The organism is Pseudonocardia sp. Ae150A_Ps1 (assembly GCF_001932315.1).
Taxonomy (GTDB): Bacteria; Actinomycetota; Actinomycetes; order Mycobacteriales; family Pseudonocardiaceae; genus Pseudonocardia.
This window is the reverse complement of the sequence record NZ_MCIJ01000001.1, coordinates 1,712,622-1,766,249: the sequence shown is the minus strand read 5'-3', so window position 1 is coordinate 1,766,249 and position 53,628 is coordinate 1,712,622. Positions and strand designations below refer to the sequence as shown.

The 53,628-nt window shown below is 72.1% G+C and carries 62 protein-coding genes (2 of these 62 running past the window's edge); 33 read left to right on the top strand and 29 right to left on the bottom strand.

The features are described 5' to 3' along the window. From Ae150APs1_RS07970 to Ae150APs1_RS07945, 6 genes are all read left to right on the top strand, one after another. Window positions 1-2,770, top strand: partial view of a translation initiation factor IF-2 N-terminal domain-containing protein gene (locus tag Ae150APs1_RS07970; RefSeq protein WP_075296719.1) — the 3' portion only. Its footprint begins 605 nt before the window's first position; only the last 2,770 of its 3,375 coding nucleotides appear in the window; its start codon lies off the left edge, out of view; it ends in the stop codon at window positions 2,768-2,770. 163 nt (window positions 2,771-2,933) lie between these two features. Beyond that, window positions 2,934-3,239 carry a 50S ribosomal protein L21 gene (rplU, locus tag Ae150APs1_RS07965; RefSeq protein WP_010235601.1) on the top strand — a complete coding sequence of 102 codons (306 nt, stop codon included), beginning with the start codon at window positions 2,934-2,936 and terminating at the stop codon, window positions 3,237-3,239. A 12-nt stretch (window positions 3,240-3,251) separates the two neighbouring features. Continuing rightward, window positions 3,252-3,509 (top strand): 50S ribosomal protein L27, encoded by a 258-nt coding sequence (gene rpmA / locus Ae150APs1_RS07960; protein ID WP_010235598.1) that lies wholly within the window; start codon window positions 3,252-3,254, stop codon window positions 3,507-3,509. 98 nt (window positions 3,510-3,607) lie between these two features. Next, on the top strand, window positions 3,608-5,107 hold the full coding sequence (gene obgE / locus Ae150APs1_RS07955) for a GTPase ObgE (RefSeq protein WP_060575234.1): 1,500 nt from the start codon (window positions 3,608-3,610) through the stop codon (window positions 5,105-5,107). After that, window positions 5,104-6,216 carry a glutamate 5-kinase gene (gene proB, locus Ae150APs1_RS07950; RefSeq protein ID WP_010240124.1) on the top strand — a complete coding sequence of 371 codons (1,113 nt, stop codon included), beginning with the start codon at window positions 5,104-5,106 and terminating at the stop codon, window positions 6,214-6,216. The genes obgE and proB overlap by 4 nt, the downstream gene beginning before the upstream one ends. Window positions 6,217-6,276: 60 nt before the next feature. Then, window positions 6,277-7,491, top strand: a complete 1,215-nt coding sequence (locus tag Ae150APs1_RS07945; RefSeq protein ID WP_249266263.1) for a methyltransferase domain-containing protein — start codon at window positions 6,277-6,279, stop codon at window positions 7,489-7,491. Between the two features lie 24 nt (window positions 7,492-7,515). Here Ae150APs1_RS07945 and Ae150APs1_RS07940 read toward each other — a convergent pair whose 3' ends face one another. From Ae150APs1_RS07940 to Ae150APs1_RS07925, 4 genes are all read right to left on the bottom strand, one after another. Next, window positions 7,516-7,917: a nitroreductase/quinone reductase family protein gene (locus tag Ae150APs1_RS07940; protein ID WP_033200394.1), complete on the bottom strand. Its 402-nt coding sequence runs from the start codon at window positions 7,915-7,917 to the stop codon at window positions 7,516-7,518. Between the two features lie 69 nt (window positions 7,918-7,986). Beyond that, window positions 7,987-9,000, bottom strand: a complete 1,014-nt coding sequence (locus tag Ae150APs1_RS07935) for an ABC transporter substrate-binding protein (protein WP_075296714.1) — start codon at window positions 8,998-9,000, stop codon at window positions 7,987-7,989. A 58-nt stretch (window positions 9,001-9,058) separates the two neighbouring features. Further along, window positions 9,059-11,188, bottom strand: coding sequence for a RecQ family ATP-dependent DNA helicase (locus Ae150APs1_RS07930; RefSeq protein ID WP_075296712.1), 2,130 nt, complete (start codon window positions 11,186-11,188; stop codon window positions 9,059-9,061). Continuing rightward, complete coding sequence (locus tag Ae150APs1_RS07925; RefSeq protein WP_075301821.1) at window positions 11,145-12,044, bottom strand: TetR/AcrR family transcriptional regulator; 900 nt, start codon at window positions 12,042-12,044, stop codon at window positions 11,145-11,147. Before Ae150APs1_RS07925 ends, Ae150APs1_RS07930 begins: the two co-directional genes overlap by 44 nt. A 97-nt stretch (window positions 12,045-12,141) precedes the next feature. Here Ae150APs1_RS07925 and Ae150APs1_RS07920 point away from each other — a divergent pair, with 97 nt between their 5' ends. The 8 genes from Ae150APs1_RS07920 (at window position 12,142) to Ae150APs1_RS07885 (ending at window position 19,456) form a co-directional block, all read left to right on the top strand. After that, entirely contained in the window at window positions 12,142-13,119 is a 978-nt protein-coding gene (locus Ae150APs1_RS07920; protein ID WP_083679989.1) for an ATP-binding cassette domain-containing protein, read from the top strand. Next, a complete protein-coding gene (locus Ae150APs1_RS07915; RefSeq protein WP_010240140.1) occupies window positions 13,116-13,922 on the top strand; it encodes an ABC transporter permease in 807 nt (268 codons plus the stop codon). Before Ae150APs1_RS07920 ends, Ae150APs1_RS07915 begins: the two co-directional genes overlap by 4 nt. An 88-nt stretch (window positions 13,923-14,010) precedes the next feature. After that, window positions 14,011-14,886 carry a MoxR family ATPase gene (locus Ae150APs1_RS07910; RefSeq protein WP_249266262.1) on the top strand — a complete coding sequence of 292 codons (876 nt, stop codon included), beginning with the start codon at window positions 14,011-14,013 and terminating at the stop codon, window positions 14,884-14,886. A 151-nt stretch (window positions 14,887-15,037) separates the two neighbouring features. Next, window positions 15,038-15,943 (top strand): serine protease, encoded by a 906-nt coding sequence (locus Ae150APs1_RS07905; protein ID WP_075296706.1) that lies wholly within the window; start codon window positions 15,038-15,040, stop codon window positions 15,941-15,943. A 107-nt stretch (window positions 15,944-16,050) separates the two neighbouring features. Next, window positions 16,051-17,493, top strand: coding sequence for a VWA domain-containing protein (locus tag Ae150APs1_RS07900; protein ID WP_075296704.1), 1,443 nt, complete (start codon window positions 16,051-16,053; stop codon window positions 17,491-17,493). A gap of 75 nt (window positions 17,494-17,568) precedes the next feature. Further along, entirely contained in the window at window positions 17,569-18,231 is a 663-nt protein-coding gene (locus tag Ae150APs1_RS07895) for a DUF4232 domain-containing protein (protein ID WP_249266261.1), read from the top strand. Window positions 18,232-18,440: 209 nt separating this feature from the next. Then, window positions 18,441-18,809, top strand: coding sequence for an SPW repeat protein (locus Ae150APs1_RS07890; protein ID WP_075296700.1), 369 nt, complete (start codon window positions 18,441-18,443; stop codon window positions 18,807-18,809). A gap of 89 nt (window positions 18,810-18,898) precedes the next feature. Beyond that, a complete protein-coding gene (locus tag Ae150APs1_RS07885; protein WP_075296698.1) occupies window positions 18,899-19,456 on the top strand; it encodes a TetR/AcrR family transcriptional regulator in 558 nt (185 codons plus the stop codon). Here Ae150APs1_RS07885 and Ae150APs1_RS07880 read toward each other — a convergent pair whose 3' ends face one another. Beyond that, window positions 19,457-20,263 carry a hypothetical protein gene (locus tag Ae150APs1_RS07880; protein ID WP_139316833.1) on the bottom strand — a complete coding sequence of 269 codons (807 nt, stop codon included), beginning with the start codon at window positions 20,261-20,263 and terminating at the stop codon, window positions 19,457-19,459. A 112-nt stretch (window positions 20,264-20,375) separates the two neighbouring features. Then, on the bottom strand, window positions 20,376-20,771 hold the full coding sequence (locus Ae150APs1_RS07875) for a hypothetical protein (protein WP_139316832.1): 396 nt from the start codon (window positions 20,769-20,771) through the stop codon (window positions 20,376-20,378). Window positions 20,772-21,047: 276 nt separating this feature from the next. Here Ae150APs1_RS07875 and Ae150APs1_RS07870 point away from each other — a divergent pair, with 276 nt between their 5' ends. Both Ae150APs1_RS07870 and Ae150APs1_RS07865 read left to right on the top strand, forming a co-directional pair. Further along, on the top strand, window positions 21,048-22,097 hold the full coding sequence (locus tag Ae150APs1_RS07870; protein ID WP_075296692.1) for an ABC transporter substrate-binding protein: 1,050 nt from the start codon (window positions 21,048-21,050) through the stop codon (window positions 22,095-22,097). A 171-nt stretch (window positions 22,098-22,268) separates the two neighbouring features. Continuing rightward, a complete protein-coding gene (locus tag Ae150APs1_RS07865; protein ID WP_075296690.1) occupies window positions 22,269-22,583 on the top strand; it encodes a hypothetical protein in 315 nt (104 codons plus the stop codon). A 74-nt stretch (window positions 22,584-22,657) separates the two neighbouring features. Here the strand turns inward: Ae150APs1_RS07865 and Ae150APs1_RS07860 are convergent, their stop codons facing one another. Beyond that, the gene (locus Ae150APs1_RS07860) at window positions 22,658-23,308 is read right to left on the bottom strand and encodes a hypothetical protein (protein ID WP_075296688.1); all 651 of its coding nucleotides are present in this window, start codon (window positions 23,306-23,308) and stop codon (window positions 22,658-22,660) included. Window positions 23,309-23,381: 73 nt separating this feature from the next. On the opposite strand from Ae150APs1_RS07860, the gene Ae150APs1_RS07855 reads away from it, so the two are divergent. Next, window positions 23,382-24,686 carry an alpha-amylase family glycosyl hydrolase gene (locus Ae150APs1_RS07855; protein WP_249266260.1) on the top strand — a complete coding sequence of 435 codons (1,305 nt, stop codon included), beginning with the start codon at window positions 23,382-23,384 and terminating at the stop codon, window positions 24,684-24,686. Window positions 24,687-24,694: 8 nt separating this feature from the next. On the opposite strand, the gene Ae150APs1_RS07850 is transcribed toward Ae150APs1_RS07855, so the two are convergent. Continuing rightward, complete coding sequence (locus tag Ae150APs1_RS07850; protein ID WP_075296686.1) at window positions 24,695-25,081, bottom strand: VOC family protein; 387 nt, start codon at window positions 25,079-25,081, stop codon at window positions 24,695-24,697. A gap of 110 nt (window positions 25,082-25,191) precedes the next feature. Between Ae150APs1_RS07850 and Ae150APs1_RS07845 the strand changes: the two genes are divergently transcribed. Next, on the top strand, window positions 25,192-25,686 hold the full coding sequence (locus Ae150APs1_RS07845; protein ID WP_170918058.1) for an alpha-ketoglutarate-dependent dioxygenase AlkB: 495 nt from the start codon (window positions 25,192-25,194) through the stop codon (window positions 25,684-25,686). Between the two features lie 143 nt (window positions 25,687-25,829). Further along, window positions 25,830-26,423, top strand: a complete 594-nt coding sequence (gene nadD, locus Ae150APs1_RS07840; RefSeq protein WP_075296684.1) for a nicotinate-nucleotide adenylyltransferase — start codon at window positions 25,830-25,832, stop codon at window positions 26,421-26,423. Window positions 26,424-26,772: 349 nt separating this feature from the next. Here the strand turns inward: nadD and Ae150APs1_RS07835 are convergent, their stop codons facing one another. The 11 genes from Ae150APs1_RS07835 to Ae150APs1_RS07785 all read right to left on the bottom strand — a co-directional run bounded on the left by Ae150APs1_RS07835 (window position 26,773) and on the right by Ae150APs1_RS07785 (window position 34,369). Beyond that, entirely contained in the window at window positions 26,773-27,981 is a 1,209-nt protein-coding gene (locus Ae150APs1_RS07835) for a site-specific integrase (protein WP_075296682.1), read from the bottom strand. Beyond that, a complete protein-coding gene (locus tag Ae150APs1_RS07830) occupies window positions 27,981-28,160 on the bottom strand; it encodes a helix-turn-helix domain-containing protein (RefSeq protein WP_075296680.1) in 180 nt (59 codons plus the stop codon). Before Ae150APs1_RS07830 ends, Ae150APs1_RS07835 begins: the two co-directional genes overlap by 1 nt. Beyond that, window positions 28,157-29,518: a replication initiator gene (locus tag Ae150APs1_RS07825; protein ID WP_075296678.1), complete on the bottom strand. Its 1,362-nt coding sequence runs from the start codon at window positions 29,516-29,518 to the stop codon at window positions 28,157-28,159. The genes Ae150APs1_RS07830 and Ae150APs1_RS07825 overlap by 4 nt, the downstream gene beginning before the upstream one ends. Before the next feature lie 103 nt (window positions 29,519-29,621). Further along, window positions 29,622-30,320, bottom strand: a complete 699-nt coding sequence (locus Ae150APs1_RS07820; protein ID WP_249266259.1) for a hypothetical protein — start codon at window positions 30,318-30,320, stop codon at window positions 29,622-29,624. Next, window positions 30,284-30,499, bottom strand: coding sequence for a hypothetical protein (locus tag Ae150APs1_RS07815; RefSeq protein ID WP_075296674.1), 216 nt, complete (start codon window positions 30,497-30,499; stop codon window positions 30,284-30,286). The genes Ae150APs1_RS07820 and Ae150APs1_RS07815 overlap by 37 nt, the downstream gene beginning before the upstream one ends. Next, window positions 30,499-31,899 carry an FtsK/SpoIIIE domain-containing protein gene (locus tag Ae150APs1_RS07810; RefSeq protein WP_249266258.1) on the bottom strand — a complete coding sequence of 467 codons (1,401 nt, stop codon included), beginning with the start codon at window positions 31,897-31,899 and terminating at the stop codon, window positions 30,499-30,501. Before Ae150APs1_RS07810 ends, Ae150APs1_RS07815 begins: the two co-directional genes overlap by 1 nt. Window positions 31,900-32,028: 129 nt before the next feature. Further along, a complete protein-coding gene (locus Ae150APs1_RS07805) occupies window positions 32,029-32,217 on the bottom strand; it encodes a hypothetical protein (RefSeq protein ID WP_020621973.1) in 189 nt (62 codons plus the stop codon). A 3-nt stretch (window positions 32,218-32,220) separates the two neighbouring features. Beyond that, on the bottom strand, window positions 32,221-32,559 hold the full coding sequence (locus Ae150APs1_RS07800) for a hypothetical protein (protein ID WP_075296672.1): 339 nt from the start codon (window positions 32,557-32,559) through the stop codon (window positions 32,221-32,223). 5 nt (window positions 32,560-32,564) lie between these two features. Continuing rightward, a complete protein-coding gene (locus Ae150APs1_RS07795; RefSeq protein WP_075296670.1) occupies window positions 32,565-32,753 on the bottom strand; it encodes a hypothetical protein in 189 nt (62 codons plus the stop codon). 323 nt (window positions 32,754-33,076) lie between these two features. Continuing rightward, window positions 33,077-33,478, bottom strand: coding sequence for a hypothetical protein (locus tag Ae150APs1_RS07790; RefSeq protein ID WP_075296668.1), 402 nt, complete (start codon window positions 33,476-33,478; stop codon window positions 33,077-33,079). 114 nt (window positions 33,479-33,592) lie between these two features. Continuing rightward, window positions 33,593-34,369: a GntR family transcriptional regulator gene (locus Ae150APs1_RS07785; RefSeq protein WP_212567174.1), complete on the bottom strand. Its 777-nt coding sequence runs from the start codon at window positions 34,367-34,369 to the stop codon at window positions 33,593-33,595. A gap of 67 nt (window positions 34,370-34,436) precedes the next feature. On the opposite strand from Ae150APs1_RS07785, the gene Ae150APs1_RS07780 reads away from it, so the two are divergent. The 3 genes from Ae150APs1_RS07780 (at window position 34,437) to Ae150APs1_RS07765 (ending at window position 38,269) form a co-directional block, all read left to right on the top strand. Further along, window positions 34,437-34,865, top strand: coding sequence for an NUDIX hydrolase (locus tag Ae150APs1_RS07780; RefSeq protein ID WP_075296664.1), 429 nt, complete (start codon window positions 34,437-34,439; stop codon window positions 34,863-34,865). Window positions 34,866-35,259: 394 nt separating this feature from the next. Further along, window positions 35,260-37,116: an N-6 DNA methylase gene (locus Ae150APs1_RS30350; protein ID WP_083679986.1), complete on the top strand. Its 1,857-nt coding sequence runs from the start codon at window positions 35,260-35,262 to the stop codon at window positions 37,114-37,116. Continuing rightward, window positions 37,109-38,269 carry a restriction endonuclease subunit S gene (locus Ae150APs1_RS07765; protein WP_075296662.1) on the top strand — a complete coding sequence of 387 codons (1,161 nt, stop codon included), beginning with the start codon at window positions 37,109-37,111 and terminating at the stop codon, window positions 38,267-38,269. The genes Ae150APs1_RS30350 and Ae150APs1_RS07765 overlap by 8 nt, the downstream gene beginning before the upstream one ends. A 557-nt stretch (window positions 38,270-38,826) precedes the next feature. Here the strand turns inward: Ae150APs1_RS07765 and Ae150APs1_RS07760 are convergent. Then, complete coding sequence (locus tag Ae150APs1_RS07760; RefSeq protein WP_075296660.1) at window positions 38,827-39,381, bottom strand: sugar O-acetyltransferase; 555 nt, start codon at window positions 39,379-39,381, stop codon at window positions 38,827-38,829. Window positions 39,382-39,620: 239 nt separating this feature from the next. Here Ae150APs1_RS07760 and Ae150APs1_RS07755 point away from each other — a divergent pair, with 239 nt between their 5' ends. Further along, entirely contained in the window at window positions 39,621-40,289 is a 669-nt protein-coding gene (locus tag Ae150APs1_RS07755; RefSeq protein WP_075296658.1) for a YdcF family protein, read from the top strand. Between the two features lie 97 nt (window positions 40,290-40,386). Here Ae150APs1_RS07755 and Ae150APs1_RS07750 read toward each other — a convergent pair whose 3' ends face one another. Continuing rightward, window positions 40,387-40,941, bottom strand: a complete 555-nt coding sequence (locus Ae150APs1_RS07750; protein ID WP_075296656.1) for a sugar O-acetyltransferase — start codon at window positions 40,939-40,941, stop codon at window positions 40,387-40,389. A gap of 229 nt (window positions 40,942-41,170) precedes the next feature. On the opposite strand from Ae150APs1_RS07750, the gene Ae150APs1_RS07745 reads away from it, so the two are divergent. After that, window positions 41,171-42,436, top strand: a complete 1,266-nt coding sequence (locus Ae150APs1_RS07745) for an HNH endonuclease signature motif containing protein (protein ID WP_075296654.1) — start codon at window positions 41,171-41,173, stop codon at window positions 42,434-42,436. 124 nt (window positions 42,437-42,560) lie between these two features. Here Ae150APs1_RS07745 and Ae150APs1_RS07740 read toward each other — a convergent pair whose 3' ends face one another. The 3 genes from Ae150APs1_RS07740 to Ae150APs1_RS34235 are packed head-to-tail and all read right to left on the bottom strand — an operon-like array spanning window position 42,561 to window position 45,108. Beyond that, window positions 42,561-43,496, bottom strand: coding sequence for a cyclase family protein (locus Ae150APs1_RS07740; protein WP_075296652.1), 936 nt, complete (start codon window positions 43,494-43,496; stop codon window positions 42,561-42,563). A gap of 22 nt (window positions 43,497-43,518) precedes the next feature. Next, window positions 43,519-44,865 carry a serine hydrolase gene (locus tag Ae150APs1_RS07735; RefSeq protein WP_075296650.1) on the bottom strand — a complete coding sequence of 449 codons (1,347 nt, stop codon included), beginning with the start codon at window positions 44,863-44,865 and terminating at the stop codon, window positions 43,519-43,521. Between the two features lie 60 nt (window positions 44,866-44,925). Further along, the gene (locus tag Ae150APs1_RS34235) at window positions 44,926-45,108 is read right to left on the bottom strand and encodes an aquaporin (protein WP_283160241.1); all 183 of its coding nucleotides are present in this window, start codon (window positions 45,106-45,108) and stop codon (window positions 44,926-44,928) included. A gap of 362 nt (window positions 45,109-45,470) precedes the next feature. On the opposite strand from Ae150APs1_RS34235, the gene Ae150APs1_RS34230 reads away from it, so the two are divergent. Next, complete coding sequence (locus Ae150APs1_RS34230) at window positions 45,471-45,635, top strand: hypothetical protein (RefSeq protein ID WP_283160240.1); 165 nt, start codon at window positions 45,471-45,473, stop codon at window positions 45,633-45,635. A gap of 172 nt (window positions 45,636-45,807) precedes the next feature. Here the strand turns inward: Ae150APs1_RS34230 and Ae150APs1_RS07725 are convergent, their stop codons facing one another. Beyond that, window positions 45,808-46,077: a helix-turn-helix transcriptional regulator gene (locus Ae150APs1_RS07725; RefSeq protein WP_010227928.1), complete on the bottom strand. Its 270-nt coding sequence runs from the start codon at window positions 46,075-46,077 to the stop codon at window positions 45,808-45,810. An 84-nt stretch (window positions 46,078-46,161) separates the two neighbouring features. On the opposite strand from Ae150APs1_RS07725, the gene map reads away from it, so the two are divergent. After that, entirely contained in the window at window positions 46,162-46,989 is an 828-nt protein-coding gene (gene map / locus Ae150APs1_RS07720) for a type I methionyl aminopeptidase (protein WP_010227926.1), read from the top strand. 33 nt (window positions 46,990-47,022) lie between these two features. Further along, entirely contained in the window at window positions 47,023-47,427 is a 405-nt protein-coding gene (locus tag Ae150APs1_RS07715) for a GtrA family protein (RefSeq protein ID WP_075301815.1), read from the top strand. Between the two features lie 6 nt (window positions 47,428-47,433). On the opposite strand, the gene Ae150APs1_RS07710 is transcribed toward Ae150APs1_RS07715, so the two are convergent. Continuing rightward, on the bottom strand, window positions 47,434-48,252 hold the full coding sequence (locus Ae150APs1_RS07710; protein ID WP_075296648.1) for a mycofactocin-coupled SDR family oxidoreductase: 819 nt from the start codon (window positions 48,250-48,252) through the stop codon (window positions 47,434-47,436). Between the two features lie 247 nt (window positions 48,253-48,499). Here Ae150APs1_RS07710 and Ae150APs1_RS07705 point away from each other — a divergent pair, with 247 nt between their 5' ends. After that, window positions 48,500-48,706 (top strand): hypothetical protein, encoded by a 207-nt coding sequence (locus Ae150APs1_RS07705; RefSeq protein WP_010227918.1) that lies wholly within the window; start codon window positions 48,500-48,502, stop codon window positions 48,704-48,706. A 3-nt stretch (window positions 48,707-48,709) separates the two neighbouring features. Here the strand turns inward: Ae150APs1_RS07705 and Ae150APs1_RS07700 are convergent, their stop codons facing one another. Continuing rightward, the gene (locus Ae150APs1_RS07700; protein ID WP_075296646.1) at window positions 48,710-49,309 is read right to left on the bottom strand and encodes an SRPBCC family protein; all 600 of its coding nucleotides are present in this window, start codon (window positions 49,307-49,309) and stop codon (window positions 48,710-48,712) included. Window positions 49,310-49,470: 161 nt separating this feature from the next. Here Ae150APs1_RS07700 and Ae150APs1_RS34225 point away from each other — a divergent pair, with 161 nt between their 5' ends. Both Ae150APs1_RS34225 and Ae150APs1_RS07695 read left to right on the top strand, forming a co-directional pair. After that, the gene (locus Ae150APs1_RS34225; RefSeq protein ID WP_283160239.1) at window positions 49,471-49,710 is read left to right on the top strand and encodes a hypothetical protein; all 240 of its coding nucleotides are present in this window, start codon (window positions 49,471-49,473) and stop codon (window positions 49,708-49,710) included. Window positions 49,711-49,719: 9 nt separating this feature from the next. Then, entirely contained in the window at window positions 49,720-50,535 is an 816-nt protein-coding gene (locus Ae150APs1_RS07695) for an alpha/beta fold hydrolase (RefSeq protein ID WP_283160266.1), read from the top strand. Here the strand turns inward: Ae150APs1_RS07695 and Ae150APs1_RS07690 are convergent. Then, window positions 50,502-51,170 carry a TetR/AcrR family transcriptional regulator gene (locus tag Ae150APs1_RS07690; protein ID WP_227012808.1) on the bottom strand — a complete coding sequence of 223 codons (669 nt, stop codon included), beginning with the start codon at window positions 51,168-51,170 and terminating at the stop codon, window positions 50,502-50,504. The two genes, Ae150APs1_RS07695 and Ae150APs1_RS07690, sit on opposite strands and share 34 nt — an antisense overlap. A 116-nt stretch (window positions 51,171-51,286) precedes the next feature. Between Ae150APs1_RS07690 and Ae150APs1_RS07685 the strand changes: the two genes are divergently transcribed. From Ae150APs1_RS07685 to Ae150APs1_RS07675, 3 genes are all read left to right on the top strand, one after another. Then, entirely contained in the window at window positions 51,287-52,498 is a 1,212-nt protein-coding gene (locus Ae150APs1_RS07685) for a cytochrome P450 (protein WP_010227912.1), read from the top strand. 14 nt (window positions 52,499-52,512) lie between these two features. Beyond that, entirely contained in the window at window positions 52,513-52,710 is a 198-nt protein-coding gene (locus Ae150APs1_RS07680) for a ferredoxin (RefSeq protein ID WP_010227910.1), read from the top strand. 94 nt (window positions 52,711-52,804) lie between these two features. Continuing rightward, window positions 52,805-53,353, top strand: a complete 549-nt coding sequence (locus Ae150APs1_RS07675) for a dihydrofolate reductase family protein (protein WP_075296644.1) — start codon at window positions 52,805-52,807, stop codon at window positions 53,351-53,353. Between the two features lie 12 nt (window positions 53,354-53,365). Here Ae150APs1_RS07675 and Ae150APs1_RS07670 read toward each other — a convergent pair whose 3' ends face one another. Continuing rightward, window positions 53,366-53,628 carry the end of a DedA family protein gene (locus Ae150APs1_RS07670; protein ID WP_010227905.1) on the bottom strand. 361 nt of this gene lie beyond the right edge of the window, so the window shows 263 of its 624 coding nt (coding positions 362-624); its start codon lies off the right edge, out of view — the gene reads right to left on this strand; it ends in the stop codon at window positions 53,366-53,368.

Sequence of the window (53,628 nt, the reverse complement as noted above, 5' to 3'; positions counted from 1 at the left end):
GAAGGGCCGCAAGGGCCGGAAGAAGCAGCGCGACGCCGAGGCCGTGGCCGAGGACGAGCAGACCACCACCCCGGCGGGCGACACCACCGCCGCCGACCCCGCCGACTCCGACGCCGACTCCGGTGGGACGGACTCCGCCGATGCCGACGCCGACCGGTCGGAGGACGACGCCGACGGCGACGCCCGCCGGCGCCGCCGTCGTGGCCGTCGTGGCCGTGGCCGGGGCAAGGGCGGCGACGAACAGGGCGAGAACGACCAGGACGCCGACGACTCCGACTCCGACTCCGACTCCGACTCTGACGCCGGGTCCGGTGAGGGCTCCGGTGAGGAGACCCCGGCCGGGTCGGGGGACTCCGGTGACGGCGACGGGGACGAGCAGTCGTCGGGCGGCTCCCGCCGCCGGCGCCGCCGCCGTCGCAAGGGCGGGTCCGACGTCGAGGACCGCTCCGAGGACGACCCGCCGAACACCGTCACCAAGGTCCGTGAGGCCCGCTCCGACTCCGGCTCGTCGTCCTCCGACGACCAGGTGCAGGGCGTGCGTGGCTCGACCCGGCTCGAGGCGAAGCGCCAGCGCCGCCGCGACGGCCGGGACGCTGGCCGTCGCCGCCCGCCGATCCTGTCCGAGTCCGAGTTCCTGGCCCGCCGGGAGTCCGTCGACCGGCAGATGGTGATCCGCCAGCTGGCCGACCGCACCGAGATCGGCGTGCTGGAGGACTCGGTCCTCGTCGAGCACTTCATCACCGGTGGCGGTTCCGGCTCCTCCATGGTGGGCAACATCTACCTCGGCCGGGTGCAGAACGTGCTGCCGTCGATGGAGGCGGCCTTCGTCGACATCGGGCGCGGCCGCAACGCCGTGCTCTATGCCGGTGAGGTCAACTGGGACGCCGCCGGTCTCAACGGCAAGGCCCGCAAGATCGAGCAGGCGCTGTCGTCCGGCGACCAGGTGCTGGTGCAGGTCACCAAGGACCCGGTCGGGCACAAGGGCGCCCGGCTGACCACGCAGATCTCGCTGGCCGGCCGGTTCCTGGTCTACGTGCCCTCCGGCGGTGCCGCGGGCATCTCCCGCAAGCTGCCCGACACCGAGCGCAAGCGGCTCAAGGAGATACTGAAGGAGATCGTCCCGTCCGAGGCCGGGGTGATCATCCGGACGGCGTCCGAGGGCGTCTCGCACGACGCCCTGGAGCGTGACGTCCGCCGGCTGCAGGCGCAGTGGGAGGTCGTCAAGGAGAAGTCCGAGAAGACCGGCCCCGGCGCACCGAAGGCCCCGACGCTCCTCTACGAGGAGCCGGACATGCTGGTCAAGGTCGTCCGGGACCAGTTCAACGAGGACTTCTCGAAGCTGATCGTGTCCGGGGCGGACGCCTGGGACACCGTCTCGGGCTACGTCGAGCACGTGGCCTCCGAGCTGACCGAGCGGATGCACCGGCACACCGGCCCGTCCGACGTCTTCACCGAGTACCGGATCGACGAGCAGCTGCTCAAGGCGCTGGACCGGAAGGTCTGGCTGCCGTCGGGCGGCACGCTGGTGATCGACCGGACCGAGGCGATGACCGTCGTCGACGTCAACACCGGCAAGTTCACCGGCTCCGGCGGCAACCTCGAGGAGACCGTCACCCGGAACAACCTGGAGGCGGCCGAGGAGGTCGTCCGCCAGCTCCGGCTCCGCGACATCGGCGGGATCATCGTCGTCGACTTCATCGACATGGTGCTGGAGGCGAACCGCGACCTCGTGCTGCGCCGCCTCACCGAGTGCCTGGCCCGCGACCGCACCCGGCACCAGGTGGCCGAGGTGACCTCGCTCGGCCTGGTGCAGATGACCCGCAAGCGGGTCGGCGGGGGGCTGCTGGAGCACTTCTCGACGCCGTGCGAGCACTGCCGTGGCCGTGGCGTGGTGATCTCCACCGATCCGGCGGAGCAGCACCAGCACCAGCACAACGGGAACGGCAACGGCAACGGCCGGGGCGGCAACAACAACGGCAACAACGGCGGCGGCAATGGTGACGGCGGTGGCCGTCGGCGGCGTCGTCGCGGTGGCGGGGACTCCGGCAACGGGGCCCCGTCCGGCCAGTCGAACGGCTCCGACCAGGGCTCGGACGGCAACGGCTCGGACCGCAACGGTTCCGACCGGAACGGCAACGGCTCGGCCGAGCGCTCCGTGGACACCACCACCGCCGTGGCCGGCGTGGCCGCGGTCGCCGCGGCCGCACAGGGCGGCGAGGGCACGTCGGCCGGCAGCACGGTCCCCGACACCCCGGAGTCCGGCACCGAGCCGGCACGGTCCACGCCGACCGGGTCCGCGCCTGCCGAGGACGCGCCGGCCGACGCCGGGCCCGCCCCGGCGGACACCACGGCCACCGACGCCGCGCCCGCCCCGCCCGTCGACCCGGACGCCGGTCCGGCCGTCGCCGAGCCGGTCGGCGAGCTGACCGGCTCCGCCGTCCCGTCCGCCGGCGCCGAGCCCGCCGGGCGGGCGCGCAAGACCGAGCCCGCCGAGCCCGTCGAGGAGGCGGTGCCGGAGGCACCCGCTCCGCGCCGTCGCAAGGTCAGCCGCTCGGCCGGGGCCCCGGTCGCGGCCGGTGAGCCGGTCGTCATCACCACCTCGTCCCCGTCCGGTGAGTCCGGCGCGGGGGAGACGGGGACGGGGGAGGCCGCCACCGGCGACGCCCCCGCCACCCCGGACCACCCGGAGGCGGCCGAGGCCGTCTCCCGGCCCCGCCGCCGTCGTCGTACGGCGTCCCGCCCCGCGGGCCCGCCCCAGGACGGGGGGTGAGTGCGACCCCGTCAGCGGGGTCGCGTACCCTTGACCGACAGAAGCCACGCCTCTGTGCTCAGCAAACGGGGGACGTGGCGTGCGCGCCGGGATCGGCGCGAGCTGTGAGAGACCCGTGCGCGCTCCAGTAGCGCCCCCGATTTTCAGGAGTCGTGCGTCAGCGATGTACGCGATCGTCAAGACCGGCGGCAAGCAGTACAAGGTGGCCGTCGACGACGTGGTCACCGTCGAGAAGATCGACGGTGAGCCCGGCGCCGAGATCAGCCTTCCCGCCGTGCTGCTCGTCGACGGCGACCAGGTGACCACCGATGCCAGCGGCCTCACCTCCGCGGTGTCCGCCACCGTCGTCGAGCACACGAAGGGTCCGAAGATCCGGATCCACAAGTTCAAGAACAAGACCGGATACCACAAGCGTCAGGGCCACCGCCAGCCCCTGACGAAGGTCCAGGTCACCGCGATCGGCAAGTAAGGAGCCTGCGTCATGGCACACAAGAAGGGTGCATCCAGCTCCCGCAACGGTCGCGACTCCAACGCCCAGTACCTGGGCGTGAAGCGGTTCGGCGGCCAGGTCGTCAAGGCCGGCGAGATCCTCATCCGTCAGCGCGGCACCGCCACCCACCCGGGTGTCAACGTCGGGCGCGGCAAGGACGACACGCTGTTCGCCCTCGCCGCCGGTACCGTCGAGTTCGGTTCCAAGCGCGGCCGCAAGACCGTCAACATCGTGCCGGCCGAGGTCTGAGCGACCCGCCAGCACAGCGACGCCGACGGCGGGTCACCCCGGTAGCGGGGGGCCCGCCGTTCGTCGTGTCACCACCGTCGTCACAGAGGAGCACCATCATGTCCCGGTTCGTGGACCGCGTCGTGCTGCACGCGACCGCGGGTGCCGGGGGCAACGGCTGCGCCTCGGTGCACCGCGAGAAGTTCAAACCGCTCGGCGGCCCCGACGGCGGCAACGGCGGCCGGGGCGGGTCGATCGTCCTGGTCGTCGACCCGGGCGTGCACACGCTGCTCGACTACCACCACCGCCCGCACGCCGCGGCGCGCAGCGGAACGCAGGGGCAGGGCGCGTTCAAGAACGGCGCCAACTCCCCGGACACCGAGCTGCGCGTCCCGGACGGCACCGTCGTGCTCGACGAGGACGGCGAGGTCGTGGCCGATCTCGTCGGCCCCGGCACCCGGTTCGTCGCCGCCCGTGGCGGCCGCGGCGGGCTCGGCAACGCGGCGCTCGCGAGCGCCGCACGCAAGGCGCCCGGCTTCGCGCTGCTCGGCGAGCCCGGCGACGACGTCCACTTCACCCTGGAGCTGCGCTCGCTGGCCGACGTCGGCCTGGTCGGCTTCCCCAGCGCGGGCAAGTCCTCGCTGGTCGCGTCGCTGTCCGCGGCCCGGCCGAAGATCGCCGACTATCCCTTCACCACGCTCGTCCCGCAGCTCGGTGTGGTCAGCGCCGGCGACGAGACCTTCACCGTCGCCGACGTCCCGGGGCTCATCCCGGGCGCCGCCGACGGCCGCGGGCTGGGCCTGGAGTTCCTGCGGCACGTCGAGCGCTGCTCGGTGCTGGTGCACGTCGTCGACTGCGCGACCTTCGAGACCGAGCGCGACCCGGTGTCCGACATCGAGGCCCTGGAGACCGAGCTGGCGCACTACGCCGACCAGCTGGGCACCAGCGCCCTCGGGGAGCGGATCGACGAGCGGCCGCGGCTGATCGCACTCAACAAGATCGACGTCCCGGACGCTGCGGATCTCGTCGACATGGTCCGCGAGGACCTGACCGAGCGGTTCGGCTGGCCGGTGTTCGCGATCTCCACCGCGTCCCGGGCCGGGCTGCGGGAGCTGACCTTCGCGATGGCCGAGCGGGTCGCGGCGGCCCGGGCCGCCCGTCCGGAGGTCGAGCCGACCCGGATCGTGCTCCGCCCGAAGGCGGTCGACGACTCCGGGTTCACCATCGAGCCGGACACCGAGATCGAGGGTGGGTTCGTCGTGCGCGGCGAGCGGCCCGAGCGCTGGATCCGGCAGACCAACTTCGACAACGACGAGGCCGTCGGCTACCTCGCGGACCGGCTCGCCCGGCTCGGCGTCGAGGAGGGGCTGGCCAAGGCCGGTGCCGTGCCCGGCTGCCCGGTCACCGTCGGCGACGTCACGTTCGACTGGGAGCCGTCCACCCCGGCCGGGGTGGCGGCGCTGCTCACCGGCCGCGGCACCGACATCCGGCTGGAGAGCCACGACCGGGTCGGCTCGGCCGAGCGCAAGCAGGCCCGGGCGGCGCGGCGGGCACACCTGTCCGACGCCGAGCTCGCGGCGGGGGCGCACTACGCCTCCGACCGCGAGATCGAGGAGTGACCACCCGCGCGGCGCTCGGGGCCGCCCGCCGGGTCGTCGTCAAGGTCGGGTCGTCGTCGCTGACCAGCCTCACCGGCGGTCTCGACCCGGCGCGGCTCGACGCGCTCGTCGACGCACTGATGGCCCGCCGCGACACCGGCAGCCAGGTGGTGCTCGTGTCGTCCGGTGCGATCGCCGCGGGGCTGGCGCCGCTGCAGCTGCGCAGGCGTCCGCGTGACCTCGCCACCCAGCAGGCCGCGGCGTCGGTCGGGCAGCTGCTGCTGGCGCACGCGTACTCGGCGTCGTTCGCCCGGTACGGGCAGGGCATCGGGCAGGTGCTGCTCACCGCCGACGACATGATCCGCCGCTCGAACTACCGCAACGCCCAGCGGACGCTGGAGCGGCTGCTGCAGCTCGGCTCGCTCCCGGTGGTCAACGAGAACGACACCGTCGCCACCGCCGAGATCCGGGTCGGCGACAACGACCGGCTCGCCGCGCTGGTGGCCCACATCGTCGGCGCGGACGCGCTCGTGCTGCTCTCCGACGTCGACGGCCTCTACGACGGGGATCCCCGCGACCCGGGTGCGGCGCTGGTCGGCGAGGTGGAGACCCCGTCCGAGCTCGCCGGGATCAGCGTCACCCGTCCCGGGTCCGGCCTGGGTACCGGCGGGATGGCGACGAAGGTGACGGCCGCGGCGATGGCGTCGGCGGCCGGGATCCCGGTGCTGCTGACCTCGGCCGACGAGGCGGCTCCCGCGCTCGCCGCCGGGCCGGACGGCCCCAAGGTCGGGACCGCCTTCCGGGCGGCGGGCACCCGGATGAGCGCCCGCCGGTTCTGGCTGCGGCACGCGGCCGACGTCCGCGGCGCGCTGGACCTCGACGACGGTGCCGTCGAGGCGGTCCGCGCCCGGCGCCGGTCGCTGCTCGCCGCCGGGGTGCACGGGGTCTCCGGGGACTTCGTGGCGGGCGACGTCGTCGAGCTGCTGGCCCCGCACGGCCGGGCGATCGCCCGCGGCGTCGTGTCCTACGACGCGACGGAGCTGCCCTCGATGATCGGGCGCCGCACCCGTGAGCTGCCCCCCGAGCAGCGCCGGGAGCTCGTGCACGCCGACGACCTGGTCACGATGTGACTCGTGAGTGGTTTTGTCGGTCCCGGCCGCGATAACCACTCACGAGGCAGAATGCCCCCCATGCCGACGCCGGAGGACGCCCGGGCCGGGCTGGTCGCCGACCTTGTCCGTGACGGCAGGCTGCGCAGCCCGCGGATCCGTGCGGCCATGGAGTCCGTCCCCCGGCACCTGTTCCTGCCCGGGCTCGCCCCGGACGCCGCGTACGCCGACGAGGCCGTGCCGATCAAGAGCGACGGCGGGGTCACGGTCAGCTCGGTCTCGCAGCCGTCCATGGTGGCGATCATGCTCGAGCAGCTCGACGTCGCCCCGGGGCACCGGGTGCTCGAGATCGGCGCCGGCGCGGGGTGGAACGCGGGCCTGCTCGCGCACGTCGTCGGTACCGCCGGTGCTGTCACCACGGTCGACATCGACGACGACCTCGTCGCAGGCACCCGCGCCCACCTCGCCGCGGCCGGGCTCGACCGGGTGGAGGCCGTCACCGCCGACGGGGCGGGCGGCTACCCGCCGTCGGCGCCCTACGACCGGATCGAGCTGACGGTCGGCTCCACCGGTGTCCGCCCGGAGTGGGTCGCGCAGCTGGCCCCGGAGGGCCGTCTGCTGCTCCCGCTGACGGTGCGCGGCAGCCAGCTGTCGGTCGCGTTCGCGCACACCGGGCCCGGCCGGCTGGTGTCCACCTCGGTGCGGAGCTGCGCGTTCGTGCGGCTGCGCGGTGCCGGCGCGGACCCGGGCGCCGACGCCGAGCTGTCCGGCGGCGGCTGGACGGTCCAGCCCTCCTGCCGCTCCGGCGACGGCGCCGCCGACCCGCGGGTGCTGGAACGGGTCCTGGACGAGCCGGGGAAGGACCGACCGGCTCCCGTCCGGTGCACGGTCTCGGACCTGTGGGACGGCCTCGGGCTGTGGTGCGCGCTCGCCGACACCGCGGTCGTCCGGCTGCTGGGCCCGCCCGGTGACGGGCTCGCGTCCGCACTGTTCGGTGTGGCGGGGGCCCGGGTGGCGCTCGGGCTCGCGAGTGCGGACGGGTGCGCCCTGCTGCTCGCCGATCCGCGGGCGACGGTCCGGTCGTTCGGCCCCGGCGGGGAGGCCGCCGCCGACCGGCTCGTCGCCCTCGCCGACGGCTGGCTCCGTGCGGGCCGGCCGCACGCGGCGGACCTGCGGATCGACGCCGTCGTCCCGGAGCTCGTGCCGGCCCCCGGCGCGGGCCCACCGGGAGACGCCGAGATCGTGGACGGTGCGGGGACCCGGCTGCGCGTCGCCTGGGGGATCGGCCCTGGCTGATCCCCCAGGCGCCGTCCGGGTCCGTCAGGCGGGTTCGAGGTGCACCAGCGGGATCTCCCGCTCGGTGCTGCGCTGGTAGCCGGCGTAGTTCCGGTACCGGTCGGCGATCCGCGGCCACAGCTCCGCCCGCTCCGCGGGCTCGGCGACCCGCGCCCGCATCGGGACCCTCGGGCCACCCTGGACGGCGACCTGCACCTGCGGGTCCGCACGCAGGTTGTGGAACCAGGCCGGGTGCCGGTCGTCGCCACCTCGGGAGGCGACGACGACGTAGCTCCCGTCGCCGTGCAGCGGGGCGGTCAGCAGCACCGTCCGCGGCTCGCCGGAGCGGCGCCCGGTCGTGGTCAGCTCGACGACGGGCATCCCCATCGCGGAGTGGCCGACCCGGCCACCGGACAGCCTGATCAGCAGCCGGTGGCCGGCGTTCATCGCCTTGAGCGCGAAGTCGGGTGGGTTCACGGGGCCGACCTTACCCGCGAGTAGGGTCATTGTCGCCGGTCAGCCGGTCGCCGCGACCTTCTCCAGGGCGGGGCGCAGCTGGTCGACCAGCCAGCCGGCAGAGACGACGTTCGGTGCCTGCAGCGCGACCGCCTGGTCCAGGGTCAGCGGCACGTAGGTGCCCTGCTGCACCGCCCGGACCCGCTGGACGAGCTCGTCCCCCTCGAACGTGGCGCGGTCACCCTCGCCCGCGAAGGTCATCAGCAGCAGGTCGGCCTCGGACAGCCGGCCCACCTCCTCGTAGGAGATGCCGACGGTGCCCGGTGCGAGGGCGTCCGAGGCGGGTGCGGACGCGAACGACTCCGGCACCGCCAGGCCGAGCGAGCGCATGAACGCGGTCGACTGGTTCTGCTCGCCGACGACCATCGGCAGGATCTCGCCGCGGGCCTGGCCGTAGAGGTACGTCCGCCCGGCGAGGCCGGGCAGCTCGTCGCCGACGGCGGCGATCCGGGCGTCCGCCGCCGCGATCAGCTCGTCGACCCTCTGCTCCTCGCCGAGCGCCCGGCCCACCTGGCGGGCGTCGTCCTGCATCGACGCCGAGTACAGCCCCTCGGCGGCGACGACGGTCGGCGCGATCGTGCTGATCCGGTCGTAGGTCGCGCGGTCGGTGACCTGGAACGCGGACACGGCCAGGATCAGGTCCGGGGCGAACGCCGCGATCTGCTCGGGGGACAGCGGCGCGTTCGGGTCGATCGCCAGCACCTCTGGCGGCAGCGGGTCGAGGTAGGGCAGCACCGGACCGGAGTCGGCGACGTTCCGCGTCGCGCCGACGACCGGAGCCCCGACGGTCTGCGCGACGGCGAGGTCGTTCAGCCCCAGCGCCACCACCCGCTGCGGCTTCGCCGGGACCGTCGTCCCGCCGAACGCGTGCGGGATCGTCACCGGGAAGGCGCCGCCGGCCTCCGCCGCGGGAGTCGGTTCCGGCGCTGCCGGTGCCCCGCCGCACCCGCTGAGCAGCGAGATCGCCGCGAGCACGGCGACGAGGGCGGGGAACCGGGGGACATGAGCACGCATGGACACTCCTCGGAGTCAGGTGAGGCAAACCTAACCGTCGAGGAGTGGGACGGGAAGATCAGCCCGCGACCGCCAGCGTGAGGGGCAGCACCTCCGGTGCCCCGGCCTGCCGCAGGGCGCGTGCGGCGACCGTCATCGTCCAGCCGGAGTCGACGAGGTCGTCGACGAGCAGCACCGGGCCCCCGGCGCCCGAGAGGTCCGGCAGCGCCGCCGCGTCCAGCCCCGCCCACACCGCGGCCAGCCGCTGGGCGGAGTTCTCCCGCGCCTCCGGGTGGTCGCCGGCCGGCGGCAGCGTGCCGAGCAGCGGCAGCCGCCCGATCTCGGCGATCCGGCGGGCGAGGTGATCGAGCTGGTGCGGTCGGGTGCGCGAGCCGATCCCGACCACACCGACGGGGCGCCGCTCCCAGCCCCACCCCGCGAGCACCCGGACGACGGCGTCGAGCACGTCCGACGGCACCGGGTCGTCGCCGCCGGAGAGCAGCTCGCGCAGCCGGGTGCCCCAGCCGATGTCGGAGAGCCGCCCGATCGCCCGGCCGGTCGCCGCCTGCTCCCCGGGAGGGATCCGCCCGGACAGCGGCACGTCCAGGTCCGCCATCCCGGACGGCCACATCTTCCGCGGCGCGAGCTCGATCCCGGGCCGGGACAGTCGCTCCTGCGCGGCCTGCTCGCCGTCGGCCGCGACGTCGTCGGACCAGACGGTGCCGGTGCAGGTGTCGCAGCGGCCGCACGGGGTCGGGTCCGGGTCGTCGAGCTGGCGACGCAGGAACACCAGCCGGCACTCGGTGGTGGCGATGTAGTCGAGCATCGCCTGCTGCTCGGCGCGCCGCGCCTCGTTCACCCGCGCGTGCCGCTCGGTGTCGTAGACCCATTCCTCCCCGGTGGCGGTCCAGCCGCCCTTGACGCGCTTCGCCGCGCCGTCGGCGTCGAGCACCTTGAGCAGCATCTCCAGCCGGGTGCGGGACAGGTCCACCTGGGTCTCGATCGACGCCGTCGACCGCGGGTGCTCCGACAGCACGCCGAGGGTCTGGCGGACCAGCGGCTCCGGCGGGAACGCGAGCGACGCGAAGTAGGCCCAGATGTCGCGGTCCTCGCGGCCGGGCAGCAGCACCACCTCGGCCCGCTCCAGCGCGCGCCCGGCACGGCCGATCTGCTGGTAGTAGGCCACCGGCGAGGCGGGGGCGCCGAGGTGCACGACGAAGCCCAGGTCGGGCTTGTCGAAGCCCATGCCCAGCGCCGACGTCGCCACCAGGGCCTTCACCCGGTTCTCCTGCAGGTCCGACTCGGCGGCGAGCCGCTGCTCCGGATCGGTCTTCCCGGAGTAGGAGCGCACCGCGAACCCGCGCTCGCGCAGGAACTCGGCCACCTCGTCGGCGGCCTGCACGGTGAGGGTGTAGACGATCCCGGCGCCGGGCAGCTCGTCGAGCTTCGAGGCCAGCCAGGCCAGCCGCCGGGCGGGGGTCGGCAGCTGCACCACGGCCAGCCGCAGCGACTCCCGGTCCAGCGAGCCGCGCAGCACCAGCGTGTCCTGCTGGTCCCGGCCCATGCCGAGCTGCTCCGAGACGTCGGTGACGACCCGGTCGTTCGCGGTCGCGGTCGTCGCCAGCACCGGGATGCCGGACGGCAGCTCGGCGATCAGCGTGCGCAGCCTGCGGTAGTCGGGCCGGAAGTCGTGCCCCCAGTCGGACACGCAGTGCGCCTCGTCGACCACGAGCATCCCGGCGCTCGCGGCGAGCTTCGGCAGCACCCGGTCCCGGAAGTCGGGGTTGTTGAGCCGCTCCGGCGACACGAGCAGCACGTCGACGTCGCCGTTCTCGATGTCGGCGTACACCGCGTCCCACTCGTCGGCGTTGGCCGAGTTGACCGTGACCGCCACGATCCCGGAGCGAATCGCCGCGTCGATCTGGTTGCGCATCAGCGCCAGCAGCGGGGAGACGATCACCGTGGGGCCGGCGCCCTGCTCGCGGAGCAGCGCCGTCGCCACGAAGTAGACCGCCGACTTTCCCCAGCCGGTGCGCTGCACGACGAGCGCGCGGCGGTGCTGCGCGACCAGGGCCTCGATCGCGGTCCACTGGTCCTCGCGCAGCCCGGCGCCGTCGCCGGCGAGCTGGGCGAGCACCGCCTCGGCGCGCTCGCGCAGGTCGGCACTACCCGGCAGGTCGGTCTCCGATGCGGTCGTCACGGGACCCATGGTGGCGCGGACCCCCGACAGTCCCGTCGCCGGGCGGCCGCGGGGGCGGTCCGGCGGAGCGGGCCCGCACGTACGCCTCGACGCCGTCGAGCACGAGCCCGAGCCCGAGGTCGATCTCCGCGTCCGGGTCGCGCGCACCGGTGAGGACGGGCGCCGGCATGTCGGCGAGGGCCGCCTTCAGGTGCGGGTAGTCGCCCGGGGCGGCGAGCTCGTGCAGGACGGTCTCGAAGTCGTGCATCGGGTTCGCCGCGGTCACCTCGGCCGGGTCGAGCTCGCTCAGCGGGGTGTCCGCGGGCAGGCCGCGGCGGCGTCGCACGTCGTCCGCCGCGGCGAGCGTCGTCTCCAGCTGCACCCGCGCCTCGGCGAGCACGTGCTGGGCGAGCAGCCCGACGACGGCCAGCTTCTCGTCCCCCCGCAGGTCCACCTCGGCCAGCACCGCGAACGCCTCCTCCATCCAGCGCACCCGGTTCGGACCGATCCGGGCCGCGGCCAGCGGGAGCTCCAGGAACCACGGCCGGGCGAGCGCGGCGTCGATCTGGGCGCGGGTCCACGCTTCCAGCCCGGACCGCCAGTCGCCGGCGTGCTCGGGCATCGTGAGCGGCTCGGCGATGTGGTCGGCCAGCAGGGCCAGCAGCTCGTCCTTGCTCTCGACGTGCCGGTAGAGCGCCATCGCGGTGCAGCCCAGCACGTCCGCCACCCGCGCCATCGACACGGCGCCGAGTCCCTCGGCGTCGGCCAGGTCGGCGGCGGTCCGCACGATCCGGTCGGTGCTCAGCGCCGGTTTCGGCCCGCGGCGCGGCCGGCCGGCACGCCCCCACAGCCTGCGCAGGGTCGCGGGGACCTCCTCGTCGTCCATGCGTCCATCCTCTCCCGCCCGCGCGGCCGCAGGAAAACGGGGTCCACCGTAAGCAGTTGATGCTATAAACAGTTTGTACTGTAAGCAGATGAGGGGAGTGGTCGTGGCGGAACCCGTGGTACGGGCGGTCGGCCTGCGCAAGTGCTTCGGAGGGAAGCGCCGTCGGGTGCGGGTGCTGGACGGCGTGGACCTCCGGCTGGACGCGGGGGAGGTGCTCGCGCTGCTCGGTCCGAACGGCGCGGGCAAGACCACCACCGTGCGGGTGCTGAGCACCCTGACCAGGCCGGACGGCGGTACCGCCACCGTGGCGGGACACGACGTCGTGACCGGCGCGCGCCGGGTCCGCGAGGTCATCGGTCTCACCGGCCAGTACGCCGCCGTCGACGAGAAGCTCACCGGCCGCGAGAACCTGACGACGATGGCCCGGCTCGCCCACCTGCCGCGCCGGGCGGTCCGGACCCGGGTCGACGAGCTCCTCGAGGCGTTCGGCCTGGCGGACGCGGCCGGGCGGCAGTTGCGGACCTACCCCGGCGGGATGCGCCGCCGGCTCGATCTCGCCGCCGGCCTGGTGCTGCGCCCGACGGTGCTGTTCCTCGACGAGCCGACGAGCGGGCTGGACCCGCGCAGCAGGCGCGGGATGTGGGAGGTCATCACCCGCGTCGTCGCCGACGGCACCAGCCTGCTGCTCACGACCCAGTACCTGGAGGAGGCCGACGAGCTCGCCGACCGGGTCGCGATGATCGACGGCGGCCGGGTGGTCGCGGAGGGCACGCCCGCCCAGCTCAAGCGGGCGGTCGGGGACGCCGCCGTCGAGCTGGCCTTCGCCTCCGCCACCGACGCGGCCCGGGTCGCCGGCGCGCTCGGCGGCCTCGTGCACACCGGTCCGGTCCTCCGGGTGCCCACCGACGGTTCGGTCCGGCACGTCCGCGACCTGCTCACGATCGTCGAGGCGGCCGGTCCGCCGCCGGAGCACTGGGCGGTGCGCGCGCCCAGCCTCGACGACGCGTTCCTCGCGCTCACCGGGCACTCCACCCGGCACGCGGACGCCGCCGAGCCGGCGGGGGTGGCGGCATGACGGCCCCGGCGGCACCCGCTCGGTGGCTCCGGGCCGTCCCGGACACCGCGACGATGACCGGCCGCGCACTGCGGCTGGCCCGCCGCGACCCGGACGAGCTGCTCGTCTCGCTCCTGCTCCCGACGATGATCATGCTGATGTTCGTCTTCGTGTTCGGCGGGGCGATCGAGACCGGCACCGACTACATCACCTACGCCACGCCGGGCGTGATCCTGCTGTGCGCCGGCTACGGGGCCTCGAACACCGCGATCGCGCTGGTGCAGGACACCGGGACGGGGATCATGGACCGGTTCCGGTCCATGCCGGTCCCTGGTGCGGCGGTGCTCGCCGGGCACGTGGTGGCGAGCGTGCTCAAGAACCTCCTGACGACGGCGATCGTGCTGGCCGTCGCCGCGGCCATCGGCTTCCGTCCCGGCGCGGGCCCGCTCGAGTGGCTGGGCGCGCTCGGCGTCGTCACCTCCTACGTGCTGGCGATCACCTGTGTGGCGACGTTCGTCGGCGTCGTCGCGCGCACACCCGCGTCGGCCGGTGGGCTGGGCTTCGTCATGCTGTTCCTGCCGTACGTGTCCAGCGCGTTCGTCCCGCCCGGTTCGATGCCGGGCTGGCTGCGCGGCTTCGCCGAGGCCCAGCCGGTCACCCCGGTGATCGAGTCGGTCCGGGGGCTGCTGGTCGGGCTCGGGTCGGACGGGACGCCGGTCGTCGCCCTCGGTGCGACGGCGGCGCTCGCCCTCGCCTGGTGTGCGGGCATCGCCGGGGTGTCGCTCGTCGCCGCGACCTGGGTGTTCGCCCGCCGGGGGCGCTGAGCGGCGCTCCCGTCCCGCGGGTGATCCGGCTCACCCGCAGGGCGGGGGCGTGCGGCACCGGCCCGTGGTGCAGTGCAGGATGACCGCCGTGAGCACAGCCCACCAGCCCGTGTTCGGCTCCGTCGCCGACGTCACCGACCGGCTCGGTGAGACCGGGTACCTCGCGTCCACCGCCGTGGCGACCACGGTGTTCCTCGCCGACCGGCTCGGGAAGCCGCTGCTGGTGGAGGGGCCCGCCGGCGTCGGCAAGACCGAGCTGGCGAAGGCCGTCGCCCAGGCCACCGGCTCCGGTCTGGTGCGGTTGCAGTGCTACGAGGGCATCGACGAGGCCCGCGCGCTCTACGAGTGGAACCACGCCAAGCAGCTGCTGCGGATCACCGCGGGCCGGGACTCCGAGGACTGGGACGCGACCCGCGACGACGTCTTCTCCGAGGAGTTCCTGCTCCCGCGCCCGCTGCTCACCGCGATCCGCCGCACCGACCCGACCGTCCTGCTGATCGACGAGATCGACAAGGCCGACGTCGAGGTGGAGGGCCTGCTGCTCGAGGTCCTGTCGGACTTCCAGGTCTCGATCCCCGAGCTGGGCACCGTCACCGCGGCCCGGCGCCCGTTCTCGCTGCTGACGTCGAACTCGACCCGCGAGCTGTCCGAGGCGCTCAAGCGGCGGTGCCTGTTCCTGCACCTGGATTTCCCGGACGCCGAGATGGAACGGCGGATCGTCGGCGTCCGCGTCCCCGAGCTCACCGAGCAGCTCACCGACGCGCTGGTCCGGACCGTGCGTGTGCTGCGGGCGATGGAGCTGCGCAAGGTGCCCAGCGTCGCCGAGACGATCGACTGGGGCCGCACGCTGCTCGCGCTCGGCCTGGACACCCTCGACGACGACGCCGTCCGCGCCACCCTCGGCGTCGTCCTCAAGCATCGCTCGGATGCCGACAAGGCGGCCGCCGAGCTCCGGCTCAATTGAACGGCGGGTGACACGGGGCCGTCCGGCGGCATCGCCCGGCACCCCGATGGAGTGAAGATCGGACCGCTGTCGGAACCTGCCGTAACCGCGGCGCTCGTGGCGAGTTGAGCCCGGTGACCGCTCCCCAGCGCACCCCGGAGGCCCGACGCCGATGACCGCCGTCCCGGAGAACCTTCGCCCCATCCCGCAGTCGTCCGTCCGGCGCCGGCTCGCCCGGGCCGGCCTCGCCGGCGCCGCCGTCGTCGCGCTCGCCCTCGCCGCGGCCGGGACGGCCGCCGCCCAGGACGGCCCGGGCTTCGCCGGCCCCGACGACGCCACGGTGACCCCCGGGGTCATGACCCGCACCGGCCCCGAGGGCGCCCAGCGCACGGCGAACTTCGTGTTCACCGACGGCGCCGAGGTCTACCTCGGGCAGGCCGCACACTGCGCGGGCACCGGTGGCTCGACCGAGGTCGACGGCTGCACCGCGGAGTCGCTCCCGCTCGGTACGCCGGTGGAGATCGAGGGCGCGGAGCGCCCGGGGGCCCTCACGTACTCGTCGTGGCTGAGCATGCAGGAGGCCGGCGGGGCCGATCCGGACACCTGCCGCTTCAACGACTTCGCGCTCGTCCGCATCGACCCGGCCGACGTCGCACGGACCAACCCGACGATGCCGTTCTACGGCGGACCGACCGGCGTCGACGCCGACGGCACCCGCGCCGGTGAGATCGTCTTCGGCTACGGGAACTCCGAGCTCCGCCAGGGCGTCGCGGCGCTGCGGCCGAAGACCGGGACCTCGCTCGGCACCACCGGCGGCGGCCGCTCGCACACCGTCACCACCGTGCTGCCCGGTATCCCGGGCGACTCCGGATCGGGCTACCTGTCCGCCGACGGCGCCGCGCTCGGCGTGCTGTCCACCCTGAACCTGGCACCCGCGCCCGGCACCAACGGTGTCTCGGACCTGCGCTCGGCGATCGACTACGCCGACGGGCCTGGCGGGTTCGGCGGGTCGCTGCGGCTCGTGGCGGGGGAGAAGCCGTTCGACCCGAACGTCGTGCCGGTCGACCTGGGCGGCTGAGAAGACCTCCGCGGTGTGGGACCGCGGTGATCGGCGACGGCCCGGCCGCAGCTCGGCGGCACGGCCGGGACGTCGCACAAACCGGGTGCGTCACGCATGATGGGCCGGTGAGCACCCTGCCCGCGTCCGCCGTCCCGGAGCACGGTCTGCCGGGACACCTGGTCGACTTCGTGGCCGCGCTGCGGCGTCACCACGTCGCCGTCGGGCCGGGGGAGACGGTCGACGCCGCCCGCGTCGTCGGGGTGCTGGACCTGCTGCGGCGCGACGAGCTGCGGGAGGGTCTGGCCGCGGCGCTGCTGCGCCGCTCCGGGCAGCGGGCCACCTTCGACGCCCTGTTCGACCTCTGGTTCCCGTCGGCGCTGGGTGCCGGTGCGTCCGAGGTGGACGTCCCCCGGGTCGACGACGGCGAGCACGGCACCGGCGAGGGCCCGGTCGACGTCGACGCGCTCCGCGACGTCCTCGCCGACCTCCTGCGCGACGACGACACCGAGACCCTGCGCGAGCTGGCGCGGGCCGCGGTCGACGCGATCGGCAACGCCGGCGCCGCCGGGCAGGGCGTGCGCGGGCAGGCCGCGCAACCCAACTGGTCCGCCTACCAGGCGCTGAACGCGCTGTCCCCGGACACGCTGCTGGCCCGGATCCTCGACGGGCTGGCGCAGGAGGGCGACACCGACTTCGTCTCCGAGGTCCGCCGCCGCGAGATCCGCGACCGGATCGCCCGGTTCCGGGACATGGTCCGCGACGAGGTCCGCCGCCGCACCGCCGAGCAGCGGGGCCGCGAGCAGGTCTCCCGATCCACGACGCCGTCGCAGCCGGACCGCGTGGACTTCCTGACCGCGAACGCCGTCCAGCTCGCGGAGCTGCGCCGGACCGTGCAGCCCCTCGCGCGGCGGCTGGCCTCACGGCTGTCGGCGAAGCGCCGCCGCGCGCACCGCGGGCGGCTGGACCTGCGCCGGACGCTGCGTCGCTCGCTGTCCACCGGCGGTGTGCCGATGGAGCCGGCCTACCGGACCCGGCGCCCGGGGCGCCCCGAGCTCGTGATCCTCTGCGACGTCTCCGGGTCGGTCGCCGGCTTCAGCCACTTCACGTTGCTGCTGGTCCAGGCGCTGCGCGAGCAGTTCTCCAAGGTGCGGGTGTTCGCCTTCGTCGAGCGCACCGACGAGGTGACGCACCTGTTCACCCCGGGCGCGGAGCTGTCCGGGGTGATGCAGCGGGTGCTGCGCGAGGCCCGGCTGACGGCGTTCGACGGGCACTCCGACTACGGCAGCGCGTTCGGCGACTTCCTCGAGCAGTACGCCGACGCCGTCACCTCGAAGACGTCGCTGCTGGTGCTCGGCGACGGCCGCACCAACTACCGGGACCCGAACCTGCGGGCACTCGGGCTCCTGGCCGACCAGGCGCGGCACGCGCACTGGCTCAACCCGGAACCGCAGCGCATGTGGGGTACCGGCGACTCCGACGCCCGCCGCTACGGCGAGGTGCTGCCGATGCACGAGTGCCGGACGGCGGCGCAGCTCGCCGACGTCGTGGAAGGGCTCCTGCCGGTCTGAGCGGAGCATGCCCGGTCGTGTGATCCATGTCGGCCGGTGCTGCGGTGCAACGTTTCCCGGCGAGAGGGTGTCCACATGAGGATCATGCGCGCTCCGCTCGCGGCCGGTCTCCTCGCGGCCGGTCTCCTGCTCGCCGGCTGCGGCGGGGAGTCGTGGCCGACGGCCGCCGGCCCGGTGTCCGAGGCCCCGGCCACGCCGACCCCCGCCCCGACGTCACCGGCCACGGAGTCGGCGCCCCCCACCTCACCGGCGACCGGCGACGAGGACGGCGGGAACGACGGCGGCGGGGACGGTGGCGGAGGGAACGGCGGGGGGAACGGTGCCGCGGGCCGCTGCACCGGGGCCGACCTCGGTGCGAGCGTCGGCCGCACGACCGGCGAGGCCGGACAGCGGCACACCACGATCGTCTGGACCAACACCTCGGGCGAACCGTGCACGATGACCGGGTTCGGCGGCGTCGACCTGCGCGGGCCGGACGACCCGAAGCACGGACCCAGCTACTCGCTGCCACGTGCGGAGAAGCAGGCGTCCACGGTCCGACTGGCTCCGGGCGGCGCCGCGCACACCGTGATCACCTGGCTGCCGGGTGACTGGAAGCCGGCACAGCTCGTCGTCACCCCGCCGGACGAGCGAGCGTCGAAGACGCTGCCGTGGCCGGGCGGCGGGGTGTCCCGGCAGGACGGTGCCACGCGTCCCGGCACCTACATCGGCCCGGTCGCCCCAGGCGGGAGCGCCTGACCCGCACCGCCGCCCCGGCGCCGCCCCGCGCCCTCGTCGAGATGCAGTCCAGCGTTCCTCCGGAGGTCCCCGGAGCGCGCCGAGCTGCATCTCGGCGGGGACGGTCCGGGCACGGGCGGCCCACGTGCAGATGGTCTTGACCGGCCGGCCAATCAAGCGTAAACCGGAGGTATCCCCACAGGGACTCGCAGAGAAGAAGGTGTATCGCGATGGCAGGGACCACTCGGCGGTCGTGGCAGCGCTGGCAGGACTGGGCAGCGCTGGTGATCGGTGTGCTCACGGCTCTCTCGCCCCTCGTGACGGCGACGAACGTCGCCGCCGCATGGACGCTGGTCGTGCTGGGCGTGGTGCTCGCCGCCACGTCGCTCTGGTCGCTCGCCGTGCCCGGCTCGGTGACGAGCGAATGGGTGCACGGCGTGCTCGGCGTCCTGCTGTTCGTGGCGCCGTGGGCCATGGGCTACAGCGCCCTGACCGGGGCGTCCTGGACGTCGTGGGTCGCCGGGGTGCTGACGGTCGCGGTGGCCGCGTCGGCGCTCCCCGCGGCGACGGCGGAGCCCCGCGGGATCGTGGCCCACTGACCGGCCACGACGCACCGGACGTCGTTCCGGGACGGGGGCCGCGACCCGACGGGTCGCGGCCCCCGTCGCGTACCGGGCAGGATCGGGGCGTGCCGCCCACACCGACGACCCCGGAGGACGCCCCCGCCCGGGAGCGGATCCTCGACGCCGCAGAGGACCTGTTCGCCGCGCACGGCTTCGACGCGACGCCCACCTCCCGGGTCGCCGAGCGGGCCGGGGTCCCGAAGGGCCTCGTGCACTACTACTTCCGCCGCAAACCAGACCTGCTCGAGGCCCTGGTCGACCGGCTACCGCATCCCGTACGCGGCCGGGACGTGCTCGTCCCGGGGGATCTGGCGGCCGGGTTGCGTGCGCTGGTCACGGAGCTGGACCGGGTGCTGGAGTCGTCGGCGCTGCTGTCGCACCTGCTCTGGCGCGAGGCCGACACCCACCCCGCGGTGCGCGAGGCGCTGCAGCGGCGCACCACCGAGCTGGAGGACGCCGTGCACGAGGTGCTCGTCCCGGCCGCCGCGGACCCGGAGCGTGTCCGCGGGGCCGCCCGGCTGCTGGCCGCCGCGATCGGGCACCGGCACGCGACGGCCCGGCACACCGGGGACCAGGACGGGATGGAGGCCGAGCTGGCCTTCGTCGCCGGCGCGCTCGGCTGATCAGGGCCAGGGCCGCCAGGGCGCGCCGGTCCCCTCGAACCGCGGCACGGTGTGCTTGCCGTCCGCGGCGCGGTGCAGCGTGTACGCCGACCAGGTCCGCAGGCCCAGGACGAGCAGCAACAGGATGGTCAGGCCGGCCGTCACCGGGCCCAGCCACGGCAGCGGCCCGCTCGCGTTCGCGACGGCGACGACGAGCGGCCCGAGGAACCCGGCCGTCGCCCCGGTGACCAGTGGGAGCTTCGCATCGGCCAGCACCTCGACGGCGATCAGGCGGCGCTGCTCGCCGTCCGGGTCGCCGCCGGAGCGCAGCAGCGTGCGCGCCGCCGCCCGGTCGCGGGCGAGCCCCATCTCCGGGCCGCGGCGGGGCGCGACCCGCGCGGGCGTGCGCGCCGCGTACACCCAGAGCAAGGTGCTGCCGAGCACGCACAGGACCGCGCCGACGACGACCCCCGTGAGCAGGTACGGCGCACGGGACAGGACGTCGGTGGCGACGGTGTAGACCGCGCCGAACCACACGAGCGCGACGACGGCCGCCACCCGGGTCACGACGACGGCGCGGGTCGACGGCGGGCGCACGGTCGGCCAGGGGCCGGCCGGGGTCGTGTGCGGGGCGCGGTCCGCGCCGGGGCCGGAGGTGCCGGGCGCAGGCGTCCCGGGAGCGCCGGGGCCGGGTGTACCGGGCACCGAAGTCCCGGTCGCGCCGGGCGGGGACCACGGCCCGGGCCCGGCACCGGGGTGGACCGGGAGATCGGGGGAGCGGGGACCGGACGGGTGGGGAGCCCGGTCGCCGGTGTCCGGAGCACGCATACCGGCGACGCTACCCGCGGGTCAGGACGGCTCGGACGTGGTGCGCGCCGTGGCGCGCCGGGTGCGGCTCCGGGGCCGCCGAGCGGCGGCAGTGGACCGGGCGAACGGGCCCTCAGGGCCCGGAACGGACCTCGGGCAGCGCCCCGGCGGCGCGGGCGGCGCGCCGCAGCGACAGCCCCCTGAGCAGCGTGACGACCGTCACGCCGACCACGAGCACCGTCACGACCACCACGCCGTCCAGGAAACGCCCGGAGTCCGGCCGGGTCGCCTGCAGCACCAGCTGGTAGCCGATGATCCCGCAGAGCACCGGGAGCTGGAGGACGTTCGCCGACCAGGTCGCGACCGAGGCGGCGACGTGGCGGCGCGTGTCGTCGTCGAGCGGGCGGCCGGCGACCAGGTCGCGCCGGGCGGCCCAGCGGTCGCGCCACCGGCTGGACCACACGGTGGAGGGGTTCGCGACCCGGCCGGGCCAGGAGCCCGCCAGCGGCCAGACGACGGCGACGGCCACCACGAGCACCAGCAGGCCGGCGCCGGCGAGCGCCGTCCGTCCGGGGCCGAGGCCCGGGGGGCGCGACCACGATCCCGATCAGGCCGACGATCGTCAGCGCGACCAGGACGAGCCGCTGCAGCCGTCGCGCCGTGCGCCCCGCCGGGGTCAGGACGGGCCAGTCCTTCCGGGCATCCGCGGCTGTGTCCACGGCCACGACCGTAGACGAATCGGACGTACCGCGCCCGGAGGAAGGTTAGGGTCGCCTTCCCTGTCGTTCCGTGGAGGGAGCTCCCCGTGCCCGTCGTCGTTCCGCCGTCCGCCCGTGCCGTGAGTCGCCGTGGGGTGCTCGCCGGCGCCGCCGGCCTGTTCCTGCTCGCCGGCTGCGGCGGGGGCGAGCAGACGTCCGGTGGGGGAGCCGCGCCGGCGGCCGAGGGCTTCCCAGTGACGGTCCGGCACGCGCTCGGCGAGACGGTGGTCCCGGACCGGCCGCGGCGGGTCGTCACGCTCAGCGCGGCCAACGCCGACGTCGCGCTGGCGATGGGGGTCGTGCCGGTCGCGATCCCGCGGACGGTCTACGGCGGCGACGCGGAGGGCGTCCTGCCCTGGGTGCGCGAGGCGATCGGGACGAGCGGAGCCGAGTTCCCGCAGGTCATCGGGTCCGATGATCTCGCGGTCGTCCCGTTCGAGGAGATCGCGGCCGTCCAGCCCGACCTGGTGCTGGCGACCTACTCCGGGCTGACCCCGCAGGAGTACCAGCAGCTCTCCGCGATCGCGCCGACGATCGCCTACCCGGACGCCGCGTACTCCACCGGCTGGCAGGACCAGACCCGGATCGCCGGCCAGGTGTTCGGTGACCCGGCGCGGGCGCAGCAGCTGATCGACGACACGACGGCGCAGCTCACCGGCGCGACGGGATGGTTCCCGCAGCTCGCCGGGAAGACGTTCCTGTACACCGGCGGGATGGACGGCGGCGCGCTCGGCGTGTTCCGGGCCGGCGACGTCCGGGTCCAGCTGGTGACGGACATGGGCCTGGAGCTCGCCCCGTACGTCGAGCAGAACTCCCCCGGCGGCGACGAGGTCTACTACACGATCAGCACCGAGCTGCTGTCCGGCGTCGACGCGGACCTGCTGATCGGGTTCTTCGGGTCGCCCGAGGAGGTGCAGGCGTTCCGTGCGACGCCGGGCGTCGAGCTGCTTCCCGCGATGGCGCGTGGTGCCTTCGCCCCGGTCGTCGGAGCGGACCGGGTCGTGGCCAGCTCGGCGCCGTCGGTGCTCTCGATCCCGTGGGTGCTCGACTCCTACCTCCCGATCCTGGGCGACGCCGCCACACGCGCCGGAGCCTGACGTCGCTCCGCCGTTCCACCCGGTCCCCTGCGTGGCGTAGCGGACCGGTCACTGCTGGTGAGAGCCGCTGGTCAGCGCGATCGGGTGAATGGTCGTTGCGGGCCGATGTGTTCCTCGTTACCCCGACAAGACCGCAAGCGACGGTCTGTCGAACAACGAGGAGGTTGTGAGATGCGGAAGTCCGTTCGCGGCGCGCTCGTCGGCGCGACCCTGCTGCCCCTGGCCGTCGCGGCCCCGGGCATGGCCTTCGCCGGTTCCACCGGCTACGACGAGGCTCCGAAGAAGGAGCACTCGAAGGACAAGGGCGACGATCACCACAAGCACAAGAAGCACCACAAGCACGACCACAAGAAGTGGGAGCACAAGGAGGAGAAGGAGAAGCCGAAGGGCCCGCTCCCCGAGCTCCCCGCGACCCCGCTCGACCCGATCCTGGACATGATCCCGGCTCCGGAGGCCCCGGCGGCGCCGGACTTCTCGATCAACTGATCGTCGGTCGTCACGACGGGCCGGTCCGGGCGCGAGGGGGTCCCGGACCGGCCCCGCCGTGTGTGCGGGGCCGGTCAGACCGCGGGCGCCGGGTCCGTCGACGGCGGGTCCCGCAGCACCGTGTCGCCCTTCACGAACCACGCGACGCCGAACGCCAGGATCGCGAGCGCCTCCAGCCAGAACAGCGTGTGGAAGCGCTCCGCGACCGCGTCCGGCACCAGCACGGCGTCCAGGAGTGCCAGCGCCAGGCACGCGACGATCGTCCACCCGCAGGTCCGGTAGACGACGTTGCGTGCCGCCCGCCGCCGGTTGCGGACCTCGCCGCGGGTGAACAGCGCGAGGCAGAACCAGGCCAGTCCCGCGAAGAACACCCCTGCCGCGACGAGGTGCAGCCACCCGACGGCGGTCCCGACCGGCGTCGCCCCGTCCTCCGGGCTCGTCGGCAGCAGCGCGACGGCGATCGCCGCCGACCCGGTGAGATTGGCCAGCCGGTTGTCCGGCCGCTCGTAGCGGTAGCAGAACAGGAAGACCCCGACCGCGCAGAGGCTGCCGACGAAGACGTCGCGCATCGGTGAGTAGTAGCGGCTGATCGAGTCGCGCAGCCCGTCCCCGCCGAGCAGCAGGTCGCCGGCGACCAGGACGAAGGGCAGCAGGATGCCGATGATCCCGACCGCGCGCCGCAGACCGAGGTAGGACAGCACGGCACCCTCGGCACGCGAACTCATGATCGAGATCGTCGCAGGGGCCCGTGCCCGCGCGGGCACCGGCCGTCTGCGGCGCCGCCGCCGAGGAGGCAGCATGTCCGCGATGACTCGTACCGCTACGTGGGCCGACCACGCGATCTGGTGGCAGCTGCAGCCGCTCGGCTTCACCGGGGCCGAGCGGGACGCGCTCCCGGCGGACGCCCCGGCCGTGCACCGGCTGGACCGGATCCTGCCCTGGCTGGACTACCTGCTCGAACTCGGCTGCAACGGGCTCGCGCTCGGCCCGGTGTTCGCCTCGCGCACCCACGGCTACGACACCACCGACCACTTCCGGATCGACTCCCGCCTGGGCGACGAGCAGGACTTCGACCGGCTCGTCGAGGCGTGCCGGGCGCGCGGGATCCGGCTGCTGCTCGACGGAGTGTTCAACCACGTCGGACGGGACTTCGACGCGTTCCGGCGGGCCGGACAGGGCGACCCCGACGCCCGCCGCTGGTTCCGCTGGGACGGCGAGCACCCGGTGACCTTCGAGGGGCACGACCGGCTGGTCGCGTTCGACCACGACGAGCCCGCCGTCGCGGACCACGTCGTCGCCGTCATGACGCACTGGCTCGACCGTGGCGCCGACGGCTGGCGGCTCGACGCGGCCTACCAGGTGCCGGACGCGTTCTGGCGCCGGGTGCTGCCGCAGGTCAGGGAGGCGCACCCCGAGGCGTGGATCGCCGGGGAGGTCATCCACGGCGACTACGCGGCCGTCGTCGCCGGGTCCGGGATGGACACCGTCACCCAGTACGAGCTCTGGAAAGCCGTGTGGAGCGCGCTCAACGACCGCAACCTCCACGAGCTCGCGCACGCCGTGGGCAGGCACTCGGCGATGCTGGACACGTTCGCCCCGCTGACCTTCGTCGGGAACCACGACGTCACCCGCCTGGCCAGCACGCTGGACCGGGCCGACCACCTCGGGCACGCGATCGCGGTGCTGATGACGCTCGGCGGGGTGCCGAGCGTCTACGCCGGCGACGAGCAGGCCTTCACCGGGGTCAAGGAGGAGCGCGAGTTCGGCGACGACGCCGTCCGCCCGGTGTTCCCCGACGACCCGTCGGGCCTCGCCCCCTTCGGGGCCCCGGTGTTCGAGCTGCACCAGCGGCTGATCGCGCTGCGCCGCCGGCACCCGTGGCTCACACGGGCGCACACGACCGTCGAGCACCTGACCGACACCGCGATCGCCCTGCGCAGCACCGGCCCCGAGCAGAGCCTGGTGACGCTCCTGTCCGTCGACGACGGACCGCAGCGGTTCCCCGACGGCCTCCGCGGCGCCACGGTCACCGACTCCGAGGGCGGGGCCCCCGACGATCCGCTGCTGCTCGCCCCGCACGCCTGGCGCATCCTCGAGGGCTGAGTCCCGGTTCACGGATGCCGGCCCGACAGCACGCAGAACTCGTTCCCCTCGGGATCGGTGAGGACGACCCAGCTCTGGTCGCCCTGGCCGACGTCGGCGCGGTGGGCGCCCAGGCCGAGCAGGCGGCCGACCTCGTCGTCCTGCCGGTCGGGGCCGGGGTCGAGATCGATGTGGAGCCGGTTCTTGACGGCCTTCGCCTCGGCGACGTGGGCGAACGTCAGCACCGGGGGCACCGGGCCGGTGTGCGTACCGCCTCCCGACGGTGGTGGGGGCCCGATCGTGACGATCCCGTCGTCCTGGTCCCGCACGTCGTAGCCGAGGACCGCGCACCAGAAGCGGGCGAGCTGGCCGGGATCGGCGCAGTCGATCGCGAGTTCGGTGAACGTGCTCGTCATCTCGGCCTCCTGGTCACGGGGTGCGTTCCGGGGCCGGACGCTAGCCGCGGGGGCCGACAGTTCCGCCGGCGGGGTCGAACTTCTGTTCGAACTGGGGTACCGTCTGCCGGGTGGACGCCTGCTGGCAGGGATCGCTGTTCGCCGCCACCGGCGGCGGGCTCTCCGTGGCGTTCCGGCACGAGCTGGCGCACGGTGCCTGGGTCGACGTCGTACCCGGCTGGGTCCCCGACCCCGACCCGCTGTTCGACCGGTTGCGTCGCATCGTCCCGTTCACCGGGCACCGCCGCCGGATGTACGACCGGATGGTCGAGGAGCCGCGGCTGACCCACCGCTGGCTGCTGCCGGATCCCCGCGTGCCGGACCGCCTTCTCGGCATGGGTGCGGAGCTGGGGGAACGGTACGGCGAGGACTTCACCCAGATCGGCGTCAACCTCTACCGCGACGGGGCCGACGGTGTCGCCTGGCACGGGGACCGGGTCGCGCGGGAGCGGCCCGAGGCCGTCGTCGCGCTGGTGTCGCTCGGGGCGACCCGGCCGCTCCGGCTGCGGCGACCGGCGGCGGCGCGTCGGTGTCGTTCCCGCTCGCCTCGGGTGACCTGCTGGTGATGGGCGGCAGCTGCCAGCGGACCTGGCAGCACAGCGTGCCGAAGGTCGCCGCGTCCGGTCCGCGCATCAGCGTCCAGTTCCGGCACCTCTACCCCGGGTCACCGGGGATGCCGCGGGGCGGGGGAGACGCATAGTCTGCGGCGATGCAGCGCAAGATCGGCGTGATGGGCGGGACGTTCGATCCCGTCCACCACGGCCACCTGGTCGCGGCCAGCGAGGTGGCCGACCGGTTCGCCCTCGACGAAGTGATCTTCGTGCCGACCGGCGAGCCCTGGCAGAAGACCGGGCGCGACGTCTCGCCCGCCGAGGACCGCTACCTGATGACGGTCGTCGCGACGGCGTCGAACCCGCGGTTCTCCGTCAGCCGGGTCGACATCGACCGGACGGGACCGACCTACACCGCGGACACCCTCGCCGACCTGCACGGGGCGATGCCCGAGGCGCAGCTGTTCTTCATCACCGGCGCCGACGCGCTCCAGCAGATCCTGTCCTGGCGCAAGGTCGACGAGCTGTTCCGCTACGCCCACTTCGTCGGTGTGACCCGGCCCGGGTACGAACTCGCCGACGGGCACCTGCCCGAGGGTTCCGTCACGACGGTCGAGGTGCCGGCGATGGCGATCTCGTCCAGTGACTGCCGGACGCGCGTCGCCGCGGGGCGGCCGGTCTGGTACCTCGTGCCGGACGGGGTCGTCCAGTACATCTCCAAGCGCAGTCTCTACCTGGATCCGGACCGCTGACCTGCGGTTCCTCTAGGGGAGCGCCCTGCGGGTACAAATCCGGTACAAGATCGTCGGACCGAGCGACGGTGTCAGCCACCGCTGCACGCGGTTAGACTTCACGTTCCGACGTCACCTTCGGATGCGCCGCTTGTTGCGACGCGGGACGGCCACCGTGCGACGGGACTGGGAAGAGATATGGCGAAACCCGAGACGGCTGCATCGCGGTGGGCGCCGACTGTCGGTGGAGTCGCTCTGGGAGCAGCGCTCGGCCTGTCGCTCATGAACGCGTTCGTCTGGGCCAGCGATCAATGGTTGAGCTGGCTGCTCGTGGTGCTTCTTGCGGTGGGTACGACTGCGTTCGGTTCGATCAGTCGATCCGCTCGGCGGTAGGGCGCGGCGCAGCCGGGGCGAGCGCGGTGTCGACGAGCGTCCGGGTCCTGTCCAGGGCGTCCGGCCATTCGTGCGCGTAGGTGTTGAGCGTGATCATCGGCGAGCTGTGTCCTAGGGCGAGCTGCACCGTCTTGACCGATGCCCCGTTGTGGATCAGCAGGGTCGCGAAGTAGTGGCGGAGCCCGTGGAGCCCGAACCCCTGGGGGAGGCGTGCCCGGCGCACGGCCGAGCGCCAGACCGTCGACCAGTTCGAGCGGTGCAGCGGGAGCCCGTTGCCCGTGACGAAGAGCAGCCGAGCGGGCCGCACGATGACGTTGCGCGGGTCGGTCCGGTCCTCGATCTCGACGGTGGCAGGCGGGTAGGTGGCGATGTGGTCGCGTAGCGCGTCGGCGACGATGTCCGGCAGCTCGACCGTGCGGCGGCTCGACCGTGACTTCAGCTCGCCCAGGTAGGCGGGAGCACCGACCATCCGCTTCATCTGGCGGACGACGCGGATCTCTCCGGCGTCGAGGTCGATGTCGTCCAGCTCCAGGCCGAAGATCTCGCCGCCCCGTAGGCCGCACCCGGCTGCGACGTAGGGGACCGCTCGGTAGCGCTCCGCGATCAGCGAGGCCAGGGCGTGGATCTTCTCCGGGCCGGGGATGAAGTAGTCGCGCTTGTCGATCTCCGGCAGCCGGACCCCGGAGCACGGTGACGTGGCGATGACCCGGTCGGACACCGCGGCCCCGAACAGCGATCGCAGGTAGCTGAACACCAGGTGCACCGTCGACGGCGCGAGGACCGTCGAGGTCTCCTTCACCCAGGCTCGTAGGTGGCTCGGGCGCACGTCCGCCATCGCGTGGTGGCCGAGCACCGGGACGATGTGGAGCCGGAGCGCGCGTTCCACCAGATCGGCGGTCGAGTCGCGGTGGAGCTGCGTCGTCTGCCAGGTCTCGGCGTACTCGGCGACGGTGACCCGACCGGCCCGAGGGTCGATGTACTGCCCGCGGGAGATGTCGGCGTGCATGTTGACGTCGTGCCGGTCGGCGTCGACCTTGCGCTCGAACAGTTCGGTACGGGGTTCGCCGGTCTGTGGGTCGATCCAGCGGACCCGCCAGCGCTTCCCGCGGCCGTGGCGCTTCGAGGGGCGTCGCTGGCCTGTCGCCGGGTCCTTCCCCCGTAGGTACCAGAGGTCGTCGACGGGCATCAGGCAGCCCGCCGGTCGAGGGAGTCCAGCCAGCGCTCTACCTCGGCGGGGCGGAACCGGACGTGCTTGCCGACCTTGACCCCGCGCGGGCCGTAGTCCTTCTTCCGCCACTGGTAGACGGTCTGGACCGGCACCCCGAGGTAGTCGGCGAGATCCTGGATGCTCCACAGCTTGTTCATGCCGGGCCTCCCCGGTCCGGGGACCGTCGCTGTTCACGTCGTCGTTCGGCGATGCCGAGTGCGATCTCTCGTTCGGCGTCATTGCGGTGCCCGATGTGGACGACGGCCCAGTCGTTGACCACCAGCACCGCCCCGGGCTCGGCGGGGGTGTCGAGGGCGGCGAGGGTCTCGCCGAGGCGGTAGGTGCGTCGGTCGCCGCGGATCGCGCCGAAGGTCGTGGAGTAGGCGCGGGATTTGGTGAGGAAGTGGCCGCGGAACCCGAGCATGTGCGCCCAGCGCCGCAGGTTTAGCCCCTCGTACTCTTCGCGCCCGCCGAGCTCCCAGGCGGTCTCGATCAGGCGTCGGTGGTGTGGGGTGATGTCGAGGTGGTCGAGGTGGGCGATGTCGCGGATCGGTCGGTCGGTGGCTTCGGATTTGCCGGTGCCCTTGGTGGCGTACTTGGCGACGTAGGCGGCCAGGGCTGAGTCGGTGATCTCGCCGTCGTCGTTCTCCAGCGCCGCCGCGGTGGTGGAGGTGATGGGGCGGATGTCGACCTGCGTGCCCCACGCGAGCAGCAGCGGGGCCCCGTCGGGTCGGTTCACAGTCAGGGACACGTCATGGGCGGCGTCCCGGATGGCGGCGTGGAGCGCGTCGGCGGTGATCCCGGCCGGTGGCGCGGTCCAGGGCCCGTCGGGGCCGTCGAGGCGGACGACGGCGTGGAAGTGGACCAGCCCGCGGCGCTGGTACTCCGCCACCTTGGCGTACGAGAGGCGGGCGTGGTCGCGGAAGTCGCGCACCCGGACGCCGAGCCTCTGTGCGAGCAGGCGTCGGAGTCGGATGGCGAACCGGTTCCAGAGGACGCCGGAGTGGGCCTGCCAGAGGACCGCGCCGATGTAGTCGTGGGTGTCGGGATCGAGGGCGGTACCCACTCGTGGGTCGTCGTGGTGGTGCTTGTCCCCGCAGCGGCAGGGGACGACGAGGCCGCGGGCTGTGATCCGGCGGGTGTGGACCGGCCCGAACGAGGGCGCGGTCAGCGTGACGAACAGTCGCGGGTGTGCGGCGGCGGTGTCGGGGACGCCCTTTCCGCCGGCCATTCCGGAGCGCAGGAGGTGGTAGGCGTCGGAGGCGTAGCGGTCCGAGCAGGCCGGGCACACCGACGCTCGGCGGTTGCCGCAGGGGGCGAGGATCTCGCCGTCGCGTTCGGCGAGGACGGTGCCGGTGGCGCGGTCGTAGATGCGTGATGAGCCGGTCAAGTGGATCGGGGCGGCGCAGCCGCCGATGGCGGTGACCTCGCGTCGCCAGGTCTGGAAGCCGTCGGAGCGCAGCAGGTGGGACAGGTCGTGGTCGTGCTGGTCGGGTGTGGTTGTGGCAGCCGTCATCACGGCATCCCTCCCGGGGATGGTTCGTGGCGGTGGGTTAGGGGTGGCGCCGGCCCCGCCGGGAGCTGGTCTCGCGCGGCGGGGCCGGGCCGGATTGCCGGGGTCAGCGGCGGTAGAGGCGGTGCTCGTGCTCGATCTCGACCGGCCCCGGCGTGAAGCCGTGGTAGCGGGCCAGGAGCCGGGCAGCGGCTCGATAGGACGAGGCGTGGCCGACGAGTGCGCCGTGGTCGTTCTCGACCCGGTAGCGGCCGCCGTCGCGCAGCACGGTCCCGCCCTGCCCGGTCGTGCCGAGACAGACCAGCGCCTTACCGGGCTCGACGACGTCGACGTTGATCACCCCGGTGGAGCGCTGCGGTTCCTTCTGCGGTTCGGGTGCCCGGGTCGGTTCCGGGATGGGCCGGAGGTGGTCCCAGCGTGACACCATGTCCCGGGTCGCCTTCGGCACGAGCACCGACCGTGCCGGGCCCTCAGTGCCGTTGTGGTGGACGTGGTGGGTGCCGCCGAGCCGCAGGTGCCCGATGTCGAGAAGCTGACCGACGGTGTCCCCGTCGTGGCGGGTGACGGCGTCGGCGCAGCCGGGTCGGGCCGGGTCCGCACGCAGCACGAGGCCGGTGCGCTCGATGACGAACAGCCCCGGGTCCTGGGCCAGACCGACCACACGGGCGACCTCCCGCGGGTCCTGCGTCGCGGCGGGCCCGTGGTCGGTGGTCTCGACGGTGACCGGGTCCCCAAACAACGCACCCTGCACCGTGCTCGCCTGGCCGGTCATGCCGACCACCACCAGGTGGCGCGGGCCTCCCACGACCACTCCCGGGCGAGCTGCCGGACGACGTACCACTCCGCCACGACCGCACCGCCCGTGACGACCCAGAACCAGCCCGACGCTGATCCGAGGTAGAGCCAGGTCCCACCGACGATCAGCGCGAAGAGCAGGGTGAACTTGAGCCAGGTGCACAGGACCCATGCGGTGGTGGTGCCCATCAGGCGGCCCCCCGCTCGGTGTCGAGGTCGATCACGTCCGCGTCCGGCGGGGGCGTGCAGCGGGTCACCAGCTCGGTGATGTCGTCGTCGGAGACGAACGCGGCCCGGAAGCGGACCGGCAGGCGGGAGCCCTTGTCGATGACGAAGCCGATCCCGGCGTGGCGGGCGTCGCCAGGGATCTCATCGGCCAGCGCCCCGCGCTCCCGAGCCCCTTCGCCGAGGACCATGTCGACATGGCTCGCCGCGGTGACGCCGAGGCAGATCCGCTGGGTGAACAGCTCCCGCACGTCCACGACGTCCTTGGAGGGCTCCTGCAGGTAGCCGTGGACGGCGAACAGCGACGCCCGCCCCTGGGTCATGACCTCCGCCAGTAGCCGCAGGGCGTCCCGGACCGAGGTGCGGTCGCCGTAGGCGGTGAGCATGGCCATTTCGTCGATGACCAGCAGCTCCACCGGGGTGCCGGTCGAGGGGGTGGCGGCGCGGATGTTCTGGTCGCGCATGTCGTCCTGCCGGTCGCGCATCGCATCCCGGAACTCCGTCAGGAGTTCGAGGGCGGCGGGCATGGTGGTGGCGTAGCGGTGGAACAGCGGGGCGCCCTGCTCGGTCTCCACACCGCCCTTGAGGTCGACCATCCAGACCCGGACGATGCCGTCGCGGATGCACGGGCCGACCCCGCGCAGCGTGGACCAGAGCACGGAGCCCTTGCCTGCTCCGGAGGCGCCGGCCACGAGGCGGTGTCCGCCGATCACGGGTGCGGTGAAGGGTTCGCCGCGCTCGTTGTCCCCGAGCTCCACCGCACCCAGGTCCACATCCTCGGTGGTCTCGGGGATGTCCGGGGCGGGGATGGTGCGGGTGAAGGGCAACTCCCACTCGATGACGATCGCCACGACGCCGGGTCGGTGTCGGGTGATGGCGACCCGGTGCGCGATCAGGGCCTCCCACAGCACGGAGGAGCGTTCCTGCCAAAACGCGACGTCCTGGCCGCGGACCATGCGGACGTAGACGGTGTCGATCGATCGCGACGACGACCGCACCCGCAGCACCCGGGGCACGAGTAGATCGCCGGTGTGCCGGTGCTCCTTTGTCAGCCCGGTGTCGGACATCAGCTGCGCCCACCGACGTCCCCGGTAGACCGTCCACCGCCGCCAGGTGGCCCGCAGAGCGGGTGCGGCGAACCGGTCGAAGGTATCCGGGTGGGCACGGCCCCAGACCGCTACGAAGCCCGCCAAGGCGCCGAGCAGGAGCGCCGACAGGATCGGCCCCAGCATCAGCGCCAGGCCCAGGACGATCAGGGGAACGGCGACGAACCCCGGGTGCCGTGCGGTCCAGGCCAGCGCCTGGAACTCCCGACCCGGGGGTCGAGACGCACGCCCGACGTGGGTGCGTGCCGGGCCGTTCATGCGTGTTGCGGTGCTACTACGCTTGTTCACTGCTACCAGTCCTCACGAGAGTTGTCGGGTAGCAGGGGCGCCCGCTGTGTGTTTCCGCCAAGAATCAGTGCAGCGGGCGACCCCACCACCCAAGATGGGTTACTTCTGATCGCGCAAAGCCCCACGCGCCGAATCGAGATGCACGGTCAGATGGGCGACGTCGCGGGCGAGGTTGTCGTGGGTGTTCTTGAACCCACCCGTCCGATACGGAATCCCATGCAGCGAACGCTTGAGTTCGCGCATCGCGGCATCCAGCTCCTCGACGGTCCGGTCCACAGCCTTCGACATGGGTCACTTCCTCCATTCGCGGGAGACCAACTCGGCCTCCCACTTCTTCGCCGCCGACGCCATCACCCGAAGGGAGGCGTGGGCGGTCTTCGCCGAGGCCCGGATCTCCTCCGGCGACGCAGTCGACCAGTGCTCCCCGCCCGCTCCGCTCTTGGCCGACACGCCTTTCCCGCCCCGCTTGGGCTTGGTGTCGGTGGCCTTCGCAGCGACCTTGTCCGCCTCGGCGAGGGCGTCCCCGACCAGCTGCAATGCCCGCCAGAACTCCCCGTACTTGCGCAGCGCGCGCCTGTTGACCTTCGGCAACGTCTTGACCCGATCCCGGGCCCCGAGGTTGATCGCCACGGCCCTCAGACCCCCTTGCGGATCGCGAGCTGGGCCAGGCGCAGTCCCTCAGCGACCCCGGCCCGCCACGCCTGCTCCGTCGCCACCACCGGGTGCTCGGTGCGGGCCCAGCGGCGCCGCTCGATCTCCAACCGCCGCACCAGCCGACCCACACCGGTCGTCACCCGCGGACGGGTGTTCGTGGTCGTGCTCATGCCGTCATCTCCATCCCGACCGACGGCACCGGGCCGTGGGTCTCGCCGTCTCCGAAGCAGCCCGGGCAGACCCCGGAACCACCACACGCCCCACACTCGACGCCTGAGGTCGAGTCGCCGTAGCCGTCACACACATCGCACGCCCCACTACCGCTGCATTCGCCACACACCACCGCAGATCACCCCTGATCGAGGACACAGGTGTCCCCATCTCGGAATTACTGGGAATTACCGGAACACCATTCCGGCGAACAGATGGGCCGCTACATCAGGCGACCAGCCCGCTTACGCTCGCGGGCATACTCGACGCGTAGAGGCGTCGGTCAGGAGTGGTTCTCGTCGTCCTTGCCCCGCCGCATCGGCGCAGGAGCCGGGTGGGCATGCTTGAGACCCATCGCCTTGAACGCGATCCCCGACACCGTCCGCCCATCCGGAGACTCGATCGAGTACGGGTTGATCTTCGGGTCGATCAACTGCACCCGGGCGTCCTCCCCGAACCCCTCCCCGGGGTCGGTCGTCAGGGTCACCTTGATCTCCTCACCCTTCGGGGCCCGCTGCCCCGCCTGCACCTGCAACTTCGCGAACAGCGACACCACGAACTGCGTGACCCCGTCCCGGTCGGTCACCGGCACCTCGGCGCCGTTCGCGTCCTGGCGGGTCTTGGGCGCGGGCGGCTCCACCACCGTGAGCTTGTAGCCGTCGAGCACCACCGGAAGATCCCTCATCACTCTATCCTCTCGCGACCCCTCATGACTGGACGTCTAGGGGAGTAATGACGAGAGTAGAGCACGTCTAGACGAGTTGCAACAAGAAGTCTGTCAGCCCTGCGTTCCCGCAGCTCAGCGGGCGGGGATGTCGTACTCCAGCACGTACGCGGGGGCCGCCTTGACGGTGTCGCACACCTCGACGGGGACACCGGCGGTGTCGTAGGCGGTCCGGACGACGACCAGGACCGGGACACCGTCGGGGAGCTCCAGGCGGCGGCGCTCGTCGGCAGTGGGCATCCGGGCGGTGACCTCCTCGACGAAGTGATCGAGGACGTGCCCGGACTCCTCCAGGCGCGCGTAGATCCCGCCGGGGCCGGTGTTGGCCTCCAGGATCGCGGTGCCCTCCGCGATGGTTAGCGGTAGGAACGATGTCGCGACCTCGATCGGACGGTTGTCGGCGAGGTAGCGCCGGGACCGGACCGCGACCCGCTCATCGTCGGAGAGCCGGAGGCGTTCGCGGACATCGGCCGGGGGAGTGGCCCGGTCAATCTCGATCTGGTCGACCGACGGGCGCACACCGGCCTTGTCGGCCTCGGCGAGGAACGCCGCTTGCCCAGCGTCACGGTGCTTGCGCGCGAACCGATCCGACGCGAGCCGTCGCACGGGGGCGGGCATCCGCACGAAGACCCCACGCCCGTGCTCGGCCACCACGCGGCCCTCGGTGCGTAGCTCCTGGATCGCCTGGCGAGCGGTCATCCGCGCGACCGAGTAGTGCCGGGTCAGCTCAGCCTCGGACGGGAGCTTGTCACCGGCGGTCAGCTCGCCGCGGTCCATCGCCGACCGCAGGTGGTCCGCGATCTGCCGGTAGGGCGGCCGGCCGTCCTGACGATCGATCTCACCAAGCTGCACGCAGTTCTCCACTCCCATAGACAAGCGGGTAGCCTAGCGTTCGCTGTCAACCAGGGAGGCGGTAGTCATGACCGGCACGCCGAAGCATTCCGTGAGTGTCGCCGGAATCGTCGTGCGCGACGACGGCCGCATCCTCGTCATTCAGCGCCGCGACAACTCCCACTGGGAGCCCCCCGGCGGGGTCCTGGAGCTGGGGGAGACCTTCGAACAGGGTGTGCGCCGTGAGGTCATCGAAGAGACCGGCATCGCCGTCGAGGTTGAGCGGCTGACCGGCGCCTACAAGAACCTGCCCCGCGGCATCGTTGCTCTCGTCTTCCGGTGCCGACCCACCGGCGGCGAGCCCACCACCACCGACGAGTCGCGCCGCGTCGACTGGCTCACCCCCGACCAGGTCGTCGAGCACATGGACCCCGCCTACGCTGTCCGCGTCCTCGACGCCCTCACTGACGAGCCAGCCTCTCGCGCCCACGACGGCGTGCAGCTTGTAGCCCCCTGACCGGAGCCTAGGAGGGCGGCAGCGCTTGCCGTGTCTAGACCTTCCATTCGGTATCAAGGCGGCGCCTGCGGCGCCGCGCCCTGTGCTGTGTCTGTGATCGCGCAAGCTCTCGCCGGGCATGCGGCCTGGCGGCCGGTCCCGGCGGGCGCGCGCGACCACGAGGAACCGGGCGCAGCACCGCAGCCAAAATCCACCCCCTGCCACGAGGGGACGCAGCCTCTTGAGGGGCCCGATCGAGGGATGGACCGAGGTGTCACCGCCGCCTCGCGATAGAGGCGCCAAGACCCGCCCGCCTATAGACGACCCGAGCAGCCTCGGACTGATCGTCGAACATAAGATCGGCTCCAGCAGTGGGAGGCACGTCCTTCGTTACGGGGCCAGGAGGACTGACGGCATGGCAGAGAGTACAACCGAAAACCTTTTCCGGGAGTTCTACGGAGCCTCAACGTTCGTCGAGAAGCGCGATATCCCCAAGTCGTTCGGGTTTCAGTCCAAGCGCATTGGGTCCACGGTCGACGGCTACCCTGACTTCTTTAAGGACATGGGGTCCTGGCTGATCGTTGTCGAGGCGAAGTCCGGAGAGGCAGGTCCGAGATCGGACCACGCTGCGGCTGAGGTCGATGTCCGCAGCTACATGACGGTGAACGCTGTGCCGCATAGTGACATAATCGGCATTGCTGTATCCGGGCAGACTGCGGACTCGCTTCGAGTGACGCATTTCTTCCGCAAAGCGGGAACAGACGAGGTCGAGGAGCTGAACAGTCCCAGGAGTCTGGTAAGCCTCGACGCGCTGGCGAGGCATTACGAGGCTGTCGCACACGGCGACCCCCTCTCCGACTCCGAGCTGCGACGGTTCTTGATCCAGCTTAACGAGCGATTTCACAAAGACTCTCGTGTGCGCGATACGGAGCGGTCACTATTTTTCTCGGCGTTGATGATTGCGCTGGACGACCCGCAGTTCCGTGGTGTCTATCAGGCTCAGGTTGTCCCTGAAGACACTCGTCTGGTAGAGGCTCGGTACCTAAATGACGAGATTGTGTCGGCTGTCAAGCGCCAGCTGGTCAAGAAAGTCAACTCAGAGTCGAAGCAAATCGATTGGGAAGACCGCTTCGCCTTCATTAAGACGGTGGATATTCCGCTGACGGAGTACAAGGACATCATCAGCGACATTGACGAGCGTGTACATCAGCCCTCGAAGCGCGCGATGAAGCGCGATATCCTCGGTCGGGCGTATAAGATCTTCCTATCGCGCGCCGGGAAGATGGATAACAGGAACATTATCCTGACGCCAGACCACATCAAGACGCTTATGGTCGACCTTGCGGGGTTAGGTCGGGACGATGTCGTCCTCGACACCTGCATGGGTTCCGGCGGCTTCCTAATGGACGCCATGGAGCAACTCGTCGACAAAGCCCACGGCGACGAAAGGCGGATCGACAGTATCCACGAGCACCAGTTGATCGGGATGGAGCTAGACCCGATCTTGTTCGCCTTGGCCTGTTCCAACATGTTCTTGCATGGGGACGGGCGCTCGAACCTGCTCTACCGGGACTCGCTCGTGACGAGAGATCGCTCCTTCGCCGTCAAGGCGACGGATAGGAAGCTGCGCGACTATGTGCGAAATCTGGGTCCGACGAAGTGCGTAATTAACCCTCCGTACGAGCACGATAATCCGATTAACTTCACGATGTCGGCGATCGAGTACCTTGAGGAGGGCGGCCGGCTGATTATAATTATGCCGGTGAACACGCTCTCGAAGGACGCGAAAGCAGCTGCCGCGATCCTCAAGAAGGCGCGTCTGGATTTCGTGATCGACATGCCCCAACAGCTCTTCTTCGAGCAGCAGCGCGGTGTCAAGACCTCCGTGTACGGTTTCACGAAATCCGCTAACGGGCATGAGCGTGACTCTCTCGTGACCTTCATCGACATGGAGGATGACGGGCACGAGGTTCGAGTGGGGCACGGCCGTAAGGACACTGGTCGTTGGGCGGCGATCGCGGCGCGGACCTTGAAGGCGGTGCGGGACAGTCTGGAAGATCAGAAAGCCCGCTCCTGGCGAACGACGATCTTCGACGTAGAGGGGGCCCTTTTTGCGCGCGGCGTCCGGCGCAACCCGTGGCCGGAGACGCAGTCCCACGACCTCGAGGCAGCCGTAGCCGATTGGCAGGAGGCGCGAGCAGAGCGAGAGGCTGCACAGGCGCGGATGGCTCAGGTCCTGACCGAGGCTGGCATCGGTGGGTTTGATGCCTGAGTGGCCGACAACAACGGTCGGCGCGCACGTCGAGCGGTGCTTGGAACGGGTGTCGATAGATCCGGGGATCGAGTACGACACCATGGGCGTGCGCTGGTACGGCAAAGGTGCATACCTACGTCCCCCGAGATCCCCACAGACCAAAACTCTCGCCGTCGCGCGCGAGGGGGATTTCGTGTTTTGCCGTATCGACACGCAGAACGGCCCGTTCGCTGTGGTCCCGGCTGACCTCAACGGAGCGCTGGTCACCAACGAATTTCCCCTGTACTCCGTCGATTCGCACTCGGTTGATCGCCAGTTTCTCGTTCTTTGTTTCTCTAGTCGAGGCACCCTCGAACGAATCGGGAAGCGCAGAGAGGGGCGAGATGGGCGAGCGCGGTGGAAGGAAGCAGACTTCGAAGGCTGGGAGATCCCCTGGCCCCCTCTCGAGATACAGCGCAAGATCGTCGAGGTGGTTTCTGCAGTCGACGCCACAGTCGATGCACTCAACGCCGAGGTTAAGGCGGCGAGGACTGCCCGCGCTGCACTTTTGGATCGTTTGATCCGCGACCTTGGCGAGGAGGTCACGAAGTCTACGCTTCGCGACGTCGCGCAATGGTCCTCCGGAGGAACGCCGAAGGCCGACAATAAGTTATTCTACTCCGGTGAAATTCCTTGGGCGATTATCAGCGATGTACGGGGCAGGCTCATTTACGAAACGACTCGGAAAATCTCGTCAGCGGGGCTCGAGGCGATTGGTGGAACCAAGAGTCTAGTACCCGCAGGATCGGTGCTGATCACTATGTATGGTACTATCGGCAATTCAGCGATCACTGGCATACCGATGGCGACCAATCAGGCTATCTGTCGGGGCATTCCCAACGGGTCAGTCTCAGCCGACTACCTCCGGCTCTGGATTAGTGCACGAGTCGCGGACCTTGTTCTGCTTGCCGAGGGAAAAATCCAGCAGAATATTAGCAAGAGTAAGATCGAATCCTTCCCCATCATCTATCCTCGTCCGGAAAATCAGCAGAAGGTAGTCGATATAATGACGATCGTGGATGATCAAATCCAGGCGTTGGAGTTGGAGATCAGGCGAGCCACCACGGCGCGGGCCGCACTCCTGGATTCGCTACTCGAGCGCAAGGTTGACGTGGTTGTCGCCGAGGACTAAGGCGGTTGATTCAATTAGGCGCACGTCCGGGGTGCGTGACGGATCGGGCATCTCTCGGAGGAATATGCTAATGAGTTCCGCTTCTGCGGAGGGCTGTCAGCTTTCCCTGCGTCGGCCAGTTGGATTCTCTTGCGCAGTGCGTAAGAGTTGTTAAGGCTGGCCCTCGCCGGGCGGGCAGGTCTCCAGGATGGCGGCTTCGTGCCATCCCGCCGACCTCCCGGAGGGCGTACCGCACGGAAACCCGTGAGCGGAGCGTGGCACGGTCGGGTGCGATCACGTCGAGGGCCGCCCACGGGCTCCCGCACGGTCGGTCTGGCGACAGGTCGACGGGATGGCACTCAGAAGGCGCGGGGGAGCGGGCTCTCCCCCGGGTTACCCCCAGAATTCAACGGCAGAAGCCGCCGCCGGACCGTCGTCGGTGGAATATGCGGCGGCGGGTCCGCGCAGTGCATGAGTGACGACGGCGAACATCGGGCATCGTCGGAAGTAGTGGATCTTGTCTCCGCGGGTTGAGGGTCGATGCTGACGATCGCAACGGGGCCGATGGCCGTGGCTCCTCATAACTCGCGGACGAGTCGGCCCGGGTTCCCTGCGACAAGTACGCGGTCAGACACATCGCGTGTCACAACGCTGCCCGCCCCGATCACGGCATCCGCCCCGATGGTCACGCCGGGGCAGACGATGACCCCGGCGCCGAGCCAGGTGTTGCTCCCGATGCTGATGGGCAGGGGGCGCTCCCATCCCTCGCGACGGCGGTCGTGGTCGTCCACGGGGTGTTGCGCCGTGAGGAGCTGGGTGCGCGGTCCGATCCGGACGTCGTCGCCGATGGTGATGGTGGCGTCGTCCATGAAGAGGGCGTCGTGGTTGACGAAGGCGCGGTGGCCGAGGGTGATGTGGGTGCCGTAGCTGCACAGGAAGCGGGGCAGCACCACGACGCCGTCGCCGAGTCGGCCGACGATGTCGCGGAGGAGGGCTGCGCGTTCGTCGTCGTCATCGGTGCCGGTTGCGTTGAACCGGTCGAGGAGGCGCCCGCAGCGACGACGGTCGTCGGCGAGGTCGGGTTCGTCGAGGTACCAGTCGTTGCGGAGCATGCGTTCCTTGTGCTCGCCCACACTGCTGATCCTGGGTCCCGAATGTCCTCGGGTACAAATCCGGTACAAACCAGCCCGGCCAGCGACACCCAACGACGACCGGCCACCACCATCGAACCCGCAGCTCAGCGGCCGGATCGGCGGTGTTTCGGGTGGTCGGCATTTCCCCAGCGGCAGTACATCTCCAAGCGCAGTCTCTACGTGGATCCGGGTCGCTGAACTGCGGTCCCGCTCCCTCCGCCCGATCACCGCGAGCCCCGATGAGCCGACACCGTGCACCCCTCGACGACCCCGACATCGCCCGCGCCGCCGAGACCCTGTGGGCCTACCACCGACTCGACGACGCCTGGGACGTCACGACCGACGTGGGCATCGGACTCGGCGGTCACGACCTGTCCGTCGTCGACGCGGCCGTCCAGCTCTTCCGGTGCGACCGGTTCCCGCTGATCGTGTTCACCGGGGCCAACGCGCCCACCACCATCGACCGCTTTCCCCGAGGGGAGGCGGTCCACTTCCGCGAACGCGCCCTGGAGCTCGGTGTCCCCGCCGCGTCGGTCCTGAGTGAGCCGACGGCGACGAACACCGGTGAGAACATCACCCGCACCCGGGCACTCCTTGCCGACGCCGGCGTCGTCCCGGCCACGGTCACGCTGATCAGCCGCCCGTACCAACAACGCCGGGCCCGGGCCACCTGCCGCGCGCTCTGGCCCGAGGTCGATGTCGTCACCGCCGGCGCGCAGACGGGTATCCGGGACTACATCGAGACGATCGGCGACGAGTACCGCGTCATCACCATGCTCGTCGGCGACACCCAGCGCATCGGGGTCTACGCCGACCGCGGGTTCGCCGCTCCCGAGCCCATGCCCGACGACGTCCGAGCAGCGTTCGAACTGCTCGTCCGACGGGGCTACACCGGGCGACTCGTCTGACTGCCGACCGTCGGGAACGGACCGGCCCGCGCCTGCTCGGGGGCCGTGCACCCCGCTCCCGCCCTGTCTCACTGTTTCGGATGGCCTGCTCGGTGCCTTAGATCTCACGGATCGGTCGAGCCGGGTTGCCGGCGACGAGAAAGCGGTCAAGGACATCGCGGGTCACGACGCTCCCGGCACCGATGACGGCGTCCGCCCCGATGGTGACACCGGGGCAGACGATGACCCCCGCGCCGAGCCAGGCGTTGCTCCCGATGCTGATGGGCAAGGGACGTTCCCATCCCTCACGCCGGCGGTCGTGGTCCTCGACAGGATGCTGCGCGGTCAGGAGCTGGGTGCGCGGACCGATCCGGACGTCGTCGGCGATGGTGATGGTCGCGTCGTCCATGAACAGGGCGTCGTGGTTGACGAAGGTGCGGGCGCCGAGGGCGATGTGGGTGCCGTAGCTGCACTGGAACCGGGGCAGCACGACGACGCCGTCGCCGAGCCGTCCGACGATCTGGCGGAGGACGGACTCGCGCTCGTGGTCGTCGTCGGCGCCGGCCGAGTTGAACTGGTCGAGCAGGCGCCGGCAGCGGCGTCGGTCGTCGACGAGGTCGGGCTCGTCGAGGTACCACTCGTTGCGGAGCGTGCGCTCCTTCTGCTCGCCCACGCCTCCGATCCTGCGGTGGGGCGGTCGCCGGGTACAAGTCGTTACGAGCCGATCCGGTCCGGCCGACGCGTCGTCGGGTCGGTCATCGAACAGGCTCCGGGGACTCGGGGCGCGTCGGCTGCGACCGGGGCTGGGATTACGAGGGCGACCTGCGCTCCTGGTGGTCAGGGGGTGCGAGGGCGTGAATGTTACTAGCGAATCGAACGCATGTTCGAGTACGATCGATCACATGACCGCGGTCCAGGAACCTCCACGCACCGGCCTCCCTGCCGGGGATCCGGGGTTCCCGCAGGTCGACCTGGCGCTGGTGCAGCTGGCGGTGGAGCAGGCCGCGCACGACGACCTGTCCGGTGTGTCCGAAGCCGAGTTGATCGATCAGATCCAGCAGCTCGAATCCGTGCAGCACTCCCTGGCCGCGCTCCAGGCCACGCGGGTCCTGGCGTTCGCGCGGCTGCACGTGGAGGACGGCATCGCAGCTGGTCGGACGGATCCGGATCGGTTGCAGCGCGGGGTGGTGGCGCAGGTCGGGTTGGCCTGCCGCGTGTCGCCGACCGAGGCGCGGCGCCGGGTGAGCACGGCGCGGGATCTGCACGACGGCCTCGATCATGTTCGTGGGTTGTTCGGCGCCGGTGAGTTGAGCTCGGCGAAGGTGGCGGCGGTGGTGGCCGCCTGCTCGGGTCTGGACCGTGCCGAACGCGCCGCAGTGGACCTGCGCCTGGCCGCGCACGATCTGACCCGGCTGGGGATCCGGCGGTTGCAGGACCTCGCACGCCGCTTCGCCGCCGAGGTCGCGCCGGAGAAGTTCCGGGCCCGGGTCGAGTCGGCCCGTGCCGAGCGGCGGGTGACGTTGCGCCCGGCGCCGGATGCGATGACGTATCTGACCGCGTATCTGCCGGTCGAGCAGGGTGTGGCGTGCCTCGCTGCCCTGAACAAGGCGTTCACCGAGGTGTCGGTGGATCCGGCACCGTTGACCCGGACCCGCGGGCAGGTCATGGCCGACGCGCTCGTCGAGCGGGTGACCGGGCAGGCGATGGCGACCGATGTGGGTGTCGAGGTCCAGGTCGTGGTGCCGGTCGAGGCGCTGCTGGATCCGGAGTCGCCGTTGCCGGCGGAGATCCCCGGCCACGGACCGGTCCCGGTCGAGCTCCTCGCCACAGGCGAGGGAAGAAAGACCCTGCGGCGCCTGATCACCTCCGACGGTGTCGTGATCGGCGGGGATTCCCGCCAGCGCACCTTCACCGGGCTCCTCGCCCGGCTGGTGCGGGCGCGGGCGGGGAACCGGTGTACCGAGCCCTACTGCGATGCCCCGGTGCGGCACGTCGACCACATCCATCGGGATGCCGAGGGTGGGGCGACCGACCTCGACAACGGGCGCGGGGTGTGCGAATTCCACAACCACGTCCACGAACAGGCCGGCTGGCGCGTCGCCCGCGGGCCCGACGGTCGGGTGCGGACCACGACCCCGACCGGGCACACCTACCTGGCACCCGGATGACCGATACCTGCCGTCCGCTGCACGGTGCTGTCCTGTCCGGACCTCGCCGGGGCGGGGCGCGCCGTCATGGCGACGTACTCGGGGAGTCACCCGCGACTCCAGGGGTCGGCGATCCGTCGAGGCGTCAGAAGGTGGCGATCGGGTTGACCGGGCTCCCCGACGTCCCCGCGAAGCGGACCGGCGCGACGGCGAGCTGGAAGTCCCACTGGCCGAGCTCGGCGGCCGTCGTCGCACACGTCTCGAGGTCGCAGTTGTCGAGCAGCCACAGTCCCATCGCGACCAGGCCCACGGCGTGCACCGGCATCAGCACGGCGTCGTACCCCGACGGCTGGACGTCCTGGGGCGTGTCGGCCCCGATCAGGGCGACGTCCCGTTCGTGCAGCCACGGCAGGCAGGAGGCGTGCCAGCCCGCCTGCGTGACACCGCCGGCCTCGCCGCCGTCGTGCCGGACGCGCCCACAGCCGGTCCGCAGGAGAACCGCGTCGCCGCGTCGCACCCGCACACCCTGGCGGCGCTCGGCCTCCTCGAGGTCGTCGGGGACGACACCCTCGCCCGGTTCCAGCCACGGGACGCCGCGAGCGCCCGCGACGTCCAGCAGGACGCCCCGCGTGACGATCCCGTTCGCCGCCGCTGTGACCGCCGCCCACGCCGATCCCGTCGTGGGATCGACGAGCGAGTGGGGCCGCCCGTTGTACATGGCGCCGTCCCAGAAGAGGTGGCACGGCGAGTCGACGTGGGTGACGGTGTTGCCGTGGAAGCCGATGGCGAGCCGCTCGGAGGAGAAGCCCCAGCGCCGGTCGGCGCGGAACGCGGCAGGCATCCCCTCGGCGCCCGGCATGTCGGCGGCGCACGGGCACGTCGTCGTCGACCGCTCCATCTCGCCGGGTACGGCGACCTCCCAGGCACACGAGACGCTCCTGCCGTGCCGCACGGCGCGCGCCGCCGCCAGCCGGACGTCGTCGGTGACGTGGTTCAGGGTGCCGAGCTCGTCGTCGTCACCCCACCGTCCCCAGTTCGAGAGCGTCTCGAAGTACCCGAGCACGTCGTCCTGTGTGGGCATGCGCCGGAGGGTAGCGCCGCCCTCAGTCGTCCCGCGGGTCCGCGGCGTCCGTGGGCGGGCACGCGACGACGCTGCAGCCGGGCGGGGTGTACGGGCCGACACCGAGCCCGTTCCCGAGGACGGTGGGATCGAGGTAGTTGTCGGGGGAGAGGTCCGTGCTGGGCGTGTCGGGCCGGTAAGGGCCGGGGTCGGGGACGTCCTGGTCCTCGACGCCGCGCATGAGGATCCGGAAGAAGTTGTAGTAGAGGTCGGCGGGGCTGGCGCTGAGGAGCGCCTGCGGATCGGGCGACTTGTCGCCGAGCACGCCGTTCCAGGTGATCGTCATGTCCAGGCTGGGGACGATGAAGTTGTTCTGGTGCAGCGCCCCGACCATCGCGTACATGTCCCGGGGCGCGCTCTGCGTGCTCTCGTGGTCCAGGACCCGGCTCGCCGGGAGGTCGGGTGTCGTGCAGGTGTCGCCGCGGTTGGTCCAGAACAGCAGCCCATAGCAGGGGTTCGGGACCGACGGTTCGCTCACCTGCCGGACGTAGTCGGCCGGGACGACCTGACGGCCGTTCCAGGCGCCGCCGTTCTGCATCAGCAGGCCGAGGCGGGCGAACTGCTCGCTGGGCATGAACAGGTGGGCGTAGCCGTAGGTGTTGCCGGAACGGTCGCGGAGCCAGACGTAGCTGTCGCGGTCGATGCCGATCGGGTCGAACAGGGTGTCCTGGACGAAGTCCTGGAAGTCCTGCCCGACCGCGCGGGCGACGACGAAGGCGAGCAGGTCCGGGGTGCGCTGGCTGTACGCGAAGTTCGTGCCCGGTTCGTGGGTGATCGGCAGGGCGAGCGCCTGGCGGGCGACGTGGGGGTCGTTGCCGACCGTGGCCGCCTCGGAGAGGATCGCCTCGTCGAGGCCGCCCGCCTCCTGCAGGAGGTTGCGGACGGTGATCGCCCGGTGGGCGTCGTCGCCCCAGCCCGGGCCGTCGGGAAGATACGCGCCGATCGGGTCGTCGAGCCCGAGCCTGCCCTGGCCGTAGGCGATGCCGGTCGCCATCGAGACGACGCTCTTGGTCGAGCTCCACACGTTCATCGGCACGTTCTCGGTCACCGGGTCCAGCGGCCCCGTGCCGACCAGGCAGTTGTGCCGGTGGATCCGCACCGACAGGCGCATGTTCGTCTGCGCGTAGGCGATGGCGTCACGGACCGCCGCCGGGTCGAGCTGCTGGGCCTCCGGCGTCGAGCGCTCGGGACCGCCGGAACCCGAGGGGAGCGCGCAGCGTTCCGCCGCCGGCCCGGCCGGGGCGGCCGCGGCCTGCCCGACGACGACCGTCCCCACCAGCGCGGCGCACGCGGCAGCCGTCGCGACGGCTCTGGTCAGCGCTGTTCCCATGCCTCGTCCTCCTCGACCGGCTCCGACCCTCACCGGAAGAACGATCATGAGGACGTGTGGTCACTCCGTGCCGAGCGTGCCCTGCGCCGCTGCCCGTCCGGAACGGCCGCCGCCGCGTCCCCGCAGGACGTACGCGAACCCGACGGCGACGATCGCGCCGGCCGCGGGCCCGACGAGGTAGGCCCACCACGCCGTCCAGTCGCGGAGCACGAGGGCCGGTCCGAGGGAGCGGGCCGGGTTCATCGACGCACCGCTGACCGGCGCCCCCCCACAATCCGGCCAGTGCGATGTAGCCGCCGACGCCGATCGCGGCCAGCGGCCCGATCTGCTGGGCCCCCGACGCGGTTCCCAGGATGACGCTGACCAGGCCGGTGGTGAGGACGAGTTCCCAGAGCGTCGCCGTCGTGGTCGGGATGCCGGCCCCGGGGAGGGTCAGGCCCGCGTCGCCGTGCCTGCCGATCAGCGCCCAGAGCAGCAGCGTCGCCAGGACGGAACCGACGAGCTGGGCCACGACGTAGGCCGGCACGCGCCGCCACGGGAAGTCCCCGCGGAGCGCGAACGCCACGCTGACCACGGGATTGAGGTGAGCGCCCGACACGGTGCCCATGAACAGGATGACCGCGGCCACCATCAGCGCCGGGGCCACCACCTGTGCCGCGGGCGGGACCGCGTCCCCGCCGAACCGGGCGTTCACCATCCCGCCGCCGACGGCGACCAGCACCAGGAAGAACGTGCCCAGCAGCTCCGAGAACAGCCGACGCCCCTCGTAGCGGTCGTCCCAGAAGTCGAACTCGTCCGCGACCGAGTTCGGCAGGTCCTCACCCGGGGGTTCGGGCTCGGCGGGTCGATCGGTCATGGCGTCGGCTCCCACGGACGAGGAGCCGACGGTAGCGCGGCCGGGTCGCAGCCGAGCTCACCCGCGGTGGGTGAGACGTGGGACGGCTACCCGGCGGCTTCGAGGGGCAGGTCGCTGCCCCGCCAGGTCGCCGCCAGCTCCTGCACCGGCAGGTCGAGGGCCTCGGCGAGGCAGATGATCGTCCCGAACCCGGGGGAGGGCAGCCGCCCGGTCTCGATCTTGCGCAGGGTCTCCGGCGAGACCCCGGCCGCCTGCGCGACGTCCGCCAGGTCGCGGCCGGCCCGCGCGTGCCGCAGCAGTGCGCCGAGACGCCTGCCGGCTTCGATCTGCTCGGGTGTGAGCGGTTGGCGGACCATGCCCCGAGGCTACGGTTGGTATTACTGTACCGGCAAGTGCTACGGTCGCGGTATAACTATACCGGCATCCGTGACGAGGTACTCGTGATCGAACTGAAGACGCCTGCGGAGATCGACCGCATGCACGTGACCGGGCGTTTCGTCGCCGAGGCGCTCACCGAGATCGGCCGACTCGCCGACGTCGGCGTCAACCTGATGGACCTGGAGCACCACGTGCGCGGCATGATCGAGCGCCGCGGCGCGGAGTCCTGCTACTGGGACTACGCCCCGTCCTTCGGGCGCGGCCCGTTCCGCAACGTGACCTGCCTGGCCGTCAACGACGCCGTCCTGCACGGCCTGCCCCACGACTACACCCTGCGCGACGGCGACGTCCTCACCGCGGACCTCGCGGTCGGCATCGACGGCTGGGTCGCCGACTCGGCCCGCACGGTCGTCGTCGGGACGGCCGCCGAGGAGGACCTCCGGATCGTCCGCGCCACCGAGGAGGCGCTGGAGGCGGCGATCGGCGCCGCGCAGCCCGGCAACCGGCTCGGGGACATCTCGGCGGCCATCGAGGCGGTCGCCCGTGATCACGGCTACCCGGTCAACGACGAGTTCGGCGGGCACGGCCTCGGTCGCACCATGCACGAGGACCCGCACGTCTCCAACAGGGGCCGGGCGGGCCGTGGCCTGACGCTGCGGCCGGGCCTGACCCTCGCCCTCGAACCCTGGTTCGCGCGGACCACCGACCGCATCGTCTACGACCCCGACGGCTGGACCATCCGGTCGGCGGACGGCTCGCGCACGGCGCACTCCGAGCACACGGTCGCCATCACCGAGGACGGGCCGCTGGTGCTCACCCGCCGTGCGTCGGAGGGTGTCGTGACGAGCGGAGCGGGCGCGTCGGTGCGTGGTGCGGAGGGGAGGAGCTGAACCGGGGTGCCCCGGCCGGTACGGTCCGCCGTCATGACGGTCCGGTCGGAGGGGCGCGGCGTCGCGGGCCAGGCGGGCCGGTTCGTCGCCGTCGGGATCCTCGGCGCGCTGGTCGACTCGGGTGTCTACGCCCTCGCGCTGCACCTCGGTGTGTGGGTGCACGCGGCCCGCGCGCTGAGCTTCGTCTGCGGCACCACCGTCGCGTACGTCCTGAACCGGCGGTGGGCCTTCCGGGTCTCCGGCGGCGCACGCCGTGCGACCGGCTACGCGGTGCTCTACGGGACGATGTTCTTCGTGATCCTCGGGGTGAACGCGCTCGCGCTCGCCCTGCTGCCCGCCGCGTGGTGGACGGTCCCGCTCGCCTGGATCCTGTCCCAGGGGTTCGGGACGACCTGCAACTTCGTGCTGCTCCGGACGGTCGTGTTCCGCGACCGCTGAGCCTGCTCAGTCGATCCCGTTGGACAGTGTGATGGTCTCTCCGGACCGGCACCGCACCCGGCCCGAGACGAGTGCCAGCACGGCGTCGGCGACGTCGTCGGGCTCCAGCAGGCCCGGCCGCGGCCGCCCGCGCACGAACATCTCCTCGACGTCGGCGCGGCCGGGGTCGGCCAGGTCCGGCCGGATCATCCGGTACGTCGCCGGGTTGTGGATCATCGTGGTGTTCACACCGGCGGGCAGGACCGCGTGCGCGAGGATCCCGTCCGCGGCGACCTCGTGGGCCACCGACCGCACGAGCGCGACCACCCCGGCCTTCGCCGCCGCGTAGTGCGCGGAGTGCGACGCCCCGGTCGTCGCGACCACCGACGACGTCGCGACGAGGTGGCCCGAGCGGCGCTCGACCATGTGCGGCAGCACGGCCCGGAACGTCGTGAAGACCCCGGTGAGGTTGACGTCGATCATCGTCCGCCACTGCCGGTCGGTCATCGTCGCGACCGGGCCCCCGGTCGCGATGCCGGCGTTCGCGACCGCGACGTCGATCCTCCCGAACCGCTCGACCGCGGCGTCCACGACCTTCTCGACGGCGGCGAGGTCGCGGACGTCGGCGACCAGCCCGAGGCAGCTCCGCCCGGTGGCCTCGACCAGCCGCACGGTCTCGTCGAGGTCCTCCGGCGTCGCGGGCGGGTAGTCGACACCGTCGACCGGTGCGGCCAGGTCGCAGACGACGACGTCGGCGCCCTCCCGGGCCAGCGTCGTCGCGTGCGCACGGCCCTGCCCGCGTGCCCCACCGGTGACCAGGGCGACCGTCCCGTCCAGCGTTCCCATGTCCGTCCTCCGCAGCCCCGGGCGCGGTGCCCGGTCCCGAGGTGTCGACCGCGCCCGGCGCCGCGACTCATCGGTCCGCCCGCGGGGCACCCGGATCGATCACGCTGCGTGCGATCGGCTCCGCCCGTGTGTGCCGTGAGGGTGGTGCATCTCCTTGATCGGACCACGATCGGCGACATCGATCTTGCGCAGGGACACGAGAGGCTGGACCGCAGTCGCTCCGCGGTTTCCGGCGCGTTATCCGGATATGAACGTCGACGCCGAGGGACTGACCGCCCCGATCCTCGACCGCAACCAGATCGCGGAGCTGCGCCGGGCCGACAGCGGCCGGCACGGCCACCGTGCCGAGCCGGAACCCGTCACCCCGCCGCCGGCCGGAGCCTGGCTCGCCCTCGTCGTGCTCGGCAACGTCCTCGTGCTGGCGATGCTGGTGCTCGTCGTGCTCCTGAGCTGACCCTCAGGCCAGGTAGAACTCGAGGGTCCGCTCGGCGGCCTCCTTCGCGGTCGCTGCTCCGGCGCCCGACGCCTCGTGCGCGGCCGCCCACTCGCCGGCGGCCCATCGCGTGAGGTCGTTGCCGAGCTCGGTGCCCTCCAGGACCTCGGCCGGGACGCGCGGGTCGCCCGCGAGGTGCATCGAGAGCGGGAGCAGGGAGAAGTCCCAGCCGATCCCGCCCGCGGCCGGGCCGAACCGGGCCCAGTGCTCGTCGTCGGGCACCTCGTGGCGCAGCTCGAGCTCCGTCTCGTCCCCGGCCGGGGTCAGAGTGAGATCGACCGCGCTGATGCTGCCCTCGTACTCCCACGTCACCCGCAGTGCGCGGGGCCGCGCGCAGCGCTCGACTGTGCCGACCGTCCCGCTGTCCTCGAGCCGGTAGCGGCCGCCCTCGTGCAGATCGCCGGACACCGGCTCGAACCAGCGCGCCAGCCGCTCGGGCTCGGTCCACGCGCTCCAGACCTCCTCGGGGGAGGCCGGGTAGAGCCGGTTCAGGACGATCGTGTGGGTGCGCCCCTCCCCGCCGACCGTGCGGTGCGCCTTCCGGATCTCTGCGGTCAGGTCCATCGAGCGTCTCCATTCGTCGTCACTTATATCAAGTGGGAACGATAGAGCGTGCACCACGACCGCAGGAACCTTCGGCGGGGGCCCGCGGTGATCCTTGTGTGCCGGGTCACAACGGGGCAGAGTCGCCTGAGCGGCCCGCGTCGAGGAGGCACCGAGAGTCCATGGCGATCGAGAACAGCTACTACACCCACGAGTTCCACGGCGACTACGACCTGATCGGCCTCGGGGAGTTCGCGCTCGAGGAGGGCGGGGTGATCCCCGACCTGCAGCTCGCCGTCGCCACGTTCGGCACGCTGAACGCGGCGAAGGACAACGCGATCCTCGTGACCACCTGGTACTCCGGGACCCACCAGATCTTTCGGGACGTCTACATCGGTCCCGAGCACGCGCTGAACCCCTAGAAGTACTTCATCGTCGTCGTCAACCAGATCGGCAACGGTCTCTCGACGAGCCCGCACAACGCGGCCGGCCCCAACGCCTCGATCGCGATGTCGCGGTTCCCGCACGTCCGGATCGGCGACGACGTCCGCGCCCAGGAGCAGCTGCTGAGCGAGCACTGCGGCATCGAGACCCTGCAGCTCGTCGTCGGTGGCTCGATGGGCGCCCAGCAGACCTACGAGTGGATGGTGCGCTTCCCCGGGCGGGTGAAGCGGGCCGCCCCGATCGCGGGCACCGCGCAGAACACCCCGCACGACTTCCTCTTTACCAAGGCGCTGGTCGAGGCGATCACCTCCGATCCCGGCTTCAAGGACGGCGAGTACTCCTCGAACGCCGACGTCGTCGACGGGCTCAAGCGGCACGCCGGCATCTGGGCGGTGATGGGTTTCTCCACCGAGTTCTGGAAGCAGGAGGTCTGGCGCGCCCTGGAGTTCGACTCCAAGGAGGCGTTCATGGAGGGGTTCCTCGAGCCCTACTTCACCGCGATGGACCCGAACGACCTGCTCTGCATGGCGTGGAAGTGGCAGCGCGGCGACGTCGCCCGGCACACCGGCGGCGATCTCGCCGAGGCGCTGGGCCGCAACGAGGCGGTCACCCGGATCGTCCCGATCAACGAGGACATGTTCTTCCCGGTCCGCGACCACGAGTACGAGCTGGAGCTGACCCCGCACGCGACGATCCGGGTGATCGACGACCTGCTCGGGCACCTGGCGCTGTTCGGTGTCGCCCCGACCTATATCGGCCAGGTCGACCGCTACCTGCAGGAGCTGCTGGGCGAGGACGTCTGACGGCCGGCCGGCTGCCCGCCGGTGCGGAGCGCCTCCGCCAGCAGCTCGCGGTGCGCGGCGAGCGCCTCGGCGGTGGCGCCCTCCGCGGCGCCCGCGGCGACCTCGTCGGTGACGACCCGGAATGCGGCGTTGACCGTGGCGGCCAGCAGTCGGACCTGGGCGGAGTCCGGGGCGAGCCCGGCCCGCGGAGCGAGCACGGCGGCGAGCGTCGGTTCGGCCTGCTCCTGCAGCACAAGCCAGACGGCGCGCAGCGCCGGCGTGTCCCGGGTCATCCGCACGACCGCGAGCACCTCCTCGGTCTCGCCGTCCGGGCCGCCGGTCGCGAAGGTGTAGGCCCCGCGCAGGTGTGCGGTCAGCTCCGTCCCCTCCGGCCAGGACCGCAGGACGTCCCGGAAGCCCTCGATGGACACCGAGAGCAGCGGCTCGACGAGGCTCTCCTTGGTCCGGAACAGCCGCCAGAGGGTCCGCTCCGACACGCCGGCCGCCCGCGCGACGTCGGCGCCGGAGGTCGCGGCCATTCCGTGCTCCCGGAAGAGCCGCACGGCGGCCCGGGAGACGGCCAGGCGCTGCGCGCGCCGGCCCTGCTCGCTCATCGGCGGCCGTCCACGGCGGGCCGTGCCCTGTTCTCCGGTCACGGCGGCCTCCCCCGGTCCGGGTGTTCGTGACGTCGCCACCGTAAACGGTCATGTTTGTGGCAGAAACTGCCATCAAATCGTAGGGTGAGGGCACCACCACCCGAGGAGGACGCCCGATGACCCTCGCCGCCGAACGCCCGCAGCTCCCGTTCGCCCGCCCCAACATCCTCGACCTGGCCCCGTTCTACGAGGTGCTCCGCCGGGAGGCCCCGGTCGCCCCGGTGACCACCCCCGCCGGTGACCCCGCCTGGCTGGTGACCCGGTTCTCCGAGGTCCGCGACCTGCTGGGGGACAAGCGGTTCGGTCGGTCCCACCCGGAGCCCGAGAAGGCGTCCCGGATCAGCACCGCGGCCGTGCAGGACGGGCCGACCGGCGACTACGCCTCCGAGGCCGACGAGCACGCCCGGATGCGGCGCCTCCTCACCCCGGCGTTCTCCGCGAAGCGGATGCGACGGCTGTCCGGGCACGTCCAGGAGCTGGTCGACGGTTACGTCGACGCCCTGCTCGCCGACCACGACACGGCTGCGGACGGCGTCGTCGACCTGCACGCGCACCTCGCCTTCCCGCTGCCGGTCGCGGTGATCTGCACCCTGCTCGGCGTCCCCGAGTCCGACGGCGAGTACTTCCGCGCGCTGTCGGACCGGATGGCCACCTTCTCCGGCCAGGACGCGCACGACGCCCGGACCGAGTTCGGCCGCTACATGGCGGGCCTCGCCGAGGGCAAGCGCGCCGCACCGGCCGAGGACGTCATCAGCGACCTCGTGCAGGCGCAGGCCGACGACGAGACGTTCGGCTACCCGGAGATGGTGCGGCTCTGCGTCGGGCTGCTGTTCGCCGGCCACGAGACGACGGTGAACCGGATCGGCCTCGGCCTGCTGTTCCTCATGAACAACCGCGACCAGTGGGACGCCCTGGTCGCCGACCCGGACGGCCGGATCGACGCCGTCATCGAGGAGATCATGCGCCTCGGGGCGCCGGGCGACCTCGGCCTGCTCCGCTACGCGCACACCGACGTCGAGATCGGCGGCGTGACCATCGAGCGCGGCGACGCGCTGATCCTGTCGATCAACGCGGCGAACCGGGACACGGGCGTCTTCGCCGACGCCGAGACCTTCGACCCGGACCGCGGCGAGCGCGGGCACATCGGGTTCGGCCACGGCCCGCACTTCTGCATCGGCGCGAGCCTCGCCCGTACGGAGCTGCGCGCCGTGTTCGTCACGCTCGCCCGCCGGGTCCCGGAGCTGCGCCTGGCGATCGGGATGGACGAGCTCGACATCCGCACCGACCACCTCACCGGCGGCGTCCGCAGCCTGCCGGTGCAGTGGTGAGAGGAGGGGCACCGATGAAGGTCGAGGTCGACCAGGACTCCTGCGTGGGGTCCGGGCAGTGCCTGCTCACCGCACCGGACGTATTCGACCAGCGTGACTCGGACGCGATCGTCGAGCTGCTCGACGCCGAGCCGCCGGAGGGCGAGCACCAGGCGGTGCGGCACGCCGCCTCCGGCTGCCCGGCCGCGGCGATCACCGTCCACGAGGGCTGATCGCTCCCCGGGCGACGAGTCCGGACCGATGAGTCCGGGCCGCCTCCACGGTCGACCCTCGTGGACGACACAGGACGACCGTGGAGGCACACCCGTGCGCCCCCTCGCCATCACCCAGAACATCACCCTCGACGGAGCCGTGGAGATGCTCGGCTCCTGGTTCGACCCGACGGCCGACGCCGGGGACCAGCAGGCCGAGATGCACCGGCAGGACGCGAGCTGTGACGCCGTCCTGCTCGGGAGGCGGACCTTCACCGACTTCCGCGGGTTCTGGCCCGAGCAGACCGACGACACCACCGGCGTCACCGCGTACCTCGACAAGGTCCAGAAGTACGTCGTGTCCTCGACCCTGACCGATCCGGAGTGGGTGAACTCGACGATCCTCGCCGGTGACCCGGTCGCCGAGGTGACGGCGCTCAAGGAGGCGTCCGGCCAGGACATCGTCGTCACCGGCAGCATCGATCTCTGCCACACGCTGATCGCGGCCGGGCTGGTCGACGAGCTGCGCCTGTTCCACTACCCGGTCGTGCAGGGCCGCGGCCGCGGCCTGTTCCCGGACGGCTGGTCGCGGGAGGGGCTGCGGCTCACCGACGCGAAGAGCTTCAGCGGCGGGGTGACCTACACCTGCCACAGCCTGCGCTGACGGCGGTCCGGGTCACGCGTCGTCGGCCGCGGCGGCGCGCTCGACCCGGTTCCGCACCGCCCGCGACACCAGCACCCCCGCGACGACGGCGACCACCAGGCCGACCCAGGAGAACCGCTTCAGCCAGGTCTCGGCGACCAGCCCCAGCAGGTAGATCGCCGTGACGGTGCCGCCGGCCCACAGGATCGCGCCGGTCGCGTTCGCGGCGAGGAAGGCCGGGTAGCGCATGCGCATGGTCCCGGCGAGCGGTCCGGCGAGGATCCGCAGGATCGCGA

Bases quoted from the DNA above. Each gene is read 5' to 3' on its own strand.
- rplU (WP_010235601.1), top strand. From the start codon at position 2,934: ATGTACGCGATCGTCAAGACCGGCGGCAAGCAGTACAAGGTGGCCGTC.
- rpmA (WP_010235598.1), top strand. From the start codon at position 3,252: ATGGCACACAAGAAGGGTGCATCCAGCTCCCGCAACGGTCGCGACTCC.
- obgE (WP_060575234.1), top strand. From the start codon at position 3,608: ATGTCCCGGTTCGTGGACCGCGTCGTGCTGCACGCGACCGCGGGTGCC.
- Ae150APs1_RS07945 (WP_249266263.1), top strand. From the start codon at position 6,277: ATGCCGACGCCGGAGGACGCCCGGGCCGGGCTGGTCGCCGACCTTGTC.
- Ae150APs1_RS07940 (WP_033200394.1), bottom strand. From the start codon at position 7,917: ATGAACGCCGGCCACCGGCTGCTGATCAGGCTGTCCGGTGGCCGGGTC.
- Ae150APs1_RS07935 (WP_075296714.1), bottom strand. From the start codon at position 9,000: ATGCGTGCTCATGTCCCCCGGTTCCCCGCCCTCGTCGCCGTGCTCGCG.
- Ae150APs1_RS07930 (WP_075296712.1), bottom strand. From the start codon at position 11,188: ATGGGTCCCGTGACGACCGCATCGGAGACCGACCTGCCGGGTAGTGCC.
- Ae150APs1_RS07925 (WP_075301821.1), bottom strand. From the start codon at position 12,044: ATGGACGACGAGGAGGTCCCCGCGACCCTGCGCAGGCTGTGGGGGCGT.
- Ae150APs1_RS07915 (WP_010240140.1), top strand. From the start codon at position 13,116: ATGACGGCCCCGGCGGCACCCGCTCGGTGGCTCCGGGCCGTCCCGGAC.
- Ae150APs1_RS07905 (WP_075296706.1), top strand. From the start codon at position 15,038: ATGACCGCCGTCCCGGAGAACCTTCGCCCCATCCCGCAGTCGTCCGTC.
- Ae150APs1_RS07895 (WP_249266261.1), top strand. From the start codon at position 17,569: ATGAGGATCATGCGCGCTCCGCTCGCGGCCGGTCTCCTCGCGGCCGGT.
- Ae150APs1_RS07890 (WP_075296700.1), top strand. From the start codon at position 18,441: ATGGCAGGGACCACTCGGCGGTCGTGGCAGCGCTGGCAGGACTGGGCA.
- Ae150APs1_RS07880 (WP_139316833.1), bottom strand. From the start codon at position 20,263: ATGCGTGCTCCGGACACCGGCGACCGGGCTCCCCACCCGTCCGGTCCC.
- Ae150APs1_RS07865 (WP_075296690.1), top strand. From the start codon at position 22,269: ATGCGGAAGTCCGTTCGCGGCGCGCTCGTCGGCGCGACCCTGCTGCCC.
- Ae150APs1_RS07860 (WP_075296688.1), bottom strand. From the start codon at position 23,308: ATGAGTTCGCGTGCCGAGGGTGCCGTGCTGTCCTACCTCGGTCTGCGG.
- Ae150APs1_RS07855 (WP_249266260.1), top strand. From the start codon at position 23,382: ATGTCCGCGATGACTCGTACCGCTACGTGGGCCGACCACGCGATCTGG.
- Ae150APs1_RS07850 (WP_075296686.1), bottom strand. From the start codon at position 25,081: ATGACGAGCACGTTCACCGAACTCGCGATCGACTGCGCCGATCCCGGC.
- nadD (WP_075296684.1), top strand. From the start codon at position 25,830: ATGCAGCGCAAGATCGGCGTGATGGGCGGGACGTTCGATCCCGTCCAC.
- Ae150APs1_RS07835 (WP_075296682.1), bottom strand. From the start codon at position 27,981: ATGCCCGTCGACGACCTCTGGTACCTACGGGGGAAGGACCCGGCGACA.
- Ae150APs1_RS07830 (WP_075296680.1), bottom strand. From the start codon at position 28,160: ATGAACAAGCTGTGGAGCATCCAGGATCTCGCCGACTACCTCGGGGTG.
- Ae150APs1_RS07825 (WP_075296678.1), bottom strand. From the start codon at position 29,518: ATGACGGCTGCCACAACCACACCCGACCAGCACGACCACGACCTGTCC.
- Ae150APs1_RS07815 (WP_075296674.1), bottom strand. From the start codon at position 30,499: ATGGGCACCACCACCGCATGGGTCCTGTGCACCTGGCTCAAGTTCACC.
- Ae150APs1_RS07810 (WP_249266258.1), bottom strand. From the start codon at position 31,899: ATGAACGGCCCGGCACGCACCCACGTCGGGCGTGCGTCTCGACCCCCG.
- Ae150APs1_RS07805 (WP_020621973.1), bottom strand. From the start codon at position 32,217: ATGTCGAAGGCTGTGGACCGGACCGTCGAGGAGCTGGATGCCGCGATG.
- Ae150APs1_RS07795 (WP_075296670.1), bottom strand. From the start codon at position 32,753: ATGAGCACGACCACGAACACCCGTCCGCGGGTGACGACCGGTGTGGGT.
- Ae150APs1_RS07790 (WP_075296668.1), bottom strand. From the start codon at position 33,478: ATGAGGGATCTTCCGGTGGTGCTCGACGGCTACAAGCTCACGGTGGTG.
- Ae150APs1_RS07780 (WP_075296664.1), top strand. From the start codon at position 34,437: ATGACCGGCACGCCGAAGCATTCCGTGAGTGTCGCCGGAATCGTCGTG.
- Ae150APs1_RS30350 (WP_083679986.1), top strand. From the start codon at position 35,260: ATGGCAGAGAGTACAACCGAAAACCTTTTCCGGGAGTTCTACGGAGCC.
- Ae150APs1_RS07765 (WP_075296662.1), top strand. From the start codon at position 37,109: ATGCCTGAGTGGCCGACAACAACGGTCGGCGCGCACGTCGAGCGGTGC.
- Ae150APs1_RS07755 (WP_075296658.1), top strand. From the start codon at position 39,621: ATGAGCCGACACCGTGCACCCCTCGACGACCCCGACATCGCCCGCGCC.
- Ae150APs1_RS07745 (WP_075296654.1), top strand. From the start codon at position 41,171: ATGACCGCGGTCCAGGAACCTCCACGCACCGGCCTCCCTGCCGGGGAT.
- Ae150APs1_RS07740 (WP_075296652.1), bottom strand. From the start codon at position 43,496: ATGCCCACACAGGACGACGTGCTCGGGTACTTCGAGACGCTCTCGAAC.
- Ae150APs1_RS07735 (WP_075296650.1), bottom strand. From the start codon at position 44,865: ATGGGAACAGCGCTGACCAGAGCCGTCGCGACGGCTGCCGCGTGCGCC.
- Ae150APs1_RS34235 (WP_283160241.1), bottom strand. From the start codon at position 45,108: ATGAACCCGGCCCGCTCCCTCGGACCGGCCCTCGTGCTCCGCGACTGG.
- Ae150APs1_RS34230 (WP_283160240.1), top strand. From the start codon at position 45,471: ATGAACAGGATGACCGCGGCCACCATCAGCGCCGGGGCCACCACCTGT.
- Ae150APs1_RS07725 (WP_010227928.1), bottom strand. From the start codon at position 46,077: ATGGTCCGCCAACCGCTCACACCCGAGCAGATCGAAGCCGGCAGGCGT.
- Ae150APs1_RS07715 (WP_075301815.1), top strand. From the start codon at position 47,023: ATGACGGTCCGGTCGGAGGGGCGCGGCGTCGCGGGCCAGGCGGGCCGG.
- Ae150APs1_RS07710 (WP_075296648.1), bottom strand. From the start codon at position 48,252: ATGGGAACGCTGGACGGGACGGTCGCCCTGGTCACCGGTGGGGCACGC.
- Ae150APs1_RS07705 (WP_010227918.1), top strand. From the start codon at position 48,500: ATGAACGTCGACGCCGAGGGACTGACCGCCCCGATCCTCGACCGCAAC.
- Ae150APs1_RS07700 (WP_075296646.1), bottom strand. From the start codon at position 49,309: ATGGACCTGACCGCAGAGATCCGGAAGGCGCACCGCACGGTCGGCGGG.
- Ae150APs1_RS34225 (WP_283160239.1), top strand. From the start codon at position 49,471: ATGGCGATCGAGAACAGCTACTACACCCACGAGTTCCACGGCGACTAC.
- Ae150APs1_RS07685 (WP_010227912.1), top strand. From the start codon at position 51,287: ATGACCCTCGCCGCCGAACGCCCGCAGCTCCCGTTCGCCCGCCCCAAC.
- Ae150APs1_RS07680 (WP_010227910.1), top strand. From the start codon at position 52,513: ATGAAGGTCGAGGTCGACCAGGACTCCTGCGTGGGGTCCGGGCAGTGC.